The sequence below is a fragment of the Paracoccus shandongensis genome (genome assembly GCF_017315735.1).
In the GTDB taxonomy this organism is placed as follows: Bacteria; Pseudomonadota; Alphaproteobacteria; order Rhodobacterales; family Rhodobacteraceae; genus Paracoccus; species Paracoccus shandongensis.
In genome coordinates, this window is record NZ_JAFLRK010000024.1 from 1 (window position 1) to 50,390 (window position 50,390).

A 50,390-nucleotide genomic window follows, 5' to 3' on the forward strand; every position below is an offset into this window, starting at 1 on the left:
GGCGTCGGAACCCGAACCGCTGGCCGAGCCCGAGCGGCAGCCGCGCGCCCCCGTGTCGCCGCGTCCCGTGCCCCGCCCCGTGGCCGAGGCCCGCGCCCCCGCCCCGCGCACTGATGCCCCCGCCCCGGATCCCGTCGATGCCGACACGCTGATCCGGGCGCTGAACTTTCCCGACGGGCCCGACGATGCGCAGGCCATCGCCGCGCTGCGCCGCGCCTTGCAGGACGCCGATCATGCCCGCGTGCTGCGCGCGGCGCAGGACGTGGTGACGCTGCTGGCGGGCCAGGATCTCTACATGGACGACCTGCCGCCCGAGCCTGCGCCCCCCGCCGTCTGGCGGCGCTTTGCCGAAGGCGCGCGGGGCAGCGCCGTGGCGGCGCTTGGCGGCATCCATGACGGCACGGCGCTGGACATCGCCGCCGCCCTGCTGGAGCGCGACGAGATCTTCCGCGACACGGCGCATCACTTCCTGCGCCATTTCGACGCCATGCTGACGCGGCACCTGCCGGACATGGACGATGCGCAGATCGCGGTGCTGGCCGAAACGCGGTCGGCGCGCGCCTTCATGCTGCTGGGCCGGATCGCCGGGGTCTTTGGCTGATCAAAGCGGGCGGCGCAGGATCGCCACCGGACCCGACCAGGGCCAGCCGTAACGGCCCCGGCCGATCTCGGCAAAGCCGGCCGCCGCATAAAAGGCCAGGGCCGGGCGGTTGCGCAAGGCAACCTCGGCCCGCAGGCCGGGGCGGCCGCTGCGGCAGGCGATCCCGGCTGCGGCCTCCAGAAGCGCGCGGCCGGTGCCGTGGCGCGGGCGGTCCACCACCAGCCCGTCGATCACCAGATCCGGCGTTGCGGGCGCGGGCCTGAACAGCAGCCGGGCCAGCACCGGCGTTTCGGCCAGAAAGCCCCCCTCGTGGTCGCGAAAGCCCGCCACGCCCGCCAGTCGGCCGTCCGGCCCGATGGCGGCGATGCCGTGGCAGGCGCGGATGCCGGGCGCCCTGCCCCGGCCCAGGGGGGCAAAGGCTTGCCACCACAGGCGGGCGGCCTCGCGCAGGTGCCGGTCGGGGATGGGGGACGTGATCTGCACCCGGCCTTGCCTTATCCTTGCGCGTCGTGCAACGAAGGTGCCGCGATCCGATCCGAAGCGAAAGCCCCATGTCGCCGACACCCCGCCCCCGCCCCGACGCCCGGCAACCCCTTGCCGACGGCGCGACGCCTTCCAGCGGCCAGATGTTCCGGCGCGGCGCGGTGAAGTCCCTGCCCTTCCTGATCGTGATGATCCCCTTCGCGCTGCTGTTCGGCGTCGTCGCGCTGGAGGCGGGGATGGACGTGGCCCAGGTGCTGGGCTTTTCCGTGCTGGTGCTGGCAGGCGCCTCGCAGTTCACGGCGGTGCAGCTGTTGTCCGACAACGCCCCGGTGATCGTCGTGATCCTGTCCTGCCTGGCGGTGAACCTGCGGATGGCGATGTATTCGGCGTCCCTGGTGCCCTGGCTGCGCGACGCGACGGCCCCGCAAAAGGCCTGGGTCGCCTATGCGCTGGTCGATCAAAGCTATGCGCTGTCCATCCAGGAATACGAGGCCAATCCCCGCATGGCCCTGCGCCAGCGGCTGGCCTTCTTTGCGGGCGTGGTGACGGTGGTCTGCCTGCCCTGGATGGTCTTTTCCTGGCTGGGGGCCACGGTGGGCCGGGCCATCCCCGACGACATCGCGCTGGATTTCGCCATGCCGATCACCTTCCTGGCGATGATCGCGCCGATGCTGCGCACGCCCGCGCATCTGGCCGCCTGCTTTGTCGCCGTCCTGGGATCGCTGCTTCTGGCGGGACTGCCCTCGGGCCTCGGCCTGCTGATCGCGGCGCCCATCGGCATGGCGACCGGCGCCGCGGTCGAGGCCTGGACGGGGCGGAGGGCGCGGGCATGACGAACGGCACGTCCGATCTGACCGTCTGGCTGGTGATCGTGGTCCTGGGGATCGGCACGTTCCTGATCCGCTGGTCCTTCCTGGGCACGCTGGGCGACAGGGAACTGCCGGAATGGGTGCTGCGGATGCTGCGCTATACGCCGGTGGCGGTGCTGCCCGCGCTGGTCGCGCCGCTGGTGGTCTGGCCCGCCGCGACCGGGGGCCAGCCCGATCCGGCGCGTATGGCCGCCGCCACGGTCACGGTGGCGGTCGGCCTGTGGACGAAGAACATGATCGGTGCCATCCTGGCGGGCGCGATCACGCTGTTCGGCCTGCTCTACATGTTGTAGCCGACGATCCTGCCGTCCTTCTGGCGCAGCAGCACGTCGTGGTTGTTGGCGGGATCGCCGTCCATGTGCCGCTTGGACTGCACGCCCGGCAGCGTCAGGAACCAGTTGCGCAGCTTCAGGGGCGAAAACCCGGTCGGCGCGTTTTCGAACCCCGGCACGCGGCGCAAGGCCTTGCCGGTGTTCACCGCGCAATAGCTCTTGGGCGAGGCGCCCTGCTGTTCCACCGCGCGGATGGCGGCATCGGCGACCTCTCGGCTGACAAGGACCGTATCCTCGGCCACCCAATAGGTCTTGCGGGCGTGGTAGTCGATGTAGAAGTGCTTGAAGTTGTCGGTGATGCCATACAGCACGTCGTTGCGTTCGGGGATGCGCGGATGTTCCCAGCTTCCCGCCGGGTCATAGATGACCCGCTGGCTGCCGTTGATCATCAGCCCCGAATGGCCGCCCTCGCCGCGCGGGATGCCGATCACCGTCAGCAGCGTGATCGAGGGCGGCTCATCGGACACGAAGCGCGCGGCGCGCAGCTCCTCGTCCGAATCCCAGACTTTCTGCGCCCCGCAGGCGGCAAGGGCGGCAGGCAGCGCCGCCGCAAGGAAGACCCGTCTTTTCATGGAAATCGTGCCCGGATCAGCTGTTGACCAGGGCCATGAAGATCAGGACCAGGATCGACAGGATCGCGACCCAGGTGGCGAACCTGATGAAGCCCGCGAAGGTCTTTTTCTGTTCGGTGATGTCCATGGTGCCGATCTTGTGCTCGGTGGTGTCGTGGTGATGCGTGGCCATAGGCTGCCTCCTGTCCGGTTTGCCCTTGCGATAGCGGATCCCGCCCGCCCTGTCACGCCCCCCACAGCACCGCGCCGCCATCCTGTCCCACGGCGGTCACGGTCCCCAGGCGGCGCAGGTGGTTCACATGGGCCACGGCCTCGACCAGGGCCAGCCCGAATTCGTCCCTGCCGATGCGGCGCTTGAACAGGATGTCGAAGCAGCCGACCGCCGTGCGCGGGCCGTCGCGCAGCGCGGCGGTCATGCGGTCCAGCGCGCCGTGGTGGTTGTCGATCAACTGCCGTAGCCGCGTGGGCAGGCCGGTGAAGGGCAGCTTGTGCCCGGGCAGGACCAGGTGCCGCGGTTCGGCCAGATCCGCCATGCGGTGGCAACTGTCCAGCCATTCGCCCACGGGATCGGCCTCGGGCTCGGTCGGATAGACCCCCAGGTTCGGCGAGATCGAGGGCAGCAGCTGGTCGCCCCCGATCACCAGGTCGTCGTCCAGAGACCAGAAGGTCGCATGGCAGGGCGCGTGGCCATGGCCCATGGCGATGCGCCAGCGGCGGCCCCCGAAGCCGACCTGCTGGCCGTCGGTCAGGCGGGTGAAGCCCAGCGGCAGCGGATGGACCACGTCGGCGAAGTTGAAGGGCCGTTCCGCCGCGCGCCTTTCCAGCAGGTCGGCGGGCATCCCGGCGCGGCGCCAGAAGGCCAAGGCCTCGGGCGTGGCGCGGTCCTGCCGGTCCAGCACCAGCATCCGCGCGGTCAGCCAGGCGGTGCGGCTCATCCACAGGTCCGCGCCGTCGCGGTCCATGAACCAGCCCGCCAGGCCGATATGGTCGGGGTGGTGATGGGTGCCGATCACGCGCCGGATGGGCCTGCCCGCCAGCGGTCCGGCCAGCAGCGCGGCCCACACCTCGCGGCTGGCCGGCGTGTCGAAGCCGGTATCGACCAGCGTCCAGCCACAGCCCTCGTCCAGCGCATAGACGTTGACATGATCCAGCGCCATCGGCAGGGGCAGGCGCATCCACAAGACGCCCGGCGCGACCGTCACGGCCTCGCCAAGGGCGGGCGGGGTGTCGAAGGGATAGCCGATCACGCCGCGACTTCGCCGGCAAGGGCCGCGTCGCTGATGGCCGCCAGGTCGTCCAGCCCCGCCACGGCCTCGGCCAGGTCGGAGGCATGGCGCGGTAGCACGCGGGCCATGAACACGCGCGCCAGCGCCCGATGCGATTCGCCCCCAGCCTGGACCGCGCGCAGGTGGTAAAGCCCGCCCAGCACCCGCGCAAAGGCGGTCAGATAGGGCACCGCGCCCGCGAAGCGTTCGGGCAGGTCACGGTCCAGCAGCGCATGGGTCGCCTCGCGCAGCGTCTCGGCCGCCTGCCACAACTGGTTCGCCCATTGCGGATGATCGGCCTGCGCGGCCTTGGCCCCATCCGCGACCTCGTCCAGCAGGCGCAGGGCGGCGTCGCCCCCGTCCGACAGCTTGCGGCCGACCAGGTCCATTGCCTGGATGCCGTTGGTGCCTTCATAGATCGGCGTGATGCGCACGTCGCGCAGATACTGGGCCGCGCCGGTTTCCTCGACATAGCCCATGCCGCCATGGACCTGCACGCCGATATCGGCCACGCGGCAGCCGACATCGGTCCCGTAGGCCTTGGCGATGGGCGTCAGGAAGGCCGCGCGGGCGGCGTGGACGGGATCGCCTGTGGCCCGTTCCAGGTCGATGGCGGTCGCGCAGGCAAGGCCGATGGCGCGGGCGGCAAAGACCTCGGCCCGGGCGGTGGCCAGCATCCGGCGCACGTCGGGGTGCTGGATGATCGGTCCCATCTGGTTGCGGTCGGCCGCATAGGCCACGGCCTGCTGCAACGCGGCCTCGGCCACGCCCACGCCCTGCATCCCCACGCCAAGACGGGCGACGTTCATCATCGTGAACATCGCGGCCATGCCCTTGTGTTCGGCGCCCACCAGCCAGCCGGTCGCGCCCTCGAAGCTCATCACGCAGGTGGGGCTGCCGTGGATGCCCAGCTTTTCCTCGAGGCTCACGACCTTGAGGCTGTTGGCCACCCCCGGATTGCCCCGGTCGTCGGGGATCAGCTTCGGAACCATGAACAGGCTGATGCCCCTGGTGCCCTTGGGCGCGCCCGGCAGGCGGGCCAGCACCAGGTGGCAGGTGTTTTCGGTCACGTCGCTGTCGCCCCAGGTGATGAAGATCTTCTGCCCCGTCACCCGCCAGGTGCCGTCGCCCTGCGGTTCGGCCTTGGTCACCAGCGCGCCCACGTCGCTGCCCGCGCCGGGTTCGGTCAGATTCATCGTTCCCGACCATTCGCCGGAAATCAGCTTCGGCAGATAAAGCGCCTTCAGCTCGTCGCTGGCGTGATGCTCCAGCGCCTCGATCTGGCCCTGGGTCAGCAGGGGGTTCAACTGCAAGGCCAGGCAGGCGCCCGACATCATTTCGGCCACCGCCATGTTCAAGGCCTGCGGCAGGCCCATGCCGCCGTGTTCAGGGTCCGCGGCCAGCCCGATCCAGCCGCCCTCGGCGATCGCCCGGAACCCCTCGGCAAACCCTTGCGAGGACCGGACCCGGCCGTTTTCCAGCACCGCCGGGTGGTCGTCGCCCATCCGGTTCAGCGGCGCCAGGACGTTGGTGGCAAGCTTGCCCGCCTCGGCCAGGATGGCGGATGCGGTCTCGGGCGTCGCCTCGGCGAAGCGGCCGGTCCGGGACAGGTCGGAAAAGGGCACGACATGGTTCAGGATGAAGTCGATCTGCGCGACCGGCGCCTTGTAGCTCATCTGCTCCCCCCTTGGCGCCTTGGCAATCGGGCCGGGCGCAACTATTCAGACTGGTGTTCCGGCCATTTTAGGGGGGTTCGGACAAGGCTCAACCGAAACCCGGCGTCACGGATGCAGACCGAAAGATTGTTGCCAGACCAGATGGGCCTGGCCCGCGCGGCGATCCTGCTGGCGGGGGGCGCGGTCGTGGCGATCCCGACGGAAACGGTCTATGGCCTGGCGGGCGATGCGAAGAACGGCCAGGCGGTCGCGCGGATCTACCAGGCCAAGGGGCGGCCTTCCTTCAACCCGCTGATCGTGCATGTCCCCGACCTGGACACGGCCCGGACCATCGCCGATCTCTCGCCCGAGGCCGAGAGGCTGGCCGCCGCCTTCTGGCCCGGCGCGCTGACCCTGGTGCTGCCCCTGCGCGCGGATGCGGGCATCGCCTCGCTGGTCACGGCGGGGCTGCCCACGGTCGCCCTCCGCGTGCCCGCCCACCCGGTCGCGCAGGCCCTGCTGCGCCTGACCGGGCCGCTCGCCGCGCCATCAGCCAACGCCTCGGGGCGGATCAGCCCGACCAGCGCGGATCATGTGCTGGACCCCGACGGCGGCCTGGACGGACGCATCGCGGCGGTGCTGGATGCCGGTTCCTGCCCGGTGGGCCTGGAATCCACCATCATCGGCTGGCCCGATGGCCGCGCCACCCTGCTGCGCCCCGGCGGCATTCCCGTGGAAGCCATCGTGGACGCCTTGGGCCATCCGCTGGACGATCACCACGCCGACCCCGCCGCCCCGAACGCGCCGGGCCAGTTGACCAGCCACTACGCCCCGCAGGCCGCGCTGCGCCTGAATGCAACCGATCCCGCCCCCGGCGAAACCCATGTCGCCTTTGGCCAGGCCGGCCCCTTCACGCTGTCAGAAACCGGCGACCTGACCCAGGCCGCCGCGCGCCTGTTCGACACCCTGCGCCGCGCCGACCGCGAGGGCCGCCCCATCGCCGTGGCCCCGATCCCCGACCACGGCTTGGGCGCCGCCATCAACGACCGCCTGCGCCGCGCCGCCGCCCCTCGGGGCTGATAGCCCTTTCACTTTGGCCCAAATATCCCGCAGGGGGAAATCCGCCGTCAGGCGGATGGGGGACGCGAAGTCCCCCTGCCCCGCTCACAACCCCAGCGAGCCATAGACATTGGCAATCCGCCGGATCGCCACGACATAGCCCGCGGTGCGCATGTCATCGACCTTGGGGTTCGACATCCACACGTCCTTCATCTTCTTGAAGGCCTCGCGCATCGTGTCGTCCAGGCCCGAGCGGACCAGATCCAGCTCGTCCGCGCCATGCAGGAAGGCCTCCTTGAAGCCGCGCGCCAGCTCGAAATTCGTGCCCGTGTCGGCCGAGATCCGCTCCAGCTCCTCGACCAGCATCCGGGCGCGGGCCTCCTCGTGGCGGCGCTCCAGGCGGCCCAGGCTGATCTGCGACAGGTTCTTGACCCATTCGAAATAGCTGACCGTCACGCCGCCCGCGTTGGCATACATGTCGGGGATGATGACGATCCCCCTGCGCTTGAGGATCTCGTCCGCATCCGCCGTGATGGGACCGTTGGCGGCCTCGATGATCAGCTTGGCGCGGATGCGCTCGGCATTGCCGTCGTGGATCACGCTTTCCACCGCCGCCGGGATCAGGATGTCGCACTCATCCTCCAGCGCGGCCAGCCCGTTCTCGCGGTAATCGCCGCCGATGAAGCCCTTGACGCCCCCGGTCGCGCGGATATGGCCGCGCAGCGCGTCGATGTTGATGCCCTGCGGGTTCGTGATCGCGCCGTCGCGTTCGATCACGGTCGTGACCAGGGCCTTGTCCTCGACCGACAGGAACTGCGCCGCGTGATAGCCGACGTTGCCCAGGCCCTGCACGATCACCCGCTTGCCCGCCAGCCCGCCTTCCAGGCCCGCCTTCTTCATCACGTCCGCGTGGCGGAAGAACTCGCGCAGCGCGTATTGGACGCCCCGGCCCGTGGCCTCGACCCGGCCCTCGATCCCGCCCGCATGGCGCGGCTTGCCCGTGACGCAGGCCTTGGCGTTGATGTCGTCGGGATGCAGCCGCTTGTAGGCATCGGCCATCCAGGCCATCTCGCGCTCGCCCGTGCCCATGTCCGGCGCCGGCACGTTCTGGGACGGAGAGATCAGGTTGCGCCGCGACAGCTCATAGGTGAAGCGGCGGGTGATGCGCTCCAGCTCGTCCTCGTTCCAGGCGCGCGGGTCGATGCAAAGCCCGCCCTTGGACCCGCCGAACGGCACCTCGACCAGCGCGCATTTATAGGTCATCAGCGCGGCCAGCGCCTCGACCTCGTCCTGCGTCACGTCGGGGGAATAGCGGATGCCGCCCTTCACGGGCTCCATGTGTTCGGAATGGACCGAGCGATAGCCGGTGAAGGTGTGGATCTGCCCGCGCAGACGCACCCCGAAGCGCACCGTATAGGTCGAGTTGCAGACCCGGATCTTTTCCTCAAGCCCCGGTTGCAGGTCCATCAGGCCCGCCGCATGGGTGAACATCCGCTCGACCGAATCGCGGAAGGATGTGTGGGGGATCGTCATCGGCAGCTCCTGAACAACTTCGCCGGTAGGGTGACGAAGGGGAAGCTATGCCAGCCGGGCAGCGGGTGCCAACCCCGAACTGAACAAAAACGAGGCATTTTCGTTTTGCCGGTCCCCGGACCGTGATGCCATTGCGCCACGATCGGCCTTCATGCGGCAGCGCCACCTTGCAATCAGGGATTGAACCCGGCGGGCAAGCTGCTAGCAAAGCCTGATTTGGACCTTGAAGATGACGAAAACTCAATCGCTTGTTCAGGGGCGCAAGTTCGCGCAGGTGGTCCGGGGCGCTGGCGCCGTTTTCCTGCGCGACGGCTTTGCCGGGGCCAGCGTCGATGACATCGCGCGCACCGCGCAGGTGTCCAAGGCGACGATCTACAGCTATTTCCCCGACAAGGCGCTGATGTTCCAGGAAGCCATGCGGGCCGAAATCGCGCGGATGGAAGGCAGCTTGACCCTGGACATCGACCCGGACCTGCCGCCGGACCGGGGCGTGCCGCAGATCACCGCCCGGGCCGCGGAATGGATGGCCGATCCGCACCGGGTCAGCCTGTGCCGCGCCCTTCTGGCCGAGGCGCCGCGCTTTGCCGATCTTGTGCTTCTGTTCCAGGACAGCCTGTCGCGGATGCTGCGCGACCCGGTCCGGGCGCATCTGGACCGATGGGCCCGGGCAGGGCTTCTGGCGATCGACGACACCGACCTTGCGGCCAGGCAGCTGGTCGGCCTGTCGGGGGCGCATTGCTCGCTTCACCTGCTGGGAATGCCGCAGGCGGCTTCGGCCATCCGCACCGATGCCCGGGACGCTGCCATCCTGTTCCTGCGCGCCTTTGCGCCGGTCCCGCGCCAGGACCGGCGGCGCAGCGCCGGGACGCGCTGATGCAAACGTGAAAATCGCCGCGCCTTCTCAAGCCCCTGCGCGGCCTGTATCATCGGCACCCGAGCCCGCGACAGACGGGCGCCGCCCGAGGGAAAGACGATCATGACGCCTATCAAGTTTCTGCTGCCCCTGCTTGCCGCCACGGCCCTGGTGTCGGGCTGCATGGCCCCGGCGCCCGCGCCCGCGCCCATGCCGGAACCTGCCCCCGTGGCCTATGTCCCGCCCGCCCCGGAGCCCGTCCTGGGGGTCGCCGGCCTGACCGAGCGCAAGCCGGATCTGTGCGGGGCCACCAAGAACTATGCCTCGGCCGTGGGCCAGCCGGGCAGCGTGATCCCGACGCTGGGCATCACCAAGGACTACCGGGTTGTCGAATACCGCGGGATCGAGCCGCAGGAATACGACCCCAACCGGATCGTCTTCCGCCTGGACGCGGCAGGCACCATCACCAACGTCGATTGCGGATGACCCTCATGAACGCCAAAGCCCTGATCCTCGGACTGTCCGCCGCTGCCCTGCTGGCAGCCTGCGAACCGATGCCTGTCGAACCCCTGCCCGACGCGCCGCCCGATGATTGCCGCGCCTCGGCCTATCAGGGGCTGGTGGGCCAGCCCATTTCGGTGCTGGCCGCCATGACCTTTCCCATCGGCACCCGCCAGATCGGCCCGAACGATCCCGTTACCTCGGACTTCCGGCCCGATCGGCTGAACATCGAATACGGGCAGGCCGGCCGGATCGAGAAGGTCAGCTGCTACTAGGCGGCGGCCTTTTCGGCATTGCCACGCGGGCGGCGGGCTGTCACCATCCTGTTCATGATGGATGCAGGCCCGCCGTTTCATGCCGCCCCGGATCGCGTCGTCTTCGACCGGGCGGAACTGTCGCTGATCCTGTCGGTCTATGGCCGCTTCGTCGCGGCGGGCGAGTGGCGCGATTATGCCATGTCCTTCCTGCGCGACGCCGCCGTCTTCAGCGTCTTCCGCCGCGCGGCCGAACATCCCCTGTATCGCATCGAGAAACGCCCCCGCCTGCGCGCGGCCCAGGGCGCCTATGCCGTGATCGCCATGGACGGGCGCATCCTGAAGCGCGGGCATGACCTGGCCCAGGTGCTGCGGGTCTTCGACAAGGCGCTGATCCGCGCGGTGGACTAGGTGCCGCGCGGCTTGGCCCTGGTGGTGGGATCGGCCTCGCGCGGATCCTCGGGCCAGGGGTGGCGGGGATAGCGGCCGCGCATGTCCTTTCGGACATCGGCATAGGAGGACGCCCAGAACCCCGGCAGATCGGTCGTCACCTGCACGGGCTTGCTGCCCGGCGACAGCAGGCTGATGCGCAGGGGCCGCCCGCCCACGACCGGATGGCGCGTCACGCCGAACAGCTCCTGCAAGCGCAGCTCGATCGAGGGCTGCTCGTGGTCATAATCAATGGGCACCTTGCGGCCCAGAGGCGTGGTGAAATGCGCCGGAACGTCGCGGTCCAGCCGCTGCTGGCCGTCCCAGCCGATCCGGGCCTTCAGCGGTTCGGCCAGATCCAGCCCGCGCAGATCGGCCAGCGTCCGGGTGCGCCCCAGCCAGGGCAGCAGCCAGTCCGCATCCGCCAGCAAGGCCCCATCATCGACCGGCCCCAGGTCCGGCAACAGCGCGATCCGCGCCCGCAACCGGGCCGCAGCCGGGGTCCAGGTCAGCCCGTCCAGCCGCAGCCCTTCCAATGCGGCCAGCGCAATGGCCCCTTCCGGCGCATCCGTCCAGGCCCGATCCGACAGGACCAGCGCCCCCAGCCGGTCCTGCACCCGCGCCAGCACCCGCGCCTCGCGCCGCGACCATTCGCAAATCTCGACCGTCTCGATCCGGTCGCCATGCAGCGCGCGCAGATCGGCCTCGGACAGGCGGGCGGCCATGCGGATCCGCGCCTCGCGTGCATCCCCATCCAGATCGGCGGCCACGACCAGCCGCTGCCCGGCCATGGGATCACCGGCGTCCATCACCGCACCCTTGCCGCCCGACAGGACAAAGCGCGGATCATCCCCCTTGCGCCGCAGCCCGATCCGGTCGGGATAGGCCAGCGAGACGACCCCTCCCAGTTCTTCTTCACTCAAGTATCCTCGGGGGGTGCGGGGGGCAGAAGGCCCCCCGCCGTCGCGGGACGCAACAAGACGCCGCAGCCGCGCGGCCTCGTCCCGGATCTGCTGGACCACCGCCCGGTTCGCCTCATAAGGGTGCCGCGCCGCAAAGCCCTTGGGGTCGCGCAGCGCCGCCAGCCGCAGCGCCAGATCAACCGGCGCGCCGCGCAGGGGATAGCGGTTCGACAGCAGCGCGGCCAGATCCGCCGCCCCGGGCCCCGCGCGCAGCAGCATATGCGCCAGACGCGGATGCAAGGGCAGCCGCGACAGGGCGCGCCCGTGATCGGTGATGCGGCCCCCGGCGTCCAGCGCCTCAAGCCCTCGCAGCAAGGCCCGCGCCTCGGACAGGGCACCTTCAGGTGGGGGCGTCAGGAAGGCCAGATCGCCCGGCTCCGCCCCCCAGGCCGCCAGTTCCAGCGCAAGGCCTGCCAGATCGGCCACCGCGATCTCGGGCGGGGCGAAGGCGGGCAGCGCGCCTTCCTCGGCCCGCGCCCACATCCGGTAACAGATGCCCGGCGCCACGCGGCCCGCGCGGCCCCGGCGCTGGTCGGCCTCGGCCCGGCTGACGCGCTCCGTGACCAGCCGCGACATGCCCGACCCCGGGTCAACCTTTGCCCGCCGCGCCCGGCCCGCATCGACCACCACCCGCACCGCCGGAATGGTCAAGGATGTTTCCGCAATCGCCGTCGCCAGCACGATCCGCCGCCGCGCGCCGGGCGGGGCCAGCGCCGCCCGCTGCTCGGCAGGCTTCAGCGCGCCGTAAAGCGGCAGCACTTCGCACCCATTGCCAAGCTGCGCCATCACCCGCCGGATCTCGCCCTCGCCCGGCAGGAAGGCCAACACCGTGCCGCCGGTATCCCGCGTCTCGGCCTCGGCCTGCATGATCAGCCGCGCGGCCTCATCCACCAGCCGCGCGCCCGCAGGCAGCGGCCTGGGCAGCCAGCGGGTTTCCACCGGAAAGGCGCGGCCCTCGGACCGGATCACCGGCGCGCCGTCCAGCAGCGCCGCCACCGGCTCGGCATCCAGCGTGGCCGACATGACCAGCACCGCCAGATCCTCGCGCAGCGCGCCCTTCGCCTCCCACACCAGGGCCAGGCCCAGGTCGGCATTCAGGCTGCGTTCGTGGAATTCGTCGAAGATCACGCAGCCGATGCCCTCCAGCGCGGGATCGGACTGGATCATCCGCGTCAGGATGCCCTCGGTCACGACCTCGATCCGGCTGCCCGCGACCGATTCGCCGCGCATCCGGTATCCGACGCGCGCGCCCACGGGTTCGCCCAACTGCTCGGCCAGACGTTCCGCCGCAGCCCGCGCCGCCAGCCGGCGCGGCTCCAGCATGACGATGCGGCCCGCCACCCGGTCCAGCAGCGCCAGGGGTACCCGCGTGGTCTTCCCCGCGCCCGGGGGCGCGACCAGCACCGCCCGGCCCTGCGCAGCCAGCGCCTCGCACAGGGCGGGCAAAACATCGTCGACAGGCAACCGATCCAGCATCCCCGCGTTATGTCGCAACGGCGGGCCAAGCGGAACCCCGGCCCGCCGCCCTGTTCAAACCCATCCCCGGATCCTATCTTCCGGCAAAGACAACGGAAAAACGGCAGGCGGCATGGGTATCGGCAGCAGCATGATGGCAGGCATCGGCTTGGGCGATCCGGTGATCCGGCTGGGCGTCACCGGCCTGTCGCGCGCGGGCAAGACGGTGTTCATCACGTCCCTGGTGGCGAACCTGATGGACCGGGGCCGGATGCACGCCCTGCGCGCGGCGGCCGATGGCTCGATCAAGGCCGCCTGGCTGCAACCGCAGCCCGACGACACCATCCCGCGCTTCGATTTCGAACGCCACCTGGCCGCCCTGACCGGACCCGCGCCGCATTGGCCGGAAGGGACGCGCCATGTCAGCCAGTTGCGCCTGTCCCTGCGCCTGGACGCGCGCGGGTTGCTGGGCGGGCTGACCGGCCCGCGCACCGTGCATCTGGACATCGTCGATTACCCCGGCGAATGGCTGCTGGACCTGCGGCTGATGGAGCGGGACTTTTCCGAATGGTCGGCCGAGGTTCTGGACCGCATGGAAGGCCGCCCCGGCGCGGACGGCTATCACGCCGCGCTGAATGGCCTGGACCCCGACCGCTTCGACGAACCCACCGCGCAGCGGCTGGCCCAGACCTATACCGCCCACCTGCACGCCGCGCGCGAGGCGGGCTGGTCCGACTGCACCCCCGGCCGCTTCCTGATCCCCGGAGAGATGGAGGGTTCCCCCGCCCTGACCTTCGCCCCCCTGCCCGCGCGCTTCGCCGAAGGCCGGTTGCACAGGGAATTCCGCCGCCGCTTCGATGCCTACAAGTCGCGCGTGGTGAAACCCTTCTTCCGCGAACATTTCGCCCGCATCGACCGCCAGGTGGTGCTGGTCGATGTGCTGGGCGCGATCCACCAGGGGCCAAGGGCGGTCGAGGACATGCGCCGCGCCATGGCCGACGTGCTGACCGCCTTTCGCCCCGGCCGCGCGGGCTGGCTGGCGCAACTGCTGGGCACGCGGCGGGTCGAACGCATCCTGTTCGCCGCGACAAAGGCCGACCACCTGCACCATGTCCAGCACAATCGCCTGACCGCGATCCTGTCGGCCATGCTGCGCGAGGCCCGCGACCGCGCCGATTTCAGCGGCGCCCGGACCGAGGCCATGTCCATCGCCGCCCTGCGCGCCACGACCGAGGACGTGATCCGCCAGGACGGCCAGGAATTGCCCGCCGTGCGGGGCCGCCTGATGGACGGGCGGCAGGCGGCCTTTTACCCGGGCGAACTGCCCGCCGATCCCGCCGCCCTGCTGCATCCCGCCCGCGACGGCGCGCCCGGCTGGCTGGACGGCGACTATGCCATCATGAACTTCGCCCCCGCCCCCATGACCGCGCGGCCCGGCGACGGCCCGCCGCATATCCGCCTGGACCGGGCCGCAGACTTCCTGATCGGAGACCGGCTATGAGCGACACCCCTCGCCGCGGCCCCGTGCTGATCGAACTGGACGCGCCCGCCGACGACCCCCGCCCCGGCCCCGCGTCCGAGGCGCGCGACGACGCGCTGAGCCCCGCCGACGCCCCGCCCATCGACGCGGCAGACCCCCACCTGCCCCGCCCCCGCACGATGGAGATGGTGACACGCCTTGTCGGCCGCCCGCCGTCCAGGCTGACACGCTTCTTCATCAACTCGGGCGTGGCGCTGTTCACCTTCCTGCTGTCCATCGCCGCGCTGAACTTCATCAACGACCTCTTGACCCGCTATCCGGTGCTGGGCTGGATCGGGGTCGCGCTGTTCGCGTTGTTCACGCTGGCAGCGCTTGGCATGGCCTGGCGCGAATACCGGGCATGGGCGCGGTTCGCGAAGATCGACGCGATCCAGCGGCAAGCAGGCGCGGCCCTGGCCGAGGACAGCATGGACAAGGCCCGCGCCGTGACGGACGGGTTGCTGGCGCTGTACCGCGACCGCCCGGAACTGGACTGGCCGCGCAAGCGCCTGGCCGACAACCGGGGCGACGCCTTCGACGCGCGCACCCTGCTGACCATGGCGGAAACCGAACTGCTGGCGGGCCTTGACCAGCAGGCGCGCCGCGAGATCGAGGCCGCGGCCCGCACCGTGGCCGCCGCGACCGCGCTGATCCCCATGGCCCTGGCCGATGTCGCCGCCGCCTTGGCTGCGAACCTGCGGATGATCCGGCGCATGGCCGAGATCTATGGCGGCCGCGCGGGGGCCGTGGGCGGCTGGCGGCTGGCGCGCACGGTCATCACCCATCTGGTCGCCACCGGCGCGGTCGCGGCGGGCGACGACCTGATCCACACCGTCGCGGGCGGCGGAATCATGGCGAAGCTGTCGAAACGCTTTGGCGAAGGCGTCGTCAACGGCGCGCTGACCGCCCGCGTGGGCATCGCCGCGATGGAGGTCTGCCGCCCCCTGCCCTTCATCGCCCAGCCGCGCCCCAAGGTCGGCAACCTGGTCACGCGCGGGCTGCGCGGGCTGTTCGGACCCGACGAACGCGGCTAGAACCGTCCCGAAAAGGGGGGCAGCGGATGGCGTTCTTTCTGGGAATAGACGGCGGCGGCACGGGCTGCCGCGCGGCGCTGGCGGATGCGGATGGGCGCATCGTCGGCCAGGGCCAGGGCGGGCCTGCCAATATCAACACCGATGTCGAGGGTGCTGCGGCCAACATCCTGGCCGCCACCGCCGAGGCTTTGGAGGGCACCGGGGCGGACCCCCGCGACCTGATCGCCACCCTGGGCCTTGCCGGGGGCACGATCACGGCGGCGGCCGAACGGCTGGCGGGGCTTTTGCCCTTTGCCCGGATGCAGATCGTCAACGACGGCGTGACCGCCGCGCGCGGCGCCCTGGGCATGCAGGACGGGATTCTGGCCGCGATCGGCACCGGATCGGTCTTCGCCGTGCAGCGCGGCGGCGATCTGCGCCAGGTCGGCGGGCGGGGCTTCCGTCTGGGCGACGAAGGATCGGGCGCGGTTCTGGGCCGGACGATCCTGTCCCTGGCCATCAGGGCCGAGGACGGATTCGCCGACATGACCCCCCTGCTGCAACACCTGCTGGAGGAGTTCGGCGGCATCGAGGGCATCATCCGGTTCGCCAACGGGGCGTCGCCTGCGGATTTCGCCCGGCTGGCCCCGCGCATCGTCGCGGATGACGACCCTGCGGCGCGGCAGGTCTTTGACGCCGCCGTGGCCGATATCCGCCACATCCTGACGGTGCTGCAAGCCGACGCGCCCCTGCCGGTGGTCTTTCTGGGCGGGCTTGGTCCCGCCTATGCCGCGCGGCTGACCGACTGGCCGCAGCGGGCGGCGATGGGATCCAGCGTCGATGGGGCCGTGCTGATGGCGCGGCAGATGGCCGGGGCGGCGTGACCGCCCCCCGCGCCCGCTGCGCTCCGCCCGGATTGCCGCGTCAGCCGGTCATTCCGGGATGACGCGCACCGCGCCGCGCGCCGCGCTGGTGGTCATCGCGGCATAGGCGCGCAGCGCGGTGGACACCTGACGCTGGCGCGACTTGGCGGGCTTCCAGCCAAGCGCCTCGCGCTGCGCCCGGCGCGCGGCCAGGGTCGCGTCGTCCACGTCCAGGTGGATCACCCGGTTCGGAATGTCGATCACGATCCGGTCGCCCTGTTCCACTAGGCCGATGGTGCCGCCCTCGGCCGCCTCGGGCGAGACATGGCCGATCGACAGCCCCGACGACCCGCCCGAGAAGCGCCCGTCCGTCACCAGCGCGCAGGCTTTTCCCAGGCCCTTGGATTTGAGATAGCTGGTCGGATACAGCATTTCCTGCATCCCGGGGCCCCCGCGCGGGCCTTCGTAACGGATCAGCACGATTTCGCCCGGAACGACCTTGCCGGTCAGGATCGCGGACACGGCATCGTCCTGGCTTTCGAAGATATGCGCGCTGCCGGTGAAGGTCAGGATGGAGTCGTCCACGCCCGCCGTCTTCACGATGCAGCCGTCCTCGGCCAGGTTGCCGTAAAGCACGGCCAAGCCGCCGTCCTGCGAAAAGGCGTGTTCGGCCGCGCGGATCACGCCCGTCTTGCGGTCGGTATCCACCGAATCATAGCGGCGATCCTGCGAGAAGGCGACCTGCGTCGGCACGCCCCCCGGCGCGGCGCGATAGAAGTCGTGGACGGAGGCCGCGTCGGTGCGCATCACGTCCCAGCGGTCCAGCGCCTCGGCCAGCGAACCCGCATGGACGCTGCCGACATGGGTGTGCAGCAGGCCGGCGCGGTCCAGTTCGCCCAGGATGCCCATGATGCCGCCCGCGCGGTGGACATCCTCCATATGCACGTCGTCCTTGGCGGGGGCGACCTTGCAGAGGACCGGCACGCGCCGCGACAGGCGGTCGATGTCGGACATGGTGAAGTCGATGCCGCCTTCATGCGCGGCGGCCAGCAGGTGCAGCACCGTGTTGGTGGACCCGCCCATGGCGATGTCCAGCGTCATGGCGTTTTCAAAGGCTTCGAAGCTGGCGATGGAACGCGGCAGGACGCTGGCGTCGTCGCCTTCGTAGTAGCGGCGGGCAAGGTCCACGATCAGGTGACCCGCCTCGACGAACAGCCGCTTGCGGTCGGCGTGGGTCGCCAGCGTCGATCCATTGCCGGGCAGCGCGAGGCCAAGCGCCTCGGTCAGGCAGTTCATGGAATTGGCGGTGAACATGCCCGAACAGGACCCGCAGGTCGGGCAGGCCGAGCGTTCGATGGTTTCCACATCGGCGTCCGATACGGTGTCGTCGGCGGCGGCGACCATGGCGTCTACCAGATCCAGCGCCTTGACCTTGCCGCTTTCCAGGATGACCTTGCCGGCCTCCATCGGGCCGCCGGAGACGAAGACCACCGGAATGTTCAGCCGCAGCGCGGCCATCAGCATCCCCGGCGTGATCTTGTCGCAGTTGGAAATGCAGACCATCGCGTCGGCGCAATGGGCGTTGACCATGTATTCCACGCTGTCGGCGATGATCTCGCGCGAGGGCAGCGAATAGAGCATCCCGTCATGGCCCATGGCGATGCCATCATCGACCGCGATGGTGTTGAATTCCTTGGCGATGCCGCCCGCGGCCTCGACCTCTCGGGCGACAAGCTGGCCCAGGTCTTTCAGGTGGACATGGCCGGGCACGAACTGGGTGAAGCTGTTGACGATGGCGATGATCGGCTTGCCGAAGTCGCTGTCCTTCACCCCGGTCGCCCGCCACAGGCCGCGCGCGCCCGCCATGTTGCGGCCGTGGGTGGTGGTGCGGGAACGATAGGCGGGCATGGCATGAGTCTCCTGTGGCTGGCGCGCGGTTTTAGCACCAAAGGCTGCGGAAGGAAATTGCCTGCGGACGTGGGGGCACGGGCTTTTTATGTCGCGTTTGCGTCCCGCGAAGGCCGGGGGACTTCACGTCCCCCGGACCCCCTGTGGGATATTTAAGCCAAAGTGAAGGATCAGGAGGCCAGTTTCATCGTGACGATGCCCGCGACGATCAGGGCGGCGGCCAGCAGCCGCATGGGCGTGACGGGTTCCCCGAACAGCGCAATGCCCACCAGGAACGCGCCCACGGCGCCGATGCCGACCCAGACGGTGTAGGAGGTGCCCAGCGGCAGGGTCCGCATCGCCACCGCCAGCAGCCAGAAGGACGCGACCATGCCCGCGACCATGATGCCGGTAGGGATGATGCGGGTGAAGCCCGCGGATTGCTTCATCGCGGTGGCCCAGACGATTTCCAGAAGACCGGCGAGGACAAGATAGAACCAGGCCATGACGACCCCCAACTTGCCGGGCCGTCCCGGCATGATCGGCCCGTGATGGGGAGGTCGTCCTCGGGTTCTAGATACGGCTGAGCATTGCGCTATTCAAGACGATCCACCCTGGCATTCTCGACCAGTTCGGTCCTGGCGCCCAGCAGGCGTTCGGCCAGCATCTTCGCGCCCGAGACCAGCAGGTTGCTGCCGTCCCACAGCTCGGCCCGGGTGGGCCGGACGGTGATCACCCGCAGGTCGGGATTGTCGAGGGACTTGAAGAAGGTCTCATCGGACAGGCGCCAGACATCGCGCGCCTTGGCGGGGTCATGGCGGGCCTCGGCCGTGCCGCTGATTACGACGTAATCGTTCGCGCGGGTGTCGGAAAAGGCCAGCGAGACGTTGGGATTTGCCGCGATCTGGTCCAGCTTGCAGCCATTGGTGTCGGTCAGGATATGGATCGCGCCCTCGTCCCGGCGGACGCGGGCATAGACGGGGCGGGCCCGCTGGCCGTCGCCATCGCCCGTGACGAACATGCAGGGGTCGAGCTTGTCCGCGAGGGTCCAGATGCGGTCGGTCACGTCCGGGTAAGGCATGGTTTCCTCCGAAGGGTTGCCATGGCCGGCGAACGCGCGGGGCGCAGACGATGTTCCGAAGTCTGCAGCCAGCGCCCGACCCGCCTCAGGCGGGCGCTGGCCTGAGGTGGTCGTGGGCCGGCACCGTCTTTGATGGCACCCCCGGTCAAAGGGCAGGGGAAAGGCAGTGCGTTTCCTTGTCCCGCCCGCAGCCTCGAAGATCTTACCGCATCCCCAACCCGGCCCGCATCATCAGCCGTCGCACCGGCGCGATGCCGTAAAGCCCGCCAAGCGCCGCCGCGCGCAGGTCGCGCAGGGGGCGCAGGCTTGCCTGGCTCGCGCGGTTCAGGGCGTCGATGCCCAGCAGGCGCGCATAGGCCTCGGGGCGGCGAGCGCGGTCATAGGCGGCAAGGCCCGCCGCATCGCCCGGCTCGTCGCCCGACAGGTCGATCAAGGCGGACAGGTCGGCCAGGCTCATGTTCAGGCCCTGCGCGCCGATGGGGGGGACGACATGGGCGGCCTCGGCGATCAGGGCCGTGGCGGGGCCGGTGAAGCGATGGGCGATCTGGCTGATGATCGGCCATTGCGTCAGGCGCGTGGCCAGCGACAACCGGCCCAGGACGCCTGCGGAGCGGGCGTTCAGTTCCGCGTCGAAAGCGTCAGGCGGCAGGGCGGCAAGGCGGGCGACCTCGCGCCCATTCTCCATCCAGACCACGGCGGAGCAGGGCTTCCCGTCGCGGTCGGGCAGCGGCACCAGCGTGAAGGGCCCGCCGGAGCGGTGGATCTCGGTCGAGACATTGCCATGCGGCACGTCATGCGTGACGGCGAAGGCCAGCGCCTTCTGGCCATAGCGGAAGGTCCGCACCCCGATGCCGAGCGCCTGGCGCACGGGCGAATCACGCCCGTCCGCGCCGACCAGCAGACGCGCCTGGACGCGGCGTCCGTCGCTCAGCGTCACAAGGGCGCCCGTGTCGCGGGCCAGGACGCCCGCCGTGCCGGTGCCGGGCTGGAAGCGGACATTGTCCATTTCGGCCAGGCGGGCGGAAATCTCTCGCCGCAGCAGCCAGTTGGGCAGGTTCCAGCCAAACGGCTGGTCGCCGATCTCGGACGCGTCGAAGTCGCGGACCAGCCGCGCCACCGGCTGCGTGCCGCCCGCATCGACGATGCGCATGACCTGCAAGGGCGTGGCATGGGGCAGCAGGCGGTCCCACAAGCCGATCCGCCGCAGCAGCGCGACGGATGGCGTCAGGAAGGCGGTGGTGCGCAGGTCGGCGCCCTCGGCCCCTTCGGCGGTGACGGGCGGGGCGGGATCGACGCAGAGGGTCGAAAACCCCTGCGCGCCAAAGGCCGCCGCCGTGATCAGCCCGGCGATGCCGCCGCCGGACACCAGGATGTCGGTGCGTTCGGGATCGCCTGCGATCATGGGCCGCGGCCTAGTTCCCGGCGGTGAACAGCAGCATGATCGTGAAGACGACCACCGTCAGGACCACGCCCAGCAGGCCAAGCACGGGCAGGCCGAACTGGACCACGGCCAGAACGACGATCGCGACAACGACCAGAAGCAGGGCAATGGCAAGGACATTCACGCGATTTCCGCTTTTGTCGGCGGTATGGGTCATGGAGAAACCTATGGGATGGATGCATGTCGGCGGGATTGTGGCGCAATCAGCCGGTGCCCGCAATGCGACGCAGGAACGCAGGCAGGTCGTGGACGTGGTGATCGACATGGGCGGGCACGGGGCCTGTCATCGCGTCCGGCCCGTGCCGTCCCGGCCCGACCAGGATCGTGCGCATCCCCAGGTCGTGCGGGACGGCCAGGTTGCGGGGGTCGTCCTCGAAGAACGCCGCGCGGGTGGGGTCGATTCCCGCGGCCTCGATCACGATGCGAAAGGCCTCGGGGTGGGGCTTGGGATGGAAATGCGTCTCGGCGATGCCGTAGATCGCCTCGAAGATCGGGGCGGGCACGGCATCGTCCACCAGCCCCAACCCGCGCGCCCGCAGCACCTTCACCGCATAGGCGGCATCGGCATTGGTGTGGACCAGCTTGCGTCCCGGCAGCGCGGCAATGGCCGCCGCCAGATCGGGGGCGGGCCGCAGGGGGGCGAAGTCGATGTCGTGGACCTCGTCCAGATAGGCCACGGGGTCGATGGCATGTTCGGCCATCAGCCCGGCCAGCGTGGTGCCGTGCCGCGCCCACCAGTCGCGCCGCATCCGGTCGGCGGCGTCGCGTTCCACCGCAAGGGTGCGCATGACGTAATCGGTCATCCGCGCCTCGATCTGCGGGAACAGCGCCATCTCGGGCGGGTAGAGGGTGTTGTCCAGATCGAAGATCCAGGTATCGACATGCGCGAAATCCATGCGCTGCCGGATAAACCGGCACGGCCGCGCTTGCAATCGGCTGCTGCCCGGCCAATCGTGGCCCCCATGAAGGACGCATATTCCCTGATCCTGGCCGCCATCGAATCCGGCACCTATCGCCCCGGCGACCGGCTGGTGGAATCGGAACTGGCCGAGCGTTTCGGCGTATCCCGCACCCCGGTCCGCGAGGCCCTGCAACGGCTGGAAACGCAAGCCATGCTGGTCCGCGACGGGCGCAGCCTGATCGTGGCCTCGCTGGACCACAACCAGCTGGCCGAGCTTTACACCGTGCGGGCCGAGCTTGAGGCCCTGGCCGCCCGCCTGGCCGCCCGCCACGCCACCCCCGAGGAAGTGCGCGTGCTGGCCCAGATGGTCGCCGACGACCAGAAGGCCGTGGGCAACCCCGAGGCGCTGGCCCGCGCGAACAAGCGCTTCCACCACCAGATCCACCTGGCGTCCCACAACCGCTATCTGGTCCAGCAGCTGGATCTGGTGCATCGGTCCATGGCGCTGATGGCGCGCACATCGCTGGCCGCCGAAGGGCGCAGCGAAACCGCGCTGGCCGAACACAAGCGCATCGTGGACGCCATCGCGGCGGGCGACGGGGCGGCGGCGGACCGCGCGCTGCGGCAGCATATCTCGATGGCCTGGGAAACCCGGCTGAAGCTGGAGGCGGCGGCGGATCGTGACTGACGCGCCCCGTCATGGGTCCGCCCTGATCCGGACCGAGGCGGATCTGGCCCGGGGCATGGCGCATCTGGCCACCGTCTGCCCGGTCTGGGCGCGGGTCGCGCCGGATCTTGGTCCCCTGCCCCTGCTGCGGCGCGCGGACGGCTTTGCGGCCCTGGCCGAGGCGGTGGTGGGGCAGCTGATCTCGATCTCGGCCGCGGCCGCGATCACGGCGCGTCTGACGGAGGCGGGGCTGATGACGCCCGAGGCGATCCTTGCCGCGCCCGAGGATGCGTTGCGGGCCACGGGCCTGTCGCGGCCCAAGGCGGGGTATCTGAAGGCCATCGCGGCGGCGGGGGTGGACTGGGACGGGTTGCGCGCCCTGCCCGACGACCAGGTGATCGCCACCCTGACCGCCCTGCCGGGCATCGGGGCATGGACGGCGGAAATCTATCTGAAGATGGCGCTTGGCCGCGCCGATGCCTTTGCGGCGGGCGACCTGGCGCTGCAGGAAGGCGCGCGCCTGATGTATGGCCTGGACGCCCGGCCCACGGCGTCTGCCCTGCGCCGCATGGCCGAACCCTGGCGCCCCTGGCGGGCGGTTGCGGCGCGCGGGCTCTGGGCCTATTACCTGCGGGCAAAAGGCCGCGAGGGACTGTCATGACCGCTTTGAAATCCGCCCGCAAGGGTCCACCCAAGGCCGATGCGGTCGTGGTCTTCCTGCACGGCTATGGCGCGGACGGCGCCGACCTGCTGGGCCTGGCCGATCCCCTGTCGCCGCACCTGCCGGGCGTGGCCTTCCACGCCCCCGACGCGCCCGAACGCAGCGTCAACAATCCCTTCGGCTACCAGTGGTTTCCGATCCCCTGGCTGGACGGATCCACCGAGGCGCAGGCGAAGGAGGCCATGGGCCGGTCCGTCAGCCTGCTGAACGAATGGCTGGACAAGGTTCTGGCGGACGAAGGCCTGACGGCGGACCGCATGGTCGTGGTGGGCTTTTCCCAGGGCACGATGATGGCGCTGCACGTGCTGCCTCGCCGGGAACAGGCCGTGGCGGGCATCATCGGATTCTCGGGCCGGTTGCTGGCCCCGGACCTGCTGGCGGCCGAGGCGCGCGTCAAGCCGCCGGTCCTGCTGCTGCATGGCGACCAGGATCCGATGGTGCCGTTCCAGGACATGCAGCTTGCCGGTGAGGCCTTGGAAAAGGCGGGCTTCACCGTCTATGGCCATGTGATGAAGGGCACCGGGCACGGCATTTCGCCGGACGGGCTGTCGGTGGCGCTGAGTTTCGTGAAGGACCGGCTGGGGAAATAAGCCGGGGGCCAGCCCCCGGGCCTGCCGGCCCCTTCCTCGCTGAAAAAGGTCCACTGGACCTTTTTCCGGGCGCTCGGAAGCCCGGGATATTTGGACCAAAGTGAAAAGGCTTCACTCCCAGATCGCCGGGTCGGCCAGTTCGATGGAATTGCCCGCCGGGTCGCGCAGATAGATCGAGCGGGCGCCGTTCGGCCAGTGGAAATCGGCCTCGATGGCGATGCCCCGGGCCGTCAGGTGGGCGCGCCAGGCGTCCAGCTGGTCGGGGGCGACGGCCAGGCAGAAATGGCCCGGGCCCCGCGCGCCATGCGGGGGGACGGGCAGCCTGGCATCGGGCCTTGGCGGCTGCTCGGTGGCAGAGGGGTTGAAGACCAGCAGCACCTGCGACGCATTGACGCGAAAGAACACATGCCGGCCCGGCACGGTCTGGAACGGGGTCAGTCCCATCACGTCGCGCCAGAAACCCGTGGCGGCGTCAAGATCCTCTGCGTAAAGCGCGGATTCCAGCGTGCCAAGCACGAAAGGGGGCGTTTCAACCATGGATCGCAGCCTGCCACCCGGGCGGGCATCCCGCAACCGTCATCGCCCTGTCACGGGTCGGGATTATTCCTGCAAGGGACCGGACAGATCCGGGGGCTTGCCAGATGCCGGACACGATATATAGTCAAGACACACGGATCCGACGGGCGCCCCCGGTCAACCCCATGGGGGCAGACGGGAAGGCCATATGCTTGACGACCGACATCAAACGGATTTTCGGACCCAGTTCGTGCGCGAGCCCGCAAGCCTGCGCCATTATCCCGCGCTGGTGCTGAACGCGGATTACCGGCCCTTGTCCTATTACCCCCTGTCGCTCTGGCCCTGGCAAGAGGCGATCAAGGCGGCCTTCCTGGACCGGGTGGACATCATCGCCGAATATGATGCGGTCGTCCGAAGTCAGCGGCAGGCCTTCCGCTTGCCCTCGGTCGTCGTCCTCAAGGATTACGTCAAACCCCAGAAGCGCGTGGCCTTCACGCGCTTCAATCTTTTTCTGCGCGACGAATTCTGCTGCCAGTATTGCGGGGCCAGGGGCGATCTGACCTTTGACCATGTGGTGCCCCGGTCGCGCGGCGGCGTCACCAGTTGGGACAACGTGGTTGCCGCCTGTTCGCCCTGCAACCTGCGCAAGGCCAACCGCAGTTTGCGCCATTCGGGCATGAGCCTGCGCCGCAAGCCCCGCCAGCCGTCGCCCGAGGAAATGCACGCGGCGGGCCGGCGATTCCCGCCGAATCACCTGCATGACAGCTGGATGGATTACCTTTACTGGGACGCCGAACTGGAAAGCTGAGCGTCAGGTGTCATGGTCGTGCCGGTCGCCGCGGGCCAGGTGCAGGGCGGCGGCGGCCGACAGCGTGACCATGGCCAGCACCACCACGGGCGCATCGGCGGAAAAGGCCGCCCACAGCGTCAGCGCGGCGACAAGGATGACTGCGGCGATCAGGACCAGGAAGTGCGGCAAGGGCATGGCGGGTCGTCTCCTCACCCTCAATATGGGATGAAGAATCCGCTTTGAAAAGACGATGCGGAAAATGCGCGCGACATGGGCGCGCATTCACGCCCTTGGCCCTCAGATCAGGCCGGCATGGTCCAGCGCCGCGTCGATCAGGCGGCGGGTCGGCTCGGTCAGGGGGACCAGCGGCAGGCGGACGCGTTCGTCGCAAAGCCCCAACCGGGACATCGCGTATTTCGCGCCGACCAGCCCCGGTTCCACGAAGATCGCGACATGCAGCGGCATCAGCCGGTCCTGGTATTCCAGCGCACGGGCATAGTCGCCCGCCAGCGTCGCCTCCTGGAATTCCGCGCACAGCCTGGGCGCGACATTGGCCGTGACGCTGATGCAGCCCACGCCGCCATGGGCGTTGAAGCCAAGGGCCGTCGCATCCTCGCCCGACAGTTGCATGAAATCCGGGCCGCAGGTGATGCGCTGCTGGCTCACCCGCTCCAGCTTGCCGGTGGCGTCCTTGACGCCGATGATCGTGGGAAGCTTCGCCAGTTCGCCCATGGTTTCGGGCGACATGTCCACGACCGAGCGGCCGGGGATGTTGTAGATGATGATGGGCAGGTCGGACGCCTCGGCCAGCGCCGTGTAATGGGCGATCAGGCCCGCCTGGGTGGGCTTGTTGTAATAGGGCGTCACGACCAGCGCGGCGTCGGCGCCGACCTCGGCCGCGTGGCGGATCAGGCCGATGCCCTCGCGGGTGCTGTTCGACCCCGCGCCCGCGATGACGGGGATACGGCCATCGACGGCGCGCACGACCTCCTCGATCACCAGCCGGTGTTCGTCATGGGTCAGGGTCGGGCTTTCGCCGGTGGTGCCCACGGGGACAAGGCCGTGGCTGCCCTGGTCGATATGCCAGTCCACCAGCTTTTTCAGCGTGTCCAGGTCCAGTTCGCCGTCCTTGGTGAACGGCGTGACCAGTGCGGGCAGGGATCCCTTGAACATGACACGCTTCCTTGCAGGTTTGGTTTGCGCGCCTGATAACGGGACGGGCGGAACTTGCCAAGGTTGTGAATTGCGTCGGGCGCAGGGGGCGGTGACACAGGGTGGTGATGCGACTTCTGCGTGACATGCTGGCCGTTGGGCTGCTGGCCCTTGCGACCCTCGCCCCCGCGCGGGCCGAGGACGCGGGCGCGATGGCGCTGGCCCTGTCGGCGGCGGATGCGAAGGATTGGGTGACGGCGCGGGATGCCGCCCGCCGGTCGGGCCCGATGGCCGAGGCCCTGGTGGGTTGGCAGGCCCTGCGCGCGGGCCATGGCGCGGTGGGCGATTACATCGACTTCGCCCGCGCCTATGGCGACTGGCCCGGGCTGGCGTTGCTGCGGGAACGCGGGGACGCGAAGCTGCGGCCCGACCTGCCCCCCCAGGACATCCGCGACTGGTTCGGGGACCGCCTGCCCGACACGCTGGTGGCTGAAAACGCCTATCTGGCCGTGCTGGATGCGGACGCCGCCCGGGCCGAACGCGCGCGCTTCTGGACCACCGTTCCCTTGACCGCGCCCGAGGAAGCGGCCTTCCTTGCCGCCCATCAGGCCGAACTGGCGCCCCTGATGACCGCCCGCGCCGTGGCGATGCTGGACCGGCAGGACTGGGCGCAGGCCGAACGGCTGCTGCCCCGCCTGCCCGAACCCGACCGCCCCTTGCTGGCCGCGCGCATCGCCTTGCAGGCGGGCCGTGCGGGCGTGGACGACCTGATCCTGGCGCTGCCGCCTGCCGCGCGCGCCGATCCCGGCCTGACCATGGACCGCTTCCTGTGGCGGGTCCGCGCCAGGCAGCACGAGGGCGCGCAGGCGCTGATGCTGGAGGCCTCGACCGATGCCGACACCCTGCGGAACCCGGCGGTCTGGGCGGAAATGCGGGTGGATTACGCGCGCATGGCGATGCGGGGTGGCGATTGGACACGGGCTGAGGCGCTGGCCCGCCCGCATTTCCTGCCCCCCGACAACCGCCATTACGCCGATCTGGAATGGCTGGCGGGATTCGCCGCGTTGAAGCAGGGGGCGGCGGACCGGGCGCTGGCGCATTTCCTGCATCTGGAAACCGTGGTGGGCAGCCAGATCAGCACGTCCCGCGCCTTCTACTGGCAGGGGCGCGCGCATCAGGCGCTTGGCGACCAAGGGGCGGCGGATGCGGCCTACCGCCAAGCGGCGGCCATGCCCGGCACCTATTACGGCCAGCTTGCCGCCGAGCGGATCGGCGCCCTCATGCCCGCCGACTATGCCACGCCCGGGCCCCTGCCCGACTGGCGCGGGGCCGCCTTGGGCGGCAGCAGCGTCTTTCGGGCCGGGCTGTGGCTGCTGGCGACGGGACGGGTGGACGAGGCGCAGCGGTTCTTCCTGCACCTGTCGGAAACCGCCGACCCGCAGGACAGCCTGCGCATGGCCCGCCTGATGTATGAACGGGGGATGCCCTGGCACGCGCTGCGCCTGTCCAAGCGCGCCGCCGACAAGGGCGTCATCCACCCCGCCGCGCATTTCCCGCTGACGGGGCTTGAGCGGACCGAGTTCACCATCCCGACCGAACTGGCGCTGTCCATCGCCCGCCAGGAATCCGAATTCAACCCCGCCGCCCGCAGCCCCGTGGGCGCGCGCGGGCTGATGCAGGTGATGCCCGACACCGCCAAACAGATGGCCCGCGCCATCCGCGAGCCTTTCGACCTGGGGCGGCTGACCACCGACGGGGCCTATAACGCCCGGCTTGGCGCGGCCTATCTGGCGGGCCTGCGCGACCGCTTTGGCGCGTCCACGGCGCTGACGGCCTCGGGCTATAACGCCGGGCCGGGGCGTCCGGCGCGCTGGCTGCGCGATTTCGGCGACTTGCGGCGGAATGCCGATCCGGTGGACTGGGTCGAACTGATCCCCTTTGACGAAACCCGCAACTATGTCATGCGCGTGACCGAGGCGATGCCGATCTATCGCGCCCGCATCCATGGGAAACCCGCGCCCATCCTGCCCACCTGGGATCTGACCGGCGGCGGGCTGATGCCGCCCCCCGTGGCGCGGCTGACCCTGGCCCTGTCCCGGCGGCCGGTGGCAAAGCCCTTCATCGGGCCCAGGCTGCCCGAGGGGTGGCAGCCCGCCGCCGTCGAGGCCGCCGCCCGGTAGGGTGCGTGATGTCACGCAGCTTGGACCCTTGGCGATTGGTGCGTGCAAGCACGCACCCTACCCCGCCCTGACCCGCGCCCGCCACAAGGTGAACAGCCCCGCCGCGACCACGATGGCGGTGCCGATGACCACGTTCATGTGCAGCACCTCGCCGAAGACCAGGACGCCGATCACGCTGACCCAGGCCAGTTGCGTATAGGCGAAGGGTTGCAGGGCGGATGCCTCGGCCAGTTCATAGGCGCGGATCAGCAGCCAATGCGACACCAGTCCGCAGGCGCAGAGCAGCCCCATCCAGATCCAGTCCCCGGGCGCCAGCCATTCCCAATGGCCGATGCCCAGAACGGTGGCCGTGGCCGCCCCGGCGATGCCGGTCCAGAAAAAGCTGACCTGCGCCGGATCGTCGCGCGCCACATGCCGCGTCAGCAATCCATAGACCGAAAACATCAGGGCCGAGACAAGCGCCAGGACCGAACCCAGGTTCAGCACCGTGCTGCCGGGTTGCAGGATGATCAGGATGCCCGCGAATCCCACGCCGATGGCCGTCCAGCGCCGCCAGCCGACCTTCTCGCCCAGGATCGGGCCGGACAGGGCTGCGACCAGCAGGGGATAGACGGTGAAGATCGCATGGGTGCCGACCAGGCCAAGGCGCACGAAGGCCTCGATCATGAAGCCCGTCTCGACCACCAGAAGCACGCCGCGCAGGATCTGCGTCTTGGGCCGCTTGGTGCGGATGGCGCGGCGCAGCCCGCCCGGCTGGCGCGCGACCATGGCGATCACGAACAGCGCAAAGACCCAGTAACGGATCATCACCACCAGCACCGGCGGGTATTCCGCGCCCAGCATCCGGGAAAACGCATCCTGCACCGCGAAGATGAGGCTGGTCGCGCACATCAGCAGGATGCCAAGCCCGGTGCGGTCGCGCCCCGCGCCCGTTCGGGGCGGCACCGGGGGCGGCGCGGGCGGCGGCGCAGAGGCGGTGGCCGCCGAGGCGGCATAGGGCGGGTGGTTCTGGTCTTTCGGCATGGCGCGGTCCCTGGACAGGCCCGCCATGCGCCTGTTTCAGCCGCAAGGTCAAGGCAAGCCTGACTTGCGCAGCGTGCAAGTCAGTCGCGGGTGCGGATGACCTTGGCCAGGGGTTCGAAGACCTGCGCGTTGGCCGCGATCAGGCGGCCCGATTCCAGGGGGTCGTCGCCGTCGCGGATGCCTTCGACGAAACCGCCTGCCTCGCGCACCAGCAGGATGCCCGCCGCCACGTCCCAGGGCTTGTTGCCGCGTTCCCAGTATCCGTCATACCGCCCCGCCGCGACATAGGCCAGATCCAGCGCCGCCGCCCCCATCCGCCGCACCCCCGCCGTCAGCGGCATCAGCCGCGCCAGATCCTGCAAGGCGGCGGGCAAGGGGCCGCGCCCTGCAAAGGGAATGCCGGTGGCGAACAGCGATTCGTCCAGCCGCCGCCGCCCCGAGACGCGCAGCCGCTGGTCGTTCATGAAGGCCCCGCCACCCTTTTCGGCCACGAACAGTTCGTCCTTGGCCGCGTCGAAGATCACGGCGGCGACGATTTCCTTTTTATGTTCCAGCGCGATGCTGATGGCCCAATGCGGCAACCCGTGCAGGAAGTTGGTGGTGCCGTCCAGCGGATCGACGATCCAGCGCCGCGTCGGATCCTCGCCCGCCTCCTCGCCCGTTTCCTCGCCCAGCCAGCCATAGTTCGGGCGCGCGCCGCGCAGTTCTTCCTTGATGATGCGCTCGGCCTCCTGGTCGGCCTTGGAAACGAAGTCGCCCGCGCCCTTGACGCTGACCTGAAGGTTCTCGACCTCGCGGAAATCCTTGACGAGGCTGCGCCCGGCCTTGCGGGCGGCCTTGATCATGACGTTCAGGTTGGCGCTTGCCATGGAATGCTCCGGGACAGGGGGGTTGGGGGCGTCATAGGGGGAAGCGGGGGGAATGTGAAGCAGGCGCTGCCTTCCGCGCGGGCGAAGGCCATCGCCTTCGCCACGTCACAACATCGCAACCGGAACCGCCGGGCCTTCAAGGCCCGGCCAGCGCCCGCCCCGCCCCAGGCGGGCGCTTCACGCCCCCCCGGGTCGGGCGCTGGCCTTCCGTGGTCGCAGGGCTGCACCGTCTCTGGTGGCAAGGTCGGACAAAAGGCGGGGGAAATGCTCGTCGCATTTCCTGATCCCGCCCAGGCAAGGTCAGTCACGCCGCCGCCCCGCGCAGCATCCGCAGGGGTTCCGTCCGCGACAGGCGCAGGACATGGGCCATGTAGGGCTGCGCCAGATCCTCGGACCGCACGGCCGCGTAAAGCCGCCGGATGATCCCGCCCTGCGTCAGGGGCAGCATGGCAATTTCCGCATTGGCGGATTCGCGGCGCAGCACCCAGTCGGGCATCACCGCCACGCCGCGCCCCGAGGCGACCAGCATCAGCGCCACGGCGGTCAGTTCCACCGTGCGGCTTTGGGCGGGTTCCACCCCGGCGGGTGTCAGGAACTGGCTGAACACGTCCAGACGCGCGCGGTCCATCGGATAGGTGATCAGCGTTTCCGCCGCCAGGTCGGCCGGGTCGGCGAACCCCTTGGCGACCAGCGGATGATCGGCGGGCACCACCAGCGTGGGCGAATAGTCGAACAGCGGCTGGAAGACGATGCCCGGCAGATCCTCGGGGTCGGACGAGATCACCAGGTCCACCTCTTGCCGGGCCAGCGCGGGCAGCGCGCCGAAGGCCAGGCGCTGGCGGATGTCCAGGTCCACCTCGGGCCAGGTGCGGCGGAAGATGTCCAGCACCGGCAAGAGCCAGTCGAAGCAGGCGTGGCATTCCATGGCGATGTGCAGCCGCCCGATGCGGCCCGCCTCGACGCCCTTGAACTCGGCCTCGGTGGCCTGGACCAGGGGCAGCACCTGTTCGGCCAGACGCAGCAGACGCATCCCGGCGGGGGACAGGCGCATGGGCTTGGCGCGGCGGACGAACAGATCGACGCCCGCCTGTTCCTCCAGCGCCTTAACCTGGTGGGACAGGGCGGACTGGGTGATGTTCAGAACCTCGGCCGCGCGGGCGAGGCCGCCTTGTTCATGGATGGCGCGGACGGTGCGCAGGTGGCGCAGTTCCAGATGCATGGTGAGGCGGGCTCATGTTGATCTTGAGGATTATGAATTTGTCTCACGGCCTGCCGCGTGGCACAAGCGGCGAAAGCCAAAGGAAACCGCCATGTCCCGCCCGCAGATCAGTTTCGAGTTCTTTCCGCCGAAGACGCTGGATGCGTCCTTCCGGCTGTGGGAAACCGCGCGGGCGCTGGCGCCGCTGGCCCCGGATTTCGTGTCCGTCACCTATGGCGCGGGCGGCACCACCCGCAAGCTGACGCATGAGGCGGTGACGACCATCCACCGCCATTACGGCATCCCCGTCGCCGCGCACCTGACCTGTGTGGAAGCCACGCGCGCCGAGACGATGGAGATCGTGCAGGCCTATGCCGATGCCGGGATTCGGGAAATCGTGGCCCTGCGCGGCGACGCGCCCAAGGGCCAGGACCGCTTTACCCCCCATCCCGAGGGATTCGCCAACACGGTCGAGCTGATCGAGGCGATCGCCGCGCGCGGCGACATGACGGTCCGCGTGGGCGCATACCCCGAGCCGCACCCCGACAGCAGCGGCACGGATGCCGACGTGGCCTGGCTGAAGCGCAAGATCGACGCGGGCGCGACCAGCGCGATCACGCAGTTCTTCTTTGACGCGGACACCTTCTTCCGCTTCCGCGACAAATGCGCGGCGGCAGGCATCGACGCGCCGATCATCCCCGGCATCCTGCCGATCCAGGGGTGGGCCGGGGCGAAACGCTTTGCCGCGACCTGCGGGACCAGCATGCCGGGTTGGGCCGAGGAGGCGTTTTCCAAGGCCGCAGCCGAAGGCCCGGCGGCGGAACGCGCCTTGTCCGAGCAGACCTGCGTCAAGTTGTGCCGCGATCTGCTGGAGGGCGGCGTGGACCGGCTGCATTTCTATACGCTGAACCGACCGGATTTGACGCTGGCGGTCTGTGGGGCGCTTGGGGTCGAGCCGGTGCGTGATCTGGGCGCGGTGGCGTAAGCCGGGGGTTTCACACCCCCGGACCCCCGTGGGATATTTGAGCCAAAGTGAAAGGCTTCAGTCGAAGCCCATCACCGTGGCCCGCGTCATGGCGCCGAAGCCGTTGAAGCGGGTGTTGGTCACGACCGAATAGGCGCCCGCGCCGTGGAAGACGACGTAATCGTCCTCGGCGATGTCGTCGGGCAGGGACAACTCGCCCGGCAGGCGGTCCACCGAATCGCAGGTCGGGCCGAAGACCACGCGGCCGGTGCGCTCGCCCGTGCGGGGGGTGCCCTGGGGGGTCAGAACCTCGATGCGGTCAAGGTTGCCGATGACCGGCAGTTCGGTCAGCCCGCCATAGACGCCGTCGTTCAGGAACATGTCGGTCCCGTCGCGCAGCGCCTTGACGCGGGCGATCAGCGCATGGGCGTCGGCGCACAGGCCCCGGCCCGGTTCGCAGACAAGCGCGGGGGCATCGGGGCCGAAGCACTCCGCGACGGTTTCGGCGATCCTGGTGAAGATGGCGTCCAGGTCGGGCGCCACCCCCGACACGCGGTGCGAAGGAAAGCCGCCGCCCACGTTCAGCCGCCGGGCGCGGACGCCTGCCATGTCGCAGATCTCCCGCGCCATGCGGATATAGCTTTCCCAGGCCACAGGGTCGGTGCATTGCGTACCGGGATGGAAGGTCAGCGAGGCGACGTAGCCCCGGTTCGCCACCCGCCGCAGCAGGTCCGCCGCCAGATCCGGCGTCGCCCCGAACTTGGACCCGAAGTCATAGGCCGCGCCCAGCACCGGCAGCTTGAAGCGCGGCGAGATCTCGACCCCTTGGCCGTCGATGGCTGTCGGCACCTGGTCGAACAGCTTTTCCAGCTCGCTGTGGCTGTCCACCGACCAGGCCAGGATGCCCTCGCGCAGGCCATGGGCGATTTCGCGGCGCGAGCGGACGGGGTTGTGGTAATGGCGCGCGGCGCGGGGGGCCAGGCGGCCGATCAGGTCGATTTCCCACGGCGAGGCCACGTCGAAGCCCCGGATCCCGGCGGTGACCAGGTTCTGGATCACGGCCTCGTCCGGGTTCGACTTCACGGCATAGGTGACAAGGCCCGGAAAGCCCGCCAGGAACTGCCGCGCGCGATCCTGCAACACGGTAGGGGCGAAGGCCATCACCGGATGGTCGGGCTGAAGATGGCGGATCAGGTCGGCCGGATTGTCCCAGATGGTCTTCTGCGTCCTCATCGGCGGATCCTTTCGCGTTCGGGGATTGCGGCCCTTGGGTCCAGAATGACGCGCGGGCCCTGCGACTTCACCGGCGGAAAAGATGGATTTACCGCCCTTGCCGGTTATAATGACGACCATCCTGGCATTTTGACGATCTGCAGGACAGGAATGGACGATCTGGACCGCAACATCATCGCGCTGCTGTCGCAGGACGCCCGCGTCTCGGTCGCGGTGCTGGCGCGGCGGTTGAAGGTCGCCCGCTCTACCCTGCAGGCGCGGCTGGAACGGCTGGAACGCTCGGGCGCGATCGCGGGCTATACCCTTCGCCTGGGCGAGGCCGCCCGGCCGGGCCGCATCCGCGCCACCGTCCTGCTGGCCATCGAGCCGCGCAGCCAGCCCGCCGTCCTGACGCGCCTGAAGGCCATGCCGCAGGTCGAGCGCATCCACACGGCCAGCGGGCGCGTCGACCTGCTGGTCCAGATCGCCAGCGGATCGACCACGGAACTGGACGAGGCGCTGGACCGCATCGGCGCCATCGACGGCGTGCGGTCGTCCGAAAGCCTGATCCACCTGTCCACCAGGCTGGACCGCGCTGTCTGACGGGGCCGTCTAGCGCAGCCGGAACAGGCCCACGAACCGCTGCGCCGCATCACCGTCGCCTGCCAGCCCGATGACCCCCTCGTCCGCCAGATCGGCCAGCGGCGCCGGGCCATAGACCGCGCGCGCCAGCCGGTTGCCGTCGCCCGACAGCGTGAACTGCGCCGTCCCGTCCTCGCCCGTCCCGGCGCGCAGGATGCCGTCGCCGGTCAGGCGCAGGACGAAGGATTCGGCCCCCATCCGCATCCCTGCCGTCACCTGCCGCCCCTCGGCCCCCGCGATCATTGCGGTCATCGAGATCACCAGCGCCGTCGGGCTGATGAAGCGGCGCGGATCGTGGCCGGGATGGGCCGCCCCCCAGCGGCACATCGCCTGCAGGACGGGCATCAGGCCGCGCCCCGATTCGGTCAGCGCATATTGCCCGTTCTCGTGCACAACGACGCCCGCCTGCGCCAATTGCGCCAGCCGCTGCGTCAGCACCGCCGCCGTGACGCCCGGCAGGCCCTGGCGGATCGCCTGGAACCGCTTGGGCGCCAGCATCAGTTCGCGCACCACCAGCAGCGCCCAGCGGTCGCCGACGATGTTCAGGGCATGGGCGGCAAGGCATCCCTCGTCATAGCGGATGCGCGGATTGTGGCGGGCCTGTGTCATGGCTCACGGTATCAGTTGCTTTTTCATACTGCAACGGGCACCCTTCCCCTTGTTGACCCAGGGAGGGGGGATTCCCATGACCTATGTTTCCGGTTTCGTGGCCGCCGTGCCCGCGGCCAACAAGGACGCCTTCATCGCCCATGCCAGGGCCGGATGGCCCTGGTTCCAGAAACGCGGCGCGCTGCGCATGGTCGAATGCCTGGGCACGGACGTGCCCCACGGCAAGCAGACCGACTTTTACCGCGCCACGGACGCCAGGGAGGGCGAGGTGCCGCTGTTTTCCTGGGTCGAATGGCCCGACCGCGCCACCGCCGACGCGGCCTGGGCCGGGATGGAGAACGGCGAGGATCTGCCCCAGATGCCGGAACTGCCCTTCGACGGCACCCGCATGTTCTGGGGCGGCTTCGACCCCATCGTCCAGGTGGGTGAAAGCGCCACCGGCCGCTATGTCCAGGGCTTCGTGCTGGCCGCGCCCGAGGACAGGAAGCAGGACTATATCGACCTGGCCCACAGCGCGACCGAGATGTTCCAGCGCATGGGCGCGACCTATCAGGCCGAATGCTGGGGCGTGGACGTGCCCCACGGCAGGCAGACCGACTTCTATCGCGCCACCGAGGCGAAAGAGGGCGAGGTGCCGCTGTTTTCCTGGATCGAATGGCCCGACCGCGCCACCTGCGACAAGGCCGCCAGGACGATGGAGGCCGAGATGGAAGGCATGGACATGCCCGCCATGCCCTTCGACGGGAAGCGCATGTTCTGGGGCGGCTTCACGCCGGTCTTCGACAGCAGGGTGCAGGGATGACCAGGGTTCACGGACGCTTCCCCCAGTCTGGGCCTGCGGCCTGCGAGGGGCAGCCTGGTGCCGGGCTGGCAGATCGCCGGAAGCGGGACGGAAGGATATCCCCATGGCCCTGCCCCTGCCCGGCGCGGCATGGCGGAGGTGGCGGATATGCAGGAGGAAACGCCATGACCCTGGTCCTGACCACCTATGACTGGGTGCCCGAATTCCCGCGCGGCTTCGTGCGCGACATCCGCGTCCGCTGGCTGCTCGAGGAACTCGGGCGGCCCTACCAGGTCGAAACCGTGCCCCTGCGCGAGAAATCACCCGATCACATCGCGCAGCAGCCCTTTGCGCAGGTGCCCTTTGTCCGCGACGGCGACCTGACGCTGTTCGAATCGGGCGCGATCCTGCTGCACCTGGCCCAGGGCACCCCCCTGATGCCCGAGGCGCAGCGCCCCCATGTCCAGCAATGGCTGATCGCCGCGCTGAACAGCGTCGAGCCCTTCGTGATGGCCTGGATCATTCCCAAGTTCTTCGACAAGGACGAGGCGGGTGCGGCCCGCCGCGAGCCCCTGCTGCGGCAACGCCTGAATCAGTTGCAGACGGCCTTGGGCGACAAGGACTGGCTGGTGGGCGACAGCTTCACCGTGGCCGACCTGCTGATGGCCGACATCCTGCGCGCCCCGGCGCAGAACGGCTTTCTGGACGACCTGCACGGCCTTGCGGCCTATGTCGAACGCGCCACCGCCCGGCCCGCCTTCGGAAAGGCCCTGGCCGACCAGATGGCGCATTGGCGCGCGGCGGATGCGCGGCAGGCCAGCGCCTAGGCCTGCGCCGAACGTCTTGGCCTTTGCGCGCCGTTTCGCTAATCCCCTTCCCAAGCGAAGGGGATCAGCCGACATGAGCATGGACAAAAGCTTTGACGCCAAGGCCGCCGAGGCGCGGATCGGCGCGGAATGGGAACGCCGCAACGCATTCGCCGCCGGGGCCAATGCCCGGCGCGCGGAAACCTTCACCGTGATGATCCCGCCCCCCAACGTCACCGGCAGCCTGCATATCGGCCATGCCTTCAACAACACGCTGCAGGACATCCTGGTCCGCTGGCACCGGATGCGCGGATTCGACACGCTGTGGCAGCCGGGCCAGGACCATGCGGGGATCGCCACGCAGATGGTCGTGGAACGCAAGCTGGCGGCCGAGGGCAAGCCGCCGCGCCGCGAATGGGACCGCAAGGACTTCACGAACGAGATCTGGCGCTGGAAGCGGGAATCCGGCGGCACCATCGTCAACCAGTTGAAGCGGCTTGGCGCATCCTGCGACTGGTCGCGCAATGCCTTCACCATGTCGGGTGCCCCCGGCGCGCCTGCGGGCGAGGAAGGGAACTTCCACGACGCGGTGATCCGGGTGTTCCTGGACCTTTACAACAAGGGCATCATCTATCGCGGCAAGCGTCTGGTGAACTGGGATCCGCATTTCGAGACCGCGATCAGCGACCTGGAGGTCGAGAACCGCGAGGTTCCCGGCCACATGTGGCATTTCAAATACCCGCTGGCGGGCGGGGAAACCTATGAATACGTGGAACGCGACGCCGACGGCGACGTCACGCTGCGCGAGGTCCGCGACTACATCAGCATCGCCACCACCCGGCCCGAAACCATGCTGGGCGACGGCGCCGTGGCGGTCCATCCGTCGGATGCGCGTTATGCCCCCATCGTGGGCAAGCTGTGCGAAATCCCCGTGGGGCCGCGCGAACACCGCCGCCTGATCCCGATCATCACCGACGAATACCCCGATCCCGATTTCGGATCCGGCGCGGTCAAGATCACCGGGGCGCATGACTTCAACGACTATGCGGTGGCGATGCGCAACAACATCCCGCTTTATGCGCTGATGGACAGCAAGGGGGCGATGCGCCAGGATGGGCTGTCCTATGCCGAATCCGCCGCCATCGCATCGCGCGCAGCAGCGGGCGAGGATGTGGGCGACGTGTCGGACGTGAACCTGGTCCCCGAGGATCTGCGCGGCCTGGACCGCATGGAGGCGCGGCGCCTGGTCATCGCCCAGATCAATGCCGAAGGGCTGGCCGTCACCACTCTGCACAAGGAAATCGACGAGGACACCGGGGCCGAGCATCTGGAACGCCGCCCGGTCGTGGATTCCAAGCCCATCATGCAGCCCTTCGGCGACCGTTCCGGCGTGGTGATCGAGCCGATGCTGACGGACCAGTGGTTCGTGGACACCAAGCGCATCGTCGGCCCCGCGCTGGAGGCCGTGCGCGACGGCCGCACCGAGATCCTGCCCGAGCAGCACAAGAAGGTCTATTTCAACTGGCTGGAAAACATCGAGCCCTGGACGATTTCCCGCCAGCTTTGGTGGGGTCACCAGATCCCGGTCTGGTATGGGCTGGACCTGTCGCTGGAAGGCCAGGTCGATGACGACGGCGACGGCGAACTGGACGACGTGGAAATCTTCGCGCTTCTGGAAGAAGGCCTGGTCCACCGCGACGAGATCCACCACGCCGCCGCCAGCTTTGCCGAGGTGGCCGAGCAGTTCCGCGACTCCATTGCCGGGCTGCCCGCGCCGCTGGAAATCGCCCGCATCGTCGAATGCACCGACCGCGATGCCGCCATCGACGCCTTTGCGCGCGGCCTGGCCGATTACAACCTTTCCCAGGATCCGACCCGGCTGGTTTATCCCGTCTGGCGCGACCCGGACGTGCTGGACACCTGGTTTTCCTCGGGCCTCTGGCCCATCGGCACGCTGGGCTGGCCCGAGCAGACGCCGGAATTGCGGAAATACTTTCCGACCGACGTGCTGGTCACGGGCTTCGACATCATCTTCTTCTGGGTCGCCCGGATGATGATGATGCAGCTTGAGGTCGTGGGCGACGTGCCCTTCCGCACCGTCTATGTCCACGGCCTGGTGCGCGACGAAAAGGGCGCGAAGATGTCGAAGTCGAAAGGCAACGTCATCGACCCCTTGTCGCTGATCGACGAATACGGCGCCGACGCGCTGCGCATGACGCTGACCGGCATGGCCGCCATGGGCCGCGATCCCAAGCTGGGGCCCAAGCATGTCGAGGGCGCGCGGAACTTCGTCACCAAGATCTGGAACGCCACGCGGTTCGCGGAAATGAACGGCGTGCGCGGCGGCGGCGACCGCCCTGCCCCGCAGCACACGGTCAACCGCTGGATCATCGGCGAGGTCGCGCGGATCCGCATGGCGACGGACGAGGCCCTGGCCTCCTATCGCTTCAACGATGCGGCGAACGGGCTGTATGCCTTCGTCTGGGGCAAGGTCTGCGACTGGTATGTCGAATTCGCCAAGCCCCTGTTCGACGGCGGCCATGCGGATGAAACCCGCGCCACGATGGGGTGGGTTCTGGACCAGTGCTATCTGCTGCTGCACCCGATCATGCCCTTCGTGACCGAGGAGCTGTGGTCCCTGACGGGCGAGCGCGCGAAGATGCTGGTCCACGGCGACTGGCCTGCCTATGGCGCGGAACTGATCGACGCGGATGCCGACCGCCAGATGAACTGGGTGATTTCGCTGATCGAGGCGGTGCGGTCCGCCCGCGCCCAGATGGGCGTCCCGGCGGGCGCGAAGCTGGATCTGATCGTGACCCAGGCGGACGTGGCCGCCCGTGCCGCGCTGGCCGCCAACGGTCCCCTGATCGAGCGGCTGGCGCGTGTCAATGCGCCGATGGACGGCGCGGCGGGGCGCGGCATGATCGCGGTCGCCGCGCAGGGGGCAAGCTTTGCGCTGCCCATCGGCGACGTAATCGACGTGGCGGCGGAAACGGCGCGGTTGCAGAAATCGGTGGCGAAGTCCGAAAAGGACGCGGACGGGCTGCGCAAGCGGCTTGGCAATCCCCGCTTCGTGGAAAACGCCGAACCCGAGGTGATCGAGGAAACCCGCGACAAGCTGGCGGCGCTGGACGACGACCTAGCCCGGTTGCGCGCGGCGCTGGCGCAATTGGCGGCGATGTAAGCCGCTGCTGCCGGGGGCGCTTGCGGAGATCGCAGGTGCCTCCGGCGGGGATATTTAAGTGAAGAAGAAGCCTCAGAGTGTGGACAGCGCGCGCGGCAGCGCCCGGGCCAGGATGTCCAGTTCCGGGTCGGGCGCGCAGCTGATGCGGATGCAGCGGTTCAGCGGCGCCACGCCGGGCATGCGGATGAAGACGCCCTGCGCCACCAGGGCATCGACCAGGCGGCGGGCGAAGGCGCCGTCGCGATGCGTGTCGAGCGCCACGAAATTGGTGGCCGATGGCAGGGCGGTCAGTTGGTGTTCCGCGCCGATGGCGGCGATGCGGTCGCGGGCGGCGGCGACCTGCGCCACGACATGGGCCAGCCAGTCCCGGTCCTGCAACGCGGCCAGCGCGCCGATCTGGCTGACGCGGTTCATGCCGAAATGGTTGCGCACCCGGTCGAAGGCGGCGATCAGGTCAGGGTTGCCGATGGCATAGCCCACGCGCGCGCCCGCCATGCCGTAGGCTTTTGAAAAGGTCCGCATCCGGATGACGCGGGGGTCGTCGGCGGCGATGGCCGGGATGGCGCGGGCGGGGGCGAATTCGGCATAAGCCTCGTCCAGGACCAGCAGCGTGTTTTCGGGAAGCTGGTCCAGCATTCCCTCGATCACCGCGCCGTCGTGCCAGCTTCCCATCGGGTTGTCGGGATTGGCCAGATAGACCAGACGCGCACCCACCTGCCGGGCGCGGTCCAGAAGGGCGTGGGGATCCTCGGCGTCGTTGCGGTAGGGCACCTTGTCCAGGCTTCCCCCGAAGCCCGTGACATGGAAGTTGAAGGTCGGATAGGCCCCATCCGACGTGACCACCACCTCGCCCGGCGCAACCGTCAGGCGCACCAGCAGGCCCAGAAGGCCGTCGATCCCCTCGCCCACGATGATGTTGTCGGACCGCACGCCGTGATGGGCGGCAAGCGCCTGCGTCAGGTCATGGCTGGCCGGATCGCCGTATTTCCAGACCTCACCCACTGCGGCCTGCATCGCCGCGACCGCGCGCGGACTGGGGCCGAAGCCGTTCTCGTTGGCGCCAAGGCGGGCGGCAAAGGGGCGGCCCGTCTGGCGTTCCAGCGTTTCGGGGCCGACAAAAGGGACGGTCGCGGGCAGGCCCGCCGGGATCGGGGCAAGGCGGATCATCAGAAGGCGCGGAAGGTCATGGTGGTCAGCGTGCGGCTGATATGGGGGATGTCGAACAGGCGTTCGGACAGGTAGCGGCCCACGTCCTCGTCCTCGGGGATATAGACCTTGGCGATCAGGTCGTAGTCGCCGGATGTCGAGTAAAGCTCGGACACGACCTCTCGGTCGTAGATGGCCTCGGCGACCTGATAGGTCTTGCCGGGCTCGCAGCGGAACTGGACGAAGACGGGTCGCATGGGGCCTCCTTGAACGTGTCGCGGCCACGTTAGACCGCCACGGCGGGACGGGTCCAGACCCCCTGCGCATGACCGCGCCAGAAGCGCGTCATCAGCAGCGCGGCGGCCACTGTCAGCCCGACGCAAAGGCCCAGCCACAGCCCGGCGGGACCAAGGCCGAACGGAAAGGCCAGCCCCCAGGCGACCGGCATCCCCACCACCCAATAGCTGAAGCCCGCGATCCACATCGGCACCCGCGTGTCATGGACCCCGCGCAGGAAGCCGAGCGCGATCACCTGGAAGGCATCGGTCAACTGGAACAGCGCCGAATAGACCAAGAGCGCCGCGCCAAGCGCCACGATGGCGGGGCCGCGCGGATCGGCGGGGTCGAGATAAAGCCGCACCAGTCCTTCGCCCGCCAGCAGATAGATGCCGATCGCGATGGTGGCGAAGACCAGCGACATGGCGATCACGGTGACGGCGGCGTCGCGCATCCAGGCGGCGTCGCCCCGTCCCTTGGCCTGGCCCACGCGGACCGTCGCGGCATTGGACAGGCCCAGATGCACCATGAAGGTGATCGAGGTGATCTGCAGCGCGATCCCGTGGGCAGCCAGTTCCTGCGTGCCGATCCAGCCCATCATCACGTTCGATCCGACGAACAGCCCGCCCTCGGCCACAAGCGTCAGGCCGATGGGCCAGCCCAGGTGGAAGACCTGGCGCATGGCCGCGCCGTCGGGCCGCCAGAACCGCTGGAACAGGTGATACTTGCGCGTCGCGGGCAGCCAGCGGGCATAGGCCACCAGCACCACCAGTTGCAGCGTCTGGACAATCACGCTGGAAATGGCCGCGCCCCGCACGCCCAGTTCGGGAAAGCCCGCGTTGCCGAAGGTCAGCAGCCAGATCAGCGCGATGTTCACCGGCAGCCCGGCCAGCGTCACCCACATCACCACCTGCGCCCGTTCAAGCGCCGCCAGATAGGAATTGAGCGCCAGCGCGCAGAGCATCGGCAGAAGCCCCCATCCCGCGATGCGCAGGAAATCCTGCGCCAGCATGGCCACCGTTTCCGTCTGGCCAAGCGCCAGCAGGATCGGGCCGGAAAACCAGAACAAGGGCTGGCACAACAGGGAATGGATCGCCGACAGCCACAGCGCCATGCGGGCGCTCCGGCGGACCTCGGTCTCGTCCCCCCGCGCGATGGCGGTGGCGATCAGGCCCATCACGCCGGTGCCATAGCCCATTCCCAGGAAAAACAGGATCTGGATCATCGAGGTGGCGATCACCAACGCCGCCAGCGCATCGACCCCATACCAGCCCAGCATCACCGTGTCGCTGACATGGATGCCCATGCGCGCCAGATGGCTGCCGATCAGCGGCAGGCCCAGCGACAGGGTGGCAGCGACATGGGGAAGATAGCGGGTCATGCGGACGCCTTAGCGCGCCGCACGGGCTTTCACAATCTGCAAGTCCGGAAGGCAGTCTTTCGGCCTGGTTGAAAGCCGACGTTGGACTGGCAAAGGCGGCGCAGGTGTGGCTGCCCTAGCCCTGCTCCACCGTCACGATCCGCAACCGGCGCACCGATGTCTGGATGCGGCCGCGCACCTCGTCGGGTTCGCTGGCGACGGCCTGGATCAGCGCGCGCATGTCGCCCCGGGCGGTGTTCAGCTGGTCGATCAGCGACATGACCATGGCCAGCGCATCCGTCGGCAGGTCATAGATCTCGGACAGGTCGCAGAGCAGTTGCAGCCGCGCCAGGTCCGCATCGGTGAAGGCAGGACCGTCCGGCGTGACGACGGGCGTGACCACATGGGCCGCGACGAAGGATCGCAGGCGTGCGGGATCCAGATCCTCAAGAATCGCCACGACCTCGGTTTCGGAATAATGACGGGCCATCCTCTCAACCCCCCGTTTTCAGTCCCGCGCGCGGATCATAGCGGTGATCCTTGCGCCAGCCTTCCATGAACCGGGCCAGATCCTCGTCCACCTGGGCCGGCATGACGATCTTCAGTTCCACCTGCTGGTCGCCCCCGTTGATGCCCCGACCGCGCAGGCGCAGCTTTTGCCCGGTGGTGGCGCCCTTGGGGATCGTCAGGTTGACCGGGCCGTCGATGGTGGGGACCGCGACCTTGCCGCCCAGAACGGCCTCGTCCAGGGTGATGGGCAGGGTCAGCAGGATGTCGTCGCCCTCGCGCCGGAAATCGGGATGGGGGGCGACGGCGACCGTCAGATAGGCGTCGCCCGGGCCGCCCTGGCCCAATCCCTGCCCGCCCTTGCCTTTCAGCCGGATGGTCTGGCCGTCGCGCAAGCCCTTGGGGATCGTGACCTCAAGATCGCCCCCCTCGGGCAGGGTGATGCGGGTCTTGCCGCCCCGCGCGGCGGTCAGGAAATCGACCTGCAACGAGAAGCGGTAATCCTGCCCGCGCACGTGGAAATCGCGCGGATCCTCGGGGCCGCCGCGCCCGAAGCCGCCAAAGCCGCCCCGCCGCCCGAACAGATCCGAGAAGACATCCGACAGGTCCGGGTCGCCGTCGAAGCCATAGCTGCGGGCGTAAGGGTTGCCCGCCGCCTCGGCATGGTCGCGCCAGGCGCGGCGCTGCGGGCGTTCCTGGCCCTGGGCGTCGATCTCGCCCGCGTCGAAACGGCGGCGCTGTTCGGGATCCTTCAGCAGGTCATAGGCCGCCGAGGCCGCCTTGAAGCGCGCCGTCGCCGCCGGATCGGGGTTCAGGTCGGGGTGGTCCGCCTTGGCGATCCGGCGATAGGCCTTCTTAATCTCGGCATCGGTCGCCGATTTCGTCAGTCCCAAGGCTGCATAGGGATCGCCCGCCATGACCTGTTCCTTCATTTCATTCTTGCGATCAATTAGATAGGGACTGGCCGCGTTTCATCAATAGGGCAGCGGATACTGCTTGTGCAGCCGGTCGATGGCCTTCCTCAGATCATCGGGCAAGGGCTTGCCCAGGCCGGCGATCAGGTGGTCAAGCTGGTCCATCCGCGTGGCGCCGATGATCGGGACCACCTTGAAGGGCCGCGTCAGCTGCCAGGCGATCGCCATGTGGATGGCGTCCCAGCCGTGGTCGGCGGCAAGCGTGTGATAAGCCTTGGTCGCGGCCACGCCTTGCGGCGTCTTGCGCCCGCCCAGGTTGCCGGGGCCCCCCGTCGCCTTGTCTACCGCCGCCCGGCTGCCGTCCGGCATCGCGCCGCCGGAATACTTGCCCGACAGCAGGCCAGCGGCCAGCGGGGAATAGGACAGCAGCGTCACATCCTCGTTCACCGCGACCTCGGCCAGATCGGTGTCGTAAAGGCGGTAGAGCAGCGAATATTCGTTCTGGATCGCCGCCATGCGGGGCGCGCCCAGACGGTCGGCCACGGCGCACCATTGGGTCAGGCCCCAGGCGGATTCGTTGGACAGGCCCACGGCACGGATCTTGCCCGCCTTTTGCGCATCGGCCAGCGCGCCCAGCACATCGGCCATGTGGTCCAGCGTCTGCTGCTTCGATTGCTTCGAGGGGTCGTAAGTCCAGTTCTGCCGGAAGGCATAGCTGCCGCGCACCGGCCAGTGAAGCTGATACAGGTCGATGCGGTCGGTTTGCAGGCGCCTCAAGGATGCGTCGATGGCAGCGGCAACAATGGCCCCGTCATAGGGCGCGCCGTCGCGGACCATCTGGCTGGGGCCGGTGATCTTGGTGGCGATCTCGACCCGGTCGCGCTTGCCGGTCTTGGCCAGCCAGTTGCCGATGATGGTTTCGGTCAACCCGATGGTTTCGCGCCGGACGGGGTTCACGGGATACATCTCGGCCGTGTCGAGGAAGGTGATGCCCCCGTCCAGCGCGCGGTCGATCTGGGCGTGGCCCTCGGCCTCGGGCGTCTGGTTGCCGAAGGTCATGGTGCCAAGGCAGATCTCGCTGACCTCGACCGTGCCGCCGCCCAGGGTTACGCGCTTCATGGTGCATCCTTTCGTCCGTTCGCGGGCACCCTAGCGATGGCGCGGCGGGGCGCAAGCCGATCAGGCGCGGGCATAGCCTTCCGATGCGGCGATCAGGCGGCGGGTATAGTCCTGCTGCGCGCTGCCCCGGCGGAGGGCCTGGACGTCCATCACCTCGACGATGCGGCCCGCCTGCATCACGGCCAGCCGGTCGCACATGTGCCCGACGACGGCCAGGTCATGGCTGACCATCACATAGGTCAGCCCGTGTTCGGCGCGCAGGTCGGCCAGCAGGTTCAGGATTTCCGCCTGGACGCTGACGTCCAGGGCGCTGGTCGGTTCGTCCAGCAGCAGCAGGCGCGGTTCCGCCGCCAGGGCGCGGGCGATGGCCACGCGCTGGCGCTGCCCGCCGGACAGCTGGTGCGGATAGCGGAAGCGGAAGCCGCGGCCAAGGCCCACGTCGTCCAGCAGGCGCGCGATGCGGCGGTCGATGTCGTCCATGCCTTGCAGGCGCAGGGTTTCCGACAGGACCACATCGACGGAATGGCGGGGATGCAGGCTGGCATAGGGATCCTGGAAGACCATCTGCACGGTCTTGTAGAAGGCCCGGTCGCGTTTGCGCGCGGTCAGCGGCTTTCCCGCGACCGCGATGGTGCCGGACCAGGTGTCGATCAGTCCGGCGACGGCGCGCAGGATGGTGGACTTGCCCGAGCCGGATTCGCCCACAAGGCCGAAGCTTTCGCCGGGGGCCACGGTGAAGCTGGCGTCCTGCACGGCGTCCACGCGGTCGGGAGGGTGGCCGAACCAGACGTTCAGATGATCGACCGTCAGCATGGGCGGCACCGTTGCTGCGGGGGTTTCACACCCCCGCGCCCCCGTGGGATATTTGGGTGAAGAAGAAGCATCAGAGGCCCCCCGGAAATTCGGTTTCCAGGCTTTGGGTGATCGTGTCGCCGTCGCGCCAGGCGTCCTGGCGTTGCAGGACCGGCAGGCGGTCCACCGGCGCGTCCAGGCGTGGCAGGCTGTTCAGCAGGCCTTGCGTGTAGGGGTGACGCGCCTGGTGCAGGTCGGGCGCGGCCAGGGTTTCGACGATGCGGCCCGCATACATGATCAGCACCCGGTCGCAGAATTGCGCCACAAGGTTCAGGTCGTGGCTGATGAAGATCAGGCCCATGCCCCGGTCGCGGACCAGGCGGTCCATGATGTTCAGAACCTCGGTCCTGACCGAGACATCCAGCGCCGAGGTGGGTTCGTCGGCGATCAGGATCTCGGGGTCGGGGGCCAGCATCATGGCGATCATGATGCGCTGGCCCATGCCGCCCGAGACCTCGTGCGGATAGGCGCCCATCACCCGCTCGGGGTCGCGGATCTGGACGGCGGCCAGCATCTCCAGCGCCTTCTGGCGGGCTGCGGCCTTGGCGCCGCCAGCGTGGAGGCGATAGGCCTCGACGATCTGGTCGCCGACGGTCATCACCGGGTTCAGGCTGAACTTGGGATCCTGCATGACCATGCTGATGCGGTTGCCGCGGATTTTCCGCATCCGGCGTTCCGGCAGGTTCAGGATCGGCTGACCTTCAAGCTCCAGCCGGTCGGCGGTGACAAGGCCCGGCGGGCGCACAAGGCCCAGGATCGCGCGGCCGGTCATGGACTTGCCGCTGCCGGATTCACCCACCACGCCCAGGCGTTCGCGGCCCAGGTCGAAGCTGACGCCGCGCACGGCCTCGAACACGCCTTGGCGGGTCGGGAAGGTGACGCGCAGGCTTCGCACCGACAGCAGCGTCATTCCTTGGCCCCCTTCGGGTCCAGCACGTCGCGCAAGCCGTCGCCCAGCAGGTTGAAGGCCATCGAGACGATGAAGATCGCGATCCCCGGCATGGCGGCGACCCACCAGAAATCCAGGATATAGGTCCGCCCGTCGGAAATCATCGCCCCCCATTCCGGCATCGGCGGCTGCGCGCCAAGGCCCAGGAAGCCAAGCCCCGCCGCCGACAGGATGATCCCCGCCATGTCCAGCGCCACCCGCACGATCAGCGAACTGATGCAAAGCGGCCAGATGTGCTTGACCAGCAGCCGCAGCGGCCCCGCCCCCTGCAGGCGCGCGGCGGCGATGAAGTCGGCGTTGCGGATGGTCAGCGTTTCCGCCCGGGCAAGGCGCGCATAGGGCGGCCAGGCGGTCAGGGCCAGCGCCAGGACCGCGTTGCCGATGCTGGCGCCCAGGGCCGCGACGAAGGCCAGGGCCAGGATCAGCTTGGGGAAGGCCAGGAAGATGTCGGTGATGCGCATCAGCACCTGGTCCACCCAGCCACCGGCAAAGCCCGCCACCGTGCCGATGAACAGCCCGATCACCGGCGCGATCAGCGCCACGGTGCCCACGATGAACAGCGTGATGCGCGAGCCGTGGATCAGCCGCGACAGGATGTCCCGGCCAAGCGCGTCGGTGCCCAGCCAGTGTTCCGCCGATGGCGGTTGCAGGCGGTTCGCAAGGTTCTGCGCAAAGGGGCTTTGCGGGGCGATCCAGGGGGCAAGGACCGCCATGCCGATCAGCCCGACCAGCACGACCAGCCCCAGCATCGCCAGCTTGTTGCCCCGGAAGGTCAGCCAGCCCTGATACAGCGCGCCAAGCCGCGCCTGCCTGCGGGTCTGGGGGGCGTCGGACAGAAGCCACGCGCGGTTCATTTCGACCTCGGGTCCAGGACGCGGTACAGGATGTCGCTGAACAGGTTCAGAGCCACAAAGCAGGTGCCGACGACCACCGTGCCGCCCAGGACCGCGTTCATGTCGCCCGACAGCAGCGCCTTGGTGATGTATTGGCCAAGGCCGGGCCAACTGAAGATGATCTCGGTCAGGACCGACCCTTCCAGCAGTGAACCAAAAGACAGCGCGATCACGGTGACCAGCGGGATGCGGATGTTGCGGAAGGCGTGGCGCCAGATCACCGCGCGTTCCGACAGGCCCTTGACGCGGGCGGTGGTGATGTATTCGGCGGACAGTTGTTCCAGCATGAAGCTGCGGGTCATGCGGCTGATATAGGCCAGGCTGAAATAGCCCAGCAGGCTGGCGGGCAGGATGATGTGGGAAAACGCGTCCCTGAAGGCCCCCCAGTCGCCCGCGATCAGCGAATCGACCAGGATCAGGCCGGTGACGGCGGGCACCATGCCGTCATAGATGATGCCCTGCCGCCCCGGCCCCCCGACCCAGCCAAGGATGCCATAGAAGACCAGAAGCCCCATCAGCCCCAGCCAGAAGATCGGCATGGAATAACCCACAAGCGCCACCACGCGGGCCACCTGATCGACCACCCCGCCCCGCCGCGCGGCGGCGATGACGCCCAGCGGCACGCCGATCAGCACGCCGATCAGCGTGCCCAGGGTCGCCAGTTCAAAGGTGGCGGGAAAGACCCGCCTGATGTCGTCCACGACCAGTTGCCCGGTGGAAATGGACCGCCCAAAATCGCCGGTCAGCACGTCGCCCAGGTATCGCGCGAACTGCACATAGAGCGGCCGGTCCAGACCCATCGCCTGATAGGCGGCGTCGTATTGCGCCTGACTTGCCCGGTCGCCCACCACCTTCAGCACCGGGTCGATGGGCATCACCCGGCCGATGATGAAGGTCACCAGAAGCAGGCCCAGCATGGTCAGGGCCAGCGACAGCAGCGTGCCGCCGATGCTGCGCGCGCGGCGGCGGCGGGCGGCGGCCCGTCCGTCGCCCTGCGCCCTGCCGGTGTCGGTCGCGGCCAAGGCCTATTCGCCCTTCGTCACCTGCCGATACATGACCGAGGTCACGGACCCGCCCGAGTTCCAGTTCTGCACGTTGTCCCGCAGGCCGGTGTTCTCGACCCGCTGGAACAGGGGAACGATGGGGGCTTCGGCCTGATACTGCTTCTGGATGTCGATATACATCTGCGCGCGCTTGTCGGCGTCCTGTTCCAGGGTCGCGGCGACGGTGGCCTGGTTCATCGCCTCGGGCACGGCATAGGCGTTGCGCCAGGCCAGAAGGCCGGTCGCCTGCGCCTCGTCGCTGTTGTCGGGGTTGTATGCGAAGGTCGCGACGTTGGTGTTGGGGTCGGAATAATCCGGGCCCCATTCGCCCAAAAAGATCGGCACGTCGCGGGCGCGATAGGCGTCCAGAACCTGCGCGCCGGTCATCTGCTGGATTTCCAGGGTCAGCCCGGCCTCGGCCATGGAGGCCTGCAGGGCTTGCGCCACGTCCACATATTCGCGCAGGTCGCGGACCTTGGTGGTGATGGTCTTGCCGGACATCCCCGCCTCGTCGATCAGGGCCTTGGCGCGGGCCACGTCATAGGTCCAGGGCAGATCCTCCAGCGCGCCCAGATAGCCTTTCGGCAGGATCGACTGGTGCGGCACGAAGGTGCCCTTGAGGAAGCTGTTCGCGATGCCGTCGTAATCGACCAGGTGCTTCATCGCCTCGATGACCTTGGGGTTCGACAGCACCGGATCCTTCTGGTTCAGGCCCATGTAGAGGATCCGGCCGCGCGGCTCGTCCTGGATCTTCACCCCTTCCACCGCGCCGATGGATTCCACGTCCGTGGGCGACAGGTTGCGGGCGGCGTCGATGTCGCCCTGTTCCAGCAGCAGCCGCTGGGCGCTGGACTCGGCCACGTTGCGCACCACCACGCGCTTCATGGCGGGGGCCCCCCCGAAGTAATCCTCGTACGCCGTGAACTGCACGGCCTCGTTCGGGCGCCAGCCTGCCAGGACAAAGGGGCCGGAGCCTGCCTCGTTGGTGTTCAGCCAGGTGTTGCCCAGGTCGTCGCCTTGCGCGTTCGCCATGACCGTTTCCTTGTCCACCACGCTGGCCACGTTGGCGGTCAGGCAGTTCAGCACGAAGGTCGGCGCATAAGGCTTGTCCAGATGCAGGGTCAGGGTGGTGTCGTCGAAGGTGATCTTTTCCTCGACGTTATCAGCCGTGAAGCCGAACTGCGTCAGGATGAAGGCGGGGGTCTTGTCCAGCTTGACCGCGCGCTGCAGCGACCAGGCGGCATCCTCGGGGCGGACGGGGTTGCCGGAATGGAAGGTCACGCCGGGGCGCAGGGTGAAGGTGATGGACATGCCGTCCGGGGCCACCTGCCAGCTTTCGGCCAGGGACGGCTTGAAGCCCGCATCCATGTCCAGGGGGTCGAAATCGACCAGCCGGTCATAGGTGTTCTGGTTCACGTCGTTGCCCGAAAACTCGAAGCTTTGGGCCGGGTCCAGGCTGATGATGTCGTCGATGGCGGCGGCCACGACCAGGGTGTCGGCGGGGGTTTCGGCCCAAGCGGCGGGCGCGATGGCAAGCGCCGAGGCCAGAAGGATCGCGCGCGGGGTCAGAAGGTGTTTCATGGTGCTTCCCTGTTTCGTCCCCGCGTCAAGGCGGGGTTGGATCAGGGAAGCGTGGCCCAAGGCAACACGACTGGCAAGCCCTTGATGATCAAGCCTGCCGCAACGTCCGGTGAAAGGCCGCCAGCCAGCGGCGGGCGTCGAAACCCGGCGGGGGTTCTGCGGCATAAAGCTGGCGGTCGAGGTCGGCCAGGATCGCAGGCGCAGACTGGCCGCGCCAGTGCAGGTGCCGGTCGGCGGCGGCGCGCAGGGCGGCAAGGTCGCCCGCCCCTGCGGCCCGGCGCAGGGCGCGGGCATGGGGACCAGGCCGCAGGCGGCGCA

At 69.0% G+C, this 50,390-nt stretch carries 52 protein-coding genes and 2 pseudogenes; 21 read left to right on the top strand and 33 right to left on the bottom strand.

Annotated features, from left to right (window positions below):
- A pseudogene (locus JX613_RS13830) lies at positions 1 to 601 on the top strand (hypothetical protein); the annotation flags it as partial.
- Here the strand turns inward: JX613_RS13830 and JX613_RS13835 are convergent.
- Entirely contained in the window at positions 602 to 1,084 is a 483-nt protein-coding gene (locus tag JX613_RS13835) for a GNAT family N-acetyltransferase (RefSeq protein WP_207102053.1), read from the bottom strand.
- Between the two features lie 68 nt (positions 1,085 to 1,152).
- On the opposite strand from JX613_RS13835, the gene JX613_RS13840 reads away from it, so the two are divergent.
- Positions 1,153 to 1,917: an AzlC family ABC transporter permease gene (locus JX613_RS13840; protein WP_419538835.1), complete on the top strand. Its 765-nt coding sequence runs from the start codon at positions 1,153 to 1,155 to the stop codon at positions 1,915 to 1,917.
- Positions 1,914 to 2,246, top strand: a complete 333-nt coding sequence (locus JX613_RS13845; protein WP_207102054.1) for an AzlD domain-containing protein — start codon at positions 1,914 to 1,916, stop codon at positions 2,244 to 2,246. The genes JX613_RS13840 and JX613_RS13845 overlap by 4 nt, the downstream gene beginning before the upstream one ends.
- Here the strand turns inward: JX613_RS13845 and JX613_RS13850 are convergent.
- The 4 genes from JX613_RS13850 to JX613_RS13865 are packed head-to-tail and all read right to left on the bottom strand — an operon-like array spanning position 2,234 to position 5,798.
- A complete protein-coding gene (locus JX613_RS13850; RefSeq protein WP_207102055.1) occupies positions 2,234 to 2,857 on the bottom strand; it encodes a type 1 periplasmic-binding domain-containing protein in 624 nt (207 codons plus the stop codon). The genes JX613_RS13845 and JX613_RS13850 overlap by 13 nt on opposite strands.
- Positions 2,858 to 2,873: 16 nt before the next feature.
- Positions 2,874 to 3,029, bottom strand: coding sequence for an aa3-type cytochrome c oxidase subunit IV (locus JX613_RS13855; protein ID WP_207102056.1), 156 nt, complete (start codon positions 3,027 to 3,029; stop codon positions 2,874 to 2,876).
- 52 nt (positions 3,030 to 3,081) lie between these two features.
- The gene (locus JX613_RS13860; protein ID WP_336512308.1) at positions 3,082 to 4,101 is read right to left on the bottom strand and encodes an MBL fold metallo-hydrolase; all 1,020 of its coding nucleotides are present in this window, start codon (positions 4,099 to 4,101) and stop codon (positions 3,082 to 3,084) included.
- A complete protein-coding gene (locus tag JX613_RS13865) occupies positions 4,101 to 5,798 on the bottom strand; it encodes an acyl-CoA dehydrogenase (RefSeq protein WP_207102057.1) in 1,698 nt (565 codons plus the stop codon). The genes JX613_RS13860 and JX613_RS13865 overlap by 1 nt, the downstream gene beginning before the upstream one ends.
- 111 nt (positions 5,799 to 5,909) lie before the next feature.
- Here JX613_RS13865 and JX613_RS13870 point away from each other — a divergent pair, with 111 nt between their 5' ends.
- The gene (locus tag JX613_RS13870) at positions 5,910 to 6,857 is read left to right on the top strand and encodes an L-threonylcarbamoyladenylate synthase (protein ID WP_207102058.1); all 948 of its coding nucleotides are present in this window, start codon (positions 5,910 to 5,912) and stop codon (positions 6,855 to 6,857) included.
- 84 nt (positions 6,858 to 6,941) lie between these two features.
- Here the strand turns inward: JX613_RS13870 and JX613_RS13875 are convergent, their stop codons facing one another.
- A complete protein-coding gene (locus tag JX613_RS13875; protein WP_207102059.1) occupies positions 6,942 to 8,369 on the bottom strand; it encodes a Glu/Leu/Phe/Val family dehydrogenase in 1,428 nt (475 codons plus the stop codon).
- A 229-nt stretch (positions 8,370 to 8,598) separates the two neighbouring features.
- On the opposite strand from JX613_RS13875, the gene JX613_RS13880 reads away from it, so the two are divergent.
- The 4 genes from JX613_RS13880 to JX613_RS13895 all read left to right on the top strand — a co-directional run bounded on the left by JX613_RS13880 (position 8,599) and on the right by JX613_RS13895 (position 10,388).
- The gene (locus tag JX613_RS13880) at positions 8,599 to 9,243 is read left to right on the top strand and encodes a TetR/AcrR family transcriptional regulator (protein WP_207102060.1); all 645 of its coding nucleotides are present in this window, start codon (positions 8,599 to 8,601) and stop codon (positions 9,241 to 9,243) included.
- A 102-nt stretch (positions 9,244 to 9,345) separates the two neighbouring features.
- Positions 9,346 to 9,708: a hypothetical protein gene (locus JX613_RS13885; RefSeq protein ID WP_207102061.1), complete on the top strand. Its 363-nt coding sequence runs from the start codon at positions 9,346 to 9,348 to the stop codon at positions 9,706 to 9,708.
- A 5-nt stretch (positions 9,709 to 9,713) separates the two neighbouring features.
- Positions 9,714 to 9,998: an I78 family peptidase inhibitor gene (locus JX613_RS13890; protein ID WP_207102062.1), complete on the top strand. Its 285-nt coding sequence runs from the start codon at positions 9,714 to 9,716 to the stop codon at positions 9,996 to 9,998.
- Between the two features lie 57 nt (positions 9,999 to 10,055).
- Positions 10,056 to 10,388, top strand: a complete 333-nt coding sequence (locus tag JX613_RS13895; protein WP_207102100.1) for a DUF2794 domain-containing protein — start codon at positions 10,056 to 10,058, stop codon at positions 10,386 to 10,388.
- Here the strand turns inward: JX613_RS13895 and hrpB are convergent.
- On the bottom strand, positions 10,385 to 12,844 hold the full coding sequence (gene hrpB, locus JX613_RS13900) for an ATP-dependent helicase HrpB (RefSeq protein WP_207102063.1): 2,460 nt from the start codon (positions 12,842 to 12,844) through the stop codon (positions 10,385 to 10,387). The genes JX613_RS13895 and hrpB overlap by 4 nt on opposite strands.
- A 112-nt stretch (positions 12,845 to 12,956) precedes the next feature.
- Between hrpB and JX613_RS13905 the strand changes: the two genes are divergently transcribed.
- The 3 genes from JX613_RS13905 to JX613_RS13915 are packed head-to-tail and all read left to right on the top strand — an operon-like array spanning position 12,957 to position 16,239.
- Positions 12,957 to 14,324: a YcjX family GTP-binding protein gene (locus JX613_RS13905; RefSeq protein WP_207102064.1), complete on the top strand. Its 1,368-nt coding sequence runs from the start codon at positions 12,957 to 12,959 to the stop codon at positions 14,322 to 14,324.
- The gene (locus JX613_RS13910) at positions 14,321 to 15,376 is read left to right on the top strand and encodes a YcjF family protein (protein WP_207102065.1); all 1,056 of its coding nucleotides are present in this window, start codon (positions 14,321 to 14,323) and stop codon (positions 15,374 to 15,376) included. The genes JX613_RS13905 and JX613_RS13910 overlap by 4 nt, the downstream gene beginning before the upstream one ends.
- Before the next feature lie 26 nt (positions 15,377 to 15,402).
- Positions 15,403 to 16,239 carry a glucosamine kinase nucleotide-binding domain-containing protein gene (locus JX613_RS13915; RefSeq protein WP_207102066.1) on the top strand — a complete coding sequence of 279 codons (837 nt, stop codon included), beginning with the start codon at positions 15,403 to 15,405 and terminating at the stop codon, positions 16,237 to 16,239.
- Positions 16,240 to 16,287: 48 nt separating this feature from the next.
- Here the strand turns inward: JX613_RS13915 and ilvD are convergent, their stop codons facing one another.
- The 6 genes from ilvD to JX613_RS13945 all read right to left on the bottom strand — a co-directional run bounded on the left by ilvD (position 16,288) and on the right by JX613_RS13945 (position 21,523).
- Positions 16,288 to 18,126: a dihydroxy-acid dehydratase gene (gene ilvD, locus JX613_RS13920; RefSeq protein WP_207102067.1), complete on the bottom strand. Its 1,839-nt coding sequence runs from the start codon at positions 18,124 to 18,126 to the stop codon at positions 16,288 to 16,290.
- Positions 18,127 to 18,296: 170 nt separating this feature from the next.
- The gene (locus JX613_RS13925; protein WP_207102101.1) at positions 18,297 to 18,611 is read right to left on the bottom strand and encodes a DMT family transporter; all 315 of its coding nucleotides are present in this window, start codon (positions 18,609 to 18,611) and stop codon (positions 18,297 to 18,299) included.
- A gap of 89 nt (positions 18,612 to 18,700) precedes the next feature.
- Entirely contained in the window at positions 18,701 to 19,186 is a 486-nt protein-coding gene (locus JX613_RS13930; protein WP_207102068.1) for a pyridoxamine 5'-phosphate oxidase family protein, read from the bottom strand.
- Positions 19,187 to 19,388: 202 nt separating this feature from the next.
- Complete coding sequence (locus tag JX613_RS13935) at positions 19,389 to 20,588, bottom strand: UbiH/UbiF family hydroxylase (protein ID WP_207102069.1); 1,200 nt, start codon at positions 20,586 to 20,588, stop codon at positions 19,389 to 19,391.
- A gap of 10 nt (positions 20,589 to 20,598) precedes the next feature.
- Positions 20,599 to 20,784, bottom strand: coding sequence for a hypothetical protein (locus JX613_RS13940; RefSeq protein WP_207102070.1), 186 nt, complete (start codon positions 20,782 to 20,784; stop codon positions 20,599 to 20,601).
- Between the two features lie 46 nt (positions 20,785 to 20,830).
- Positions 20,831 to 21,523 carry a pyrimidine 5'-nucleotidase gene (locus JX613_RS13945; protein ID WP_207102071.1) on the bottom strand — a complete coding sequence of 231 codons (693 nt, stop codon included), beginning with the start codon at positions 21,521 to 21,523 and terminating at the stop codon, positions 20,831 to 20,833.
- A gap of 66 nt (positions 21,524 to 21,589) precedes the next feature.
- Here JX613_RS13945 and JX613_RS13950 point away from each other — a divergent pair, with 66 nt between their 5' ends.
- Genes JX613_RS13950 through JX613_RS13960 form a run of 3 tightly spaced genes read left to right on the top strand, consistent with a single transcriptional unit; the run spans position 21,590 to position 23,506 of the window.
- Positions 21,590 to 22,216 carry a GntR family transcriptional regulator gene (locus JX613_RS13950; protein ID WP_207102072.1) on the top strand — a complete coding sequence of 209 codons (627 nt, stop codon included), beginning with the start codon at positions 21,590 to 21,592 and terminating at the stop codon, positions 22,214 to 22,216.
- Positions 22,217 to 22,271: 55 nt separating this feature from the next.
- Positions 22,272 to 22,856: a DNA-3-methyladenine glycosylase family protein gene (locus JX613_RS13955; protein ID WP_207102102.1), complete on the top strand. Its 585-nt coding sequence runs from the start codon at positions 22,272 to 22,274 to the stop codon at positions 22,854 to 22,856.
- Positions 22,853 to 23,506: an alpha/beta hydrolase gene (locus JX613_RS13960; protein WP_207102073.1), complete on the top strand. Its 654-nt coding sequence runs from the start codon at positions 22,853 to 22,855 to the stop codon at positions 23,504 to 23,506. Before JX613_RS13955 ends, JX613_RS13960 begins: the two co-directional genes overlap by 4 nt.
- Positions 23,507 to 23,617: 111 nt before the next feature.
- On the opposite strand, the gene JX613_RS13965 is transcribed toward JX613_RS13960, so the two are convergent.
- Positions 23,618 to 24,043, bottom strand: a complete 426-nt coding sequence (locus JX613_RS13965) for a VOC family protein (RefSeq protein WP_207102074.1) — start codon at positions 24,041 to 24,043, stop codon at positions 23,618 to 23,620.
- Between the two features lie 187 nt (positions 24,044 to 24,230).
- Here JX613_RS13965 and JX613_RS13970 point away from each other — a divergent pair, with 187 nt between their 5' ends.
- Positions 24,231 to 24,830: an HNH endonuclease gene (locus JX613_RS13970; protein ID WP_207102075.1), complete on the top strand. Its 600-nt coding sequence runs from the start codon at positions 24,231 to 24,233 to the stop codon at positions 24,828 to 24,830.
- Between the two features lie 3 nt (positions 24,831 to 24,833).
- On the opposite strand, the gene JX613_RS13975 is transcribed toward JX613_RS13970, so the two are convergent.
- On the bottom strand, positions 24,834 to 25,007 hold the full coding sequence (locus tag JX613_RS13975) for a hypothetical protein (protein WP_207102076.1): 174 nt from the start codon (positions 25,005 to 25,007) through the stop codon (positions 24,834 to 24,836).
- Positions 25,008 to 25,109: 102 nt separating this feature from the next.
- Entirely contained in the window at positions 25,110 to 25,985 is an 876-nt protein-coding gene (gene dapA / locus JX613_RS13980) for a 4-hydroxy-tetrahydrodipicolinate synthase (protein WP_207102077.1), read from the bottom strand.
- A gap of 107 nt (positions 25,986 to 26,092) precedes the next feature.
- Between dapA and JX613_RS13985 the strand changes: the two genes are divergently transcribed.
- On the top strand, positions 26,093 to 28,144 hold the full coding sequence (locus JX613_RS13985; protein ID WP_207102078.1) for a lytic transglycosylase domain-containing protein: 2,052 nt from the start codon (positions 26,093 to 26,095) through the stop codon (positions 28,142 to 28,144).
- Positions 28,145 to 28,201: 57 nt separating this feature from the next.
- Here JX613_RS13985 and JX613_RS13990 read toward each other — a convergent pair whose 3' ends face one another.
- The 3 genes from JX613_RS13990 to JX613_RS14000 form a co-directional block, all read right to left on the bottom strand.
- Complete coding sequence (locus JX613_RS13990) at positions 28,202 to 29,194, bottom strand: DMT family transporter (protein ID WP_237168576.1); 993 nt, start codon at positions 29,192 to 29,194, stop codon at positions 28,202 to 28,204.
- Between the two features lie 53 nt (positions 29,195 to 29,247).
- Complete coding sequence (locus JX613_RS13995; RefSeq protein ID WP_207102079.1) at positions 29,248 to 30,036, bottom strand: inositol monophosphatase family protein; 789 nt, start codon at positions 30,034 to 30,036, stop codon at positions 29,248 to 29,250.
- 304 nt (positions 30,037 to 30,340) lie between these two features.
- A complete protein-coding gene (locus tag JX613_RS14000; RefSeq protein ID WP_207102080.1) occupies positions 30,341 to 31,255 on the bottom strand; it encodes a LysR family transcriptional regulator in 915 nt (304 codons plus the stop codon).
- A gap of 91 nt (positions 31,256 to 31,346) precedes the next feature.
- Between JX613_RS14000 and metF the strand changes: the two genes are divergently transcribed.
- A complete protein-coding gene (metF, locus tag JX613_RS14005) occupies positions 31,347 to 32,219 on the top strand; it encodes a methylenetetrahydrofolate reductase [NAD(P)H] (RefSeq protein ID WP_207102081.1) in 873 nt (290 codons plus the stop codon).
- 57 nt (positions 32,220 to 32,276) lie between these two features.
- On the opposite strand, the gene JX613_RS14010 is transcribed toward metF, so the two are convergent.
- Positions 32,277 to 33,431, bottom strand: coding sequence for a type III PLP-dependent enzyme (locus JX613_RS14010; RefSeq protein WP_207102082.1), 1,155 nt, complete (start codon positions 33,429 to 33,431; stop codon positions 32,277 to 32,279).
- Positions 33,432 to 33,581: 150 nt separating this feature from the next.
- On the opposite strand from JX613_RS14010, the gene JX613_RS14015 reads away from it, so the two are divergent.
- Positions 33,582 to 34,013, top strand: coding sequence for an Lrp/AsnC family transcriptional regulator (locus JX613_RS14015; protein ID WP_207102083.1), 432 nt, complete (start codon positions 33,582 to 33,584; stop codon positions 34,011 to 34,013).
- A gap of 9 nt (positions 34,014 to 34,022) precedes the next feature.
- Here the strand turns inward: JX613_RS14015 and JX613_RS14020 are convergent, their stop codons facing one another.
- On the bottom strand, positions 34,023 to 34,661 hold the full coding sequence (locus JX613_RS14020; RefSeq protein ID WP_207102084.1) for a winged helix-turn-helix transcriptional regulator: 639 nt from the start codon (positions 34,659 to 34,661) through the stop codon (positions 34,023 to 34,025).
- A 76-nt stretch (positions 34,662 to 34,737) separates the two neighbouring features.
- Here JX613_RS14020 and JX613_RS14025 point away from each other — a divergent pair, with 76 nt between their 5' ends.
- From JX613_RS14025 to JX613_RS14035, 3 genes are all read left to right on the top strand, one after another.
- Positions 34,738 to 35,463, top strand: a complete 726-nt coding sequence (locus JX613_RS14025) for a DUF1428 domain-containing protein (protein WP_207102085.1) — start codon at positions 34,738 to 34,740, stop codon at positions 35,461 to 35,463.
- Positions 35,464 to 35,627: 164 nt separating this feature from the next.
- A complete protein-coding gene (locus tag JX613_RS14030; RefSeq protein WP_207102086.1) occupies positions 35,628 to 36,269 on the top strand; it encodes a glutathione S-transferase family protein in 642 nt (213 codons plus the stop codon).
- 73 nt (positions 36,270 to 36,342) lie between these two features.
- Complete coding sequence (locus JX613_RS14035; protein WP_207102087.1) at positions 36,343 to 39,432, top strand: valine--tRNA ligase; 3,090 nt, start codon at positions 36,343 to 36,345, stop codon at positions 39,430 to 39,432.
- A 72-nt stretch (positions 39,433 to 39,504) separates the two neighbouring features.
- Here the strand turns inward: JX613_RS14035 and JX613_RS14040 are convergent, their stop codons facing one another.
- From JX613_RS14040 to JX613_RS14095, 12 genes and pseudogenes are all read right to left on the bottom strand, one after another.
- Positions 39,505 to 40,599, bottom strand: coding sequence for a pyridoxal phosphate-dependent aminotransferase (locus tag JX613_RS14040; RefSeq protein WP_207102088.1), 1,095 nt, complete (start codon positions 40,597 to 40,599; stop codon positions 39,505 to 39,507).
- The gene (locus JX613_RS14045) at positions 40,599 to 40,835 is read right to left on the bottom strand and encodes an Lrp/AsnC ligand binding domain-containing protein (RefSeq protein WP_207102089.1); all 237 of its coding nucleotides are present in this window, start codon (positions 40,833 to 40,835) and stop codon (positions 40,599 to 40,601) included. Before JX613_RS14045 ends, JX613_RS14040 begins: the two co-directional genes overlap by 1 nt.
- A gap of 29 nt (positions 40,836 to 40,864) precedes the next feature.
- Positions 40,865 to 42,235, bottom strand: a complete 1,371-nt coding sequence (locus JX613_RS14050; RefSeq protein WP_207102090.1) for an MATE family efflux transporter — start codon at positions 42,233 to 42,235, stop codon at positions 40,865 to 40,867.
- A gap of 115 nt (positions 42,236 to 42,350) precedes the next feature.
- Positions 42,351 to 42,704, bottom strand: a complete 354-nt coding sequence (locus tag JX613_RS14055; protein ID WP_207102091.1) for a hypothetical protein — start codon at positions 42,702 to 42,704, stop codon at positions 42,351 to 42,353.
- A gap of 4 nt (positions 42,705 to 42,708) precedes the next feature.
- Positions 42,709 to 43,638: a DnaJ C-terminal domain-containing protein gene (locus tag JX613_RS14060; RefSeq protein ID WP_207102092.1), complete on the bottom strand. Its 930-nt coding sequence runs from the start codon at positions 43,636 to 43,638 to the stop codon at positions 42,709 to 42,711.
- A gap of 57 nt (positions 43,639 to 43,695) precedes the next feature.
- Entirely contained in the window at positions 43,696 to 44,754 is a 1,059-nt protein-coding gene (locus JX613_RS14065) for an aldo/keto reductase (RefSeq protein ID WP_207102093.1), read from the bottom strand.
- Positions 44,755 to 44,814: 60 nt separating this feature from the next.
- Entirely contained in the window at positions 44,815 to 45,567 is a 753-nt protein-coding gene (locus tag JX613_RS14070) for an ABC transporter ATP-binding protein (protein WP_207102094.1), read from the bottom strand.
- Between the two features lie 70 nt (positions 45,568 to 45,637).
- Positions 45,638 to 46,516: an ABC transporter ATP-binding protein gene (locus JX613_RS14075; RefSeq protein ID WP_207102095.1), complete on the bottom strand. Its 879-nt coding sequence runs from the start codon at positions 46,514 to 46,516 to the stop codon at positions 45,638 to 45,640.
- A complete protein-coding gene (gene nikC / locus JX613_RS14080; RefSeq protein ID WP_207102096.1) occupies positions 46,513 to 47,409 on the bottom strand; it encodes a nickel transporter permease in 897 nt (298 codons plus the stop codon). Before nikC ends, JX613_RS14075 begins: the two co-directional genes overlap by 4 nt.
- Positions 47,406 to 48,365, bottom strand: a complete 960-nt coding sequence (locus tag JX613_RS14085; protein WP_207102104.1) for an ABC transporter permease — start codon at positions 48,363 to 48,365, stop codon at positions 47,406 to 47,408. The genes nikC and JX613_RS14085 overlap by 4 nt, the downstream gene beginning before the upstream one ends.
- Before the next feature lie 108 nt (positions 48,366 to 48,473).
- Positions 48,474 to 50,072 carry an ABC transporter substrate-binding protein gene (locus JX613_RS14090; RefSeq protein WP_207102097.1) on the bottom strand — a complete coding sequence of 533 codons (1,599 nt, stop codon included), beginning with the start codon at positions 50,070 to 50,072 and terminating at the stop codon, positions 48,474 to 48,476.
- 88 nt (positions 50,073 to 50,160) lie between these two features.
- Positions 50,161 to 50,390: pseudogene (locus JX613_RS14095) on the bottom strand (hypothetical protein); the annotation flags it as partial.

What these genes read in the sequence shown, in the direction of transcription:
- JX613_RS13840 (WP_419538835.1), top strand. Translation starts at nt 1,153, where the DNA reads ATGTCGCCGACACCCCGCCCCCGCCCCGACGCCCGGCAACCCCTTGCC.
- JX613_RS13845 (WP_207102054.1), top strand. Translation starts at nt 1,914, where the DNA reads ATGACGAACGGCACGTCCGATCTGACCGTCTGGCTGGTGATCGTGGTC.
- JX613_RS13850 (WP_207102055.1), bottom strand. Translation starts at nt 2,857, where the DNA reads ATGAAAAGACGGGTCTTCCTTGCGGCGGCGCTGCCTGCCGCCCTTGCC.
- JX613_RS13855 (WP_207102056.1), bottom strand. Translation starts at nt 3,029, where the DNA reads ATGGCCACGCATCACCACGACACCACCGAGCACAAGATCGGCACCATG.
- JX613_RS13865 (WP_207102057.1), bottom strand. Translation starts at nt 5,798, where the DNA reads ATGAGCTACAAGGCGCCGGTCGCGCAGATCGACTTCATCCTGAACCAT.
- JX613_RS13870 (WP_207102058.1), top strand. Translation starts at nt 5,910, where the DNA reads ATGCAGACCGAAAGATTGTTGCCAGACCAGATGGGCCTGGCCCGCGCG.
- JX613_RS13875 (WP_207102059.1), bottom strand. Translation starts at nt 8,369, where the DNA reads ATGACGATCCCCCACACATCCTTCCGCGATTCGGTCGAGCGGATGTTC.
- JX613_RS13880 (WP_207102060.1), top strand. Translation starts at nt 8,599, where the DNA reads ATGACGAAAACTCAATCGCTTGTTCAGGGGCGCAAGTTCGCGCAGGTG.
- JX613_RS13885 (WP_207102061.1), top strand. Translation starts at nt 9,346, where the DNA reads ATGACGCCTATCAAGTTTCTGCTGCCCCTGCTTGCCGCCACGGCCCTG.
- JX613_RS13890 (WP_207102062.1), top strand. Translation starts at nt 9,714, where the DNA reads ATGAACGCCAAAGCCCTGATCCTCGGACTGTCCGCCGCTGCCCTGCTG.
- JX613_RS13895 (WP_207102100.1), top strand. Translation starts at nt 10,056, where the DNA reads ATGGATGCAGGCCCGCCGTTTCATGCCGCCCCGGATCGCGTCGTCTTC.
- hrpB (WP_207102063.1), bottom strand. Translation starts at nt 12,844, where the DNA reads ATGCTGGATCGGTTGCCTGTCGACGATGTTTTGCCCGCCCTGTGCGAG.
- JX613_RS13905 (WP_207102064.1), top strand. Translation starts at nt 12,957, where the DNA reads ATGGGTATCGGCAGCAGCATGATGGCAGGCATCGGCTTGGGCGATCCG.
- JX613_RS13910 (WP_207102065.1), top strand. Translation starts at nt 14,321, where the DNA reads ATGAGCGACACCCCTCGCCGCGGCCCCGTGCTGATCGAACTGGACGCG.
- JX613_RS13915 (WP_207102066.1), top strand. Translation starts at nt 15,403, where the DNA reads ATGGCGTTCTTTCTGGGAATAGACGGCGGCGGCACGGGCTGCCGCGCG.
- ilvD (WP_207102067.1), bottom strand. Translation starts at nt 18,126, where the DNA reads ATGCCCGCCTATCGTTCCCGCACCACCACCCACGGCCGCAACATGGCG.
- JX613_RS13925 (WP_207102101.1), bottom strand. Translation starts at nt 18,611, where the DNA reads ATGGCCTGGTTCTATCTTGTCCTCGCCGGTCTTCTGGAAATCGTCTGG.
- JX613_RS13930 (WP_207102068.1), bottom strand. Translation starts at nt 19,186, where the DNA reads ATGCCTTACCCGGACGTGACCGACCGCATCTGGACCCTCGCGGACAAG.
- JX613_RS13935 (WP_207102069.1), bottom strand. Translation starts at nt 20,588, where the DNA reads ATGATCGCAGGCGATCCCGAACGCACCGACATCCTGGTGTCCGGCGGC.
- JX613_RS13940 (WP_207102070.1), bottom strand. Translation starts at nt 20,784, where the DNA reads ATGACCCATACCGCCGACAAAAGCGGAAATCGCGTGAATGTCCTTGCC.
- JX613_RS13945 (WP_207102071.1), bottom strand. Translation starts at nt 21,523, where the DNA reads ATGGATTTCGCGCATGTCGATACCTGGATCTTCGATCTGGACAACACC.
- JX613_RS13950 (WP_207102072.1), top strand. Translation starts at nt 21,590, where the DNA reads ATGAAGGACGCATATTCCCTGATCCTGGCCGCCATCGAATCCGGCACC.
- JX613_RS13955 (WP_207102102.1), top strand. Translation starts at nt 22,272, where the DNA reads ATGGCGCATCTGGCCACCGTCTGCCCGGTCTGGGCGCGGGTCGCGCCG.
- JX613_RS13960 (WP_207102073.1), top strand. Translation starts at nt 22,853, where the DNA reads ATGACCGCTTTGAAATCCGCCCGCAAGGGTCCACCCAAGGCCGATGCG.
- JX613_RS13965 (WP_207102074.1), bottom strand. Translation starts at nt 24,043, where the DNA reads ATGGTTGAAACGCCCCCTTTCGTGCTTGGCACGCTGGAATCCGCGCTT.
- JX613_RS13970 (WP_207102075.1), top strand. Translation starts at nt 24,231, where the DNA reads ATGCTTGACGACCGACATCAAACGGATTTTCGGACCCAGTTCGTGCGC.
- JX613_RS13975 (WP_207102076.1), bottom strand. Translation starts at nt 25,007, where the DNA reads ATGCCCTTGCCGCACTTCCTGGTCCTGATCGCCGCAGTCATCCTTGTC.
- dapA (WP_207102077.1), bottom strand. Translation starts at nt 25,985, where the DNA reads ATGTTCAAGGGATCCCTGCCCGCACTGGTCACGCCGTTCACCAAGGAC.
- JX613_RS13985 (WP_207102078.1), top strand. Translation starts at nt 26,093, where the DNA reads ATGCGACTTCTGCGTGACATGCTGGCCGTTGGGCTGCTGGCCCTTGCG.
- JX613_RS13990 (WP_237168576.1), bottom strand. Translation starts at nt 29,194, where the DNA reads ATGGCGGGCCTGTCCAGGGACCGCGCCATGCCGAAAGACCAGAACCAC.
- JX613_RS13995 (WP_207102079.1), bottom strand. Translation starts at nt 30,036, where the DNA reads ATGGCAAGCGCCAACCTGAACGTCATGATCAAGGCCGCCCGCAAGGCC.
- JX613_RS14000 (WP_207102080.1), bottom strand. Translation starts at nt 31,255, where the DNA reads ATGCATCTGGAACTGCGCCACCTGCGCACCGTCCGCGCCATCCATGAA.
- metF (WP_207102081.1), top strand. Translation starts at nt 31,347, where the DNA reads ATGTCCCGCCCGCAGATCAGTTTCGAGTTCTTTCCGCCGAAGACGCTG.
- JX613_RS14010 (WP_207102082.1), bottom strand. Translation starts at nt 33,431, where the DNA reads ATGAGGACGCAGAAGACCATCTGGGACAATCCGGCCGACCTGATCCGC.
- JX613_RS14015 (WP_207102083.1), top strand. Translation starts at nt 33,582, where the DNA reads ATGGACGATCTGGACCGCAACATCATCGCGCTGCTGTCGCAGGACGCC.
- JX613_RS14020 (WP_207102084.1), bottom strand. Translation starts at nt 34,661, where the DNA reads ATGACACAGGCCCGCCACAATCCGCGCATCCGCTATGACGAGGGATGC.
- JX613_RS14025 (WP_207102085.1), top strand. Translation starts at nt 34,738, where the DNA reads ATGACCTATGTTTCCGGTTTCGTGGCCGCCGTGCCCGCGGCCAACAAG.
- JX613_RS14030 (WP_207102086.1), top strand. Translation starts at nt 35,628, where the DNA reads ATGACCCTGGTCCTGACCACCTATGACTGGGTGCCCGAATTCCCGCGC.
- JX613_RS14035 (WP_207102087.1), top strand. Translation starts at nt 36,343, where the DNA reads ATGAGCATGGACAAAAGCTTTGACGCCAAGGCCGCCGAGGCGCGGATC.
- JX613_RS14040 (WP_207102088.1), bottom strand. Translation starts at nt 40,599, where the DNA reads ATGATCCGCCTTGCCCCGATCCCGGCGGGCCTGCCCGCGACCGTCCCT.
- JX613_RS14045 (WP_207102089.1), bottom strand. Translation starts at nt 40,835, where the DNA reads ATGCGACCCGTCTTCGTCCAGTTCCGCTGCGAGCCCGGCAAGACCTAT.
- JX613_RS14050 (WP_207102090.1), bottom strand. Translation starts at nt 42,235, where the DNA reads ATGACCCGCTATCTTCCCCATGTCGCTGCCACCCTGTCGCTGGGCCTG.
- JX613_RS14055 (WP_207102091.1), bottom strand. Translation starts at nt 42,704, where the DNA reads ATGGCCCGTCATTATTCCGAAACCGAGGTCGTGGCGATTCTTGAGGAT.
- JX613_RS14060 (WP_207102092.1), bottom strand. Translation starts at nt 43,638, where the DNA reads ATGGCGGGCGATCCCTATGCAGCCTTGGGACTGACGAAATCGGCGACC.
- JX613_RS14065 (WP_207102093.1), bottom strand. Translation starts at nt 44,754, where the DNA reads ATGAAGCGCGTAACCCTGGGCGGCGGCACGGTCGAGGTCAGCGAGATC.
- JX613_RS14070 (WP_207102094.1), bottom strand. Translation starts at nt 45,567, where the DNA reads ATGCTGACGGTCGATCATCTGAACGTCTGGTTCGGCCACCCTCCCGAC.
- JX613_RS14075 (WP_207102095.1), bottom strand. Translation starts at nt 46,516, where the DNA reads ATGACGCTGCTGTCGGTGCGAAGCCTGCGCGTCACCTTCCCGACCCGC.
- nikC (WP_207102096.1), bottom strand. Translation starts at nt 47,409, where the DNA reads ATGAACCGCGCGTGGCTTCTGTCCGACGCCCCCCAGACCCGCAGGCAG.
- JX613_RS14085 (WP_207102104.1), bottom strand. Translation starts at nt 48,365, where the DNA reads ATGCTGGGCCTGCTTCTGGTGACCTTCATCATCGGCCGGGTGATGCCC.
- JX613_RS14090 (WP_207102097.1), bottom strand. Translation starts at nt 50,072, where the DNA reads ATGAAACACCTTCTGACCCCGCGCGCGATCCTTCTGGCCTCGGCGCTT.